Source organism: Phyllobacterium sp. 22229 (assembly GCF_052056495.1).
Classification (GTDB): domain Bacteria; phylum Pseudomonadota; class Alphaproteobacteria; order Rhizobiales; family Rhizobiaceae; genus Phyllobacterium; species Phyllobacterium myrsinacearum.
In genome coordinates this window covers 110,615-166,141 of sequence record NZ_JBQEPA010000010.1, presented here as the reverse complement: position 1 = coordinate 166,141, position 55,527 = coordinate 110,615, and the positions used below count along the sequence as shown (strand labels likewise).

At 59.0% G+C, this 55,527-nt stretch carries 55 protein-coding genes and 3 tRNA genes (2 of these 58 only partly in view); 28 read left to right on the top strand and 30 right to left on the bottom strand.

The genetic code is table 11. The annotated features are described in order from the left end of the window. On the bottom strand, nucleotides 1–777 hold the 5' portion of the coding sequence (locus tag ACTJJ7_RS14280; protein WP_440967616.1) for an Ldh family oxidoreductase. Its footprint begins 252 nt before the window's first position; 777 of the gene's 1,029 nt are visible here — the first part of the coding sequence; the start codon lies at nucleotides 775–777; its stop codon lies off the left edge, out of view. A gap of 195 nt (nucleotides 778–972) precedes the next feature. Between ACTJJ7_RS14280 and ACTJJ7_RS14275 the strand changes: the two genes are divergently transcribed. Beyond that, entirely contained in the window at nucleotides 973–1,518 is a 546-nt protein-coding gene (locus ACTJJ7_RS14275) for a hypothetical protein (protein ID WP_440967614.1), read from the top strand. A 171-nt stretch (nucleotides 1,519–1,689) separates the two neighbouring features. Beyond that, nucleotides 1,690–1,763 (top strand) — tRNA-Cys (locus tag ACTJJ7_RS14270). Between the two features lie 72 nt (nucleotides 1,764–1,835). Here ACTJJ7_RS14270 and ACTJJ7_RS14265 read toward each other — a convergent pair. Beyond that, nucleotides 1,836–2,585, bottom strand: a complete 750-nt coding sequence (locus tag ACTJJ7_RS14265; protein ID WP_440967612.1) for a GNAT family N-acetyltransferase — start codon at nucleotides 2,583–2,585, stop codon at nucleotides 1,836–1,838. A gap of 116 nt (nucleotides 2,586–2,701) precedes the next feature. Here ACTJJ7_RS14265 and ACTJJ7_RS14260 point away from each other — a divergent pair, with 116 nt between their 5' ends. Next, a complete protein-coding gene (locus ACTJJ7_RS14260) occupies nucleotides 2,702–3,598 on the top strand; it encodes a LysR family transcriptional regulator (RefSeq protein ID WP_440967611.1) in 897 nt (298 codons plus the stop codon). Nucleotides 3,599–3,636: 38 nt separating this feature from the next. Here the strand turns inward: ACTJJ7_RS14260 and ACTJJ7_RS14255 are convergent, their stop codons facing one another. Further along, complete coding sequence (locus tag ACTJJ7_RS14255; protein WP_440967649.1) at nucleotides 3,637–3,882, bottom strand: hypothetical protein; 246 nt, start codon at nucleotides 3,880–3,882, stop codon at nucleotides 3,637–3,639. A gap of 242 nt (nucleotides 3,883–4,124) precedes the next feature. Here ACTJJ7_RS14255 and ACTJJ7_RS14250 point away from each other — a divergent pair. The 3 genes from ACTJJ7_RS14250 (at nucleotide 4,125) to ACTJJ7_RS14240 (ending at nucleotide 6,113) form a co-directional block, all read left to right on the top strand. Then, nucleotides 4,125–4,199 (top strand) — tRNA-Asn (locus ACTJJ7_RS14250). A gap of 153 nt (nucleotides 4,200–4,352) precedes the next feature. Then, entirely contained in the window at nucleotides 4,353–4,970 is a 618-nt protein-coding gene (locus ACTJJ7_RS14245) for a LysE family transporter (protein ID WP_440967609.1), read from the top strand. A 291-nt stretch (nucleotides 4,971–5,261) separates the two neighbouring features. Further along, on the top strand, nucleotides 5,262–6,113 hold the full coding sequence (locus tag ACTJJ7_RS14240; RefSeq protein ID WP_440967647.1) for an alanine--tRNA ligase-related protein: 852 nt from the start codon (nucleotides 5,262–5,264) through the stop codon (nucleotides 6,111–6,113). A 107-nt stretch (nucleotides 6,114–6,220) separates the two neighbouring features. Here ACTJJ7_RS14240 and ACTJJ7_RS14235 read toward each other — a convergent pair whose 3' ends face one another. Both ACTJJ7_RS14235 and ACTJJ7_RS14230 read right to left on the bottom strand, forming a co-directional pair. Then, nucleotides 6,221–6,481 (bottom strand): DUF982 domain-containing protein, encoded by a 261-nt coding sequence (locus ACTJJ7_RS14235; protein WP_105732563.1) that lies wholly within the window; start codon nucleotides 6,479–6,481, stop codon nucleotides 6,221–6,223. A 117-nt stretch (nucleotides 6,482–6,598) separates the two neighbouring features. Beyond that, nucleotides 6,599–6,799, bottom strand: a complete 201-nt coding sequence (locus tag ACTJJ7_RS14230; RefSeq protein WP_440967607.1) for a hypothetical protein — start codon at nucleotides 6,797–6,799, stop codon at nucleotides 6,599–6,601. A 115-nt stretch (nucleotides 6,800–6,914) separates the two neighbouring features. Here ACTJJ7_RS14230 and ACTJJ7_RS14225 point away from each other — a divergent pair, with 115 nt between their 5' ends. Then, nucleotides 6,915–7,793, top strand: coding sequence for a LysR substrate-binding domain-containing protein (locus ACTJJ7_RS14225; RefSeq protein WP_105732561.1), 879 nt, complete (start codon nucleotides 6,915–6,917; stop codon nucleotides 7,791–7,793). A gap of 2 nt (nucleotides 7,794–7,795) precedes the next feature. On the opposite strand, the gene ACTJJ7_RS14220 is transcribed toward ACTJJ7_RS14225, so the two are convergent. Further along, nucleotides 7,796–8,452, bottom strand: coding sequence for a TetR/AcrR family transcriptional regulator (locus ACTJJ7_RS14220; protein ID WP_440967606.1), 657 nt, complete (start codon nucleotides 8,450–8,452; stop codon nucleotides 7,796–7,798). Nucleotides 8,453–8,640: 188 nt separating this feature from the next. Between ACTJJ7_RS14220 and ACTJJ7_RS14215 the strand changes: the two genes are divergently transcribed. Together ACTJJ7_RS14215 and ACTJJ7_RS14210 are read left to right on the top strand one after the other, a co-directional pair. After that, a complete protein-coding gene (locus tag ACTJJ7_RS14215) occupies nucleotides 8,641–9,480 on the top strand; it encodes an alpha/beta fold hydrolase (RefSeq protein WP_440967604.1) in 840 nt (279 codons plus the stop codon). A gap of 29 nt (nucleotides 9,481–9,509) precedes the next feature. Next, nucleotides 9,510–9,875, top strand: a complete 366-nt coding sequence (locus ACTJJ7_RS14210) for a VOC family protein (protein WP_440967603.1) — start codon at nucleotides 9,510–9,512, stop codon at nucleotides 9,873–9,875. Nucleotides 9,876–9,924: 49 nt separating this feature from the next. Here ACTJJ7_RS14210 and bla read toward each other — a convergent pair whose 3' ends face one another. Then, on the bottom strand, nucleotides 9,925–10,923 hold the full coding sequence (gene bla, locus ACTJJ7_RS14205) for a class A beta-lactamase (protein WP_440967602.1): 999 nt from the start codon (nucleotides 10,921–10,923) through the stop codon (nucleotides 9,925–9,927). A gap of 194 nt (nucleotides 10,924–11,117) precedes the next feature. Here bla and ACTJJ7_RS14200 point away from each other — a divergent pair, with 194 nt between their 5' ends. Then, complete coding sequence (locus tag ACTJJ7_RS14200; RefSeq protein ID WP_440967600.1) at nucleotides 11,118–11,372, top strand: hypothetical protein; 255 nt, start codon at nucleotides 11,118–11,120, stop codon at nucleotides 11,370–11,372. A 63-nt stretch (nucleotides 11,373–11,435) separates the two neighbouring features. Then, the gene (locus tag ACTJJ7_RS14195) at nucleotides 11,436–11,744 is read left to right on the top strand and encodes a DUF6665 family protein (RefSeq protein WP_105732555.1); all 309 of its coding nucleotides are present in this window, start codon (nucleotides 11,436–11,438) and stop codon (nucleotides 11,742–11,744) included. Nucleotides 11,745–11,776: 32 nt separating this feature from the next. Here the strand turns inward: ACTJJ7_RS14195 and ACTJJ7_RS14190 are convergent, their stop codons facing one another. After that, the gene (locus ACTJJ7_RS14190) at nucleotides 11,777–12,025 is read right to left on the bottom strand and encodes a DUF2171 domain-containing protein (RefSeq protein WP_425350406.1); all 249 of its coding nucleotides are present in this window, start codon (nucleotides 12,023–12,025) and stop codon (nucleotides 11,777–11,779) included. Between the two features lie 189 nt (nucleotides 12,026–12,214). Between ACTJJ7_RS14190 and ACTJJ7_RS14185 the strand changes: the two genes are divergently transcribed. Next, complete coding sequence (locus ACTJJ7_RS14185; RefSeq protein ID WP_440967597.1) at nucleotides 12,215–13,705, top strand: NAD(P)H-hydrate dehydratase; 1,491 nt, start codon at nucleotides 12,215–12,217, stop codon at nucleotides 13,703–13,705. A gap of 309 nt (nucleotides 13,706–14,014) precedes the next feature. On the opposite strand, the gene ACTJJ7_RS14180 is transcribed toward ACTJJ7_RS14185, so the two are convergent. From ACTJJ7_RS14180 to ACTJJ7_RS14165, 4 genes are all read right to left on the bottom strand, one after another. Further along, nucleotides 14,015–14,983: a Csu type fimbrial protein gene (locus ACTJJ7_RS14180; protein WP_130270492.1), complete on the bottom strand. Its 969-nt coding sequence runs from the start codon at nucleotides 14,981–14,983 to the stop codon at nucleotides 14,015–14,017. Continuing rightward, nucleotides 14,980–17,292: a fimbria/pilus outer membrane usher protein gene (locus ACTJJ7_RS14175; protein ID WP_440967595.1), complete on the bottom strand. Its 2,313-nt coding sequence runs from the start codon at nucleotides 17,290–17,292 to the stop codon at nucleotides 14,980–14,982. Before ACTJJ7_RS14175 ends, ACTJJ7_RS14180 begins: the two co-directional genes overlap by 4 nt. 85 nt (nucleotides 17,293–17,377) lie before the next feature. Continuing rightward, nucleotides 17,378–18,097 carry a fimbrial biogenesis chaperone gene (locus ACTJJ7_RS14170; RefSeq protein ID WP_440967593.1) on the bottom strand — a complete coding sequence of 240 codons (720 nt, stop codon included), beginning with the start codon at nucleotides 18,095–18,097 and terminating at the stop codon, nucleotides 17,378–17,380. A gap of 24 nt (nucleotides 18,098–18,121) precedes the next feature. Next, nucleotides 18,122–18,628: a Csu type fimbrial protein gene (locus tag ACTJJ7_RS14165; protein ID WP_440967591.1), complete on the bottom strand. Its 507-nt coding sequence runs from the start codon at nucleotides 18,626–18,628 to the stop codon at nucleotides 18,122–18,124. A 661-nt stretch (nucleotides 18,629–19,289) separates the two neighbouring features. Between ACTJJ7_RS14165 and ACTJJ7_RS14160 the strand changes: the two genes are divergently transcribed. Further along, nucleotides 19,290–20,552 (top strand): class I SAM-dependent methyltransferase, encoded by a 1,263-nt coding sequence (locus ACTJJ7_RS14160; RefSeq protein ID WP_440967589.1) that lies wholly within the window; start codon nucleotides 19,290–19,292, stop codon nucleotides 20,550–20,552. Further along, complete coding sequence (locus ACTJJ7_RS14155) at nucleotides 20,549–20,911, top strand: MmcQ/YjbR family DNA-binding protein (RefSeq protein WP_105732548.1); 363 nt, start codon at nucleotides 20,549–20,551, stop codon at nucleotides 20,909–20,911. The genes ACTJJ7_RS14160 and ACTJJ7_RS14155 overlap by 4 nt, the downstream gene beginning before the upstream one ends. Here the strand turns inward: ACTJJ7_RS14155 and ACTJJ7_RS14150 are convergent. Beyond that, nucleotides 20,901–22,877: a bifunctional 2',3'-cyclic-nucleotide 2'-phosphodiesterase/3'-nucleotidase gene (locus ACTJJ7_RS14150; protein ID WP_440967586.1), complete on the bottom strand. Its 1,977-nt coding sequence runs from the start codon at nucleotides 22,875–22,877 to the stop codon at nucleotides 20,901–20,903. The two genes, ACTJJ7_RS14155 and ACTJJ7_RS14150, sit on opposite strands and share 11 nt — an antisense overlap. A gap of 95 nt (nucleotides 22,878–22,972) precedes the next feature. Beyond that, nucleotides 22,973–23,461, bottom strand: coding sequence for an Lrp/AsnC family transcriptional regulator (locus tag ACTJJ7_RS14145; RefSeq protein ID WP_105732546.1), 489 nt, complete (start codon nucleotides 23,459–23,461; stop codon nucleotides 22,973–22,975). A gap of 154 nt (nucleotides 23,462–23,615) precedes the next feature. Here ACTJJ7_RS14145 and ald point away from each other — a divergent pair, with 154 nt between their 5' ends. After that, nucleotides 23,616–24,731 carry an alanine dehydrogenase gene (gene ald / locus ACTJJ7_RS14140; protein WP_105732545.1) on the top strand — a complete coding sequence of 372 codons (1,116 nt, stop codon included), beginning with the start codon at nucleotides 23,616–23,618 and terminating at the stop codon, nucleotides 24,729–24,731. A 58-nt stretch (nucleotides 24,732–24,789) separates the two neighbouring features. Here ald and ACTJJ7_RS14135 read toward each other — a convergent pair whose 3' ends face one another. From ACTJJ7_RS14135 to ACTJJ7_RS14100, 8 genes are all read right to left on the bottom strand, one after another. Then, on the bottom strand, nucleotides 24,790–25,281 hold the full coding sequence (locus ACTJJ7_RS14135; RefSeq protein WP_105732544.1) for a DUF1203 domain-containing protein: 492 nt from the start codon (nucleotides 25,279–25,281) through the stop codon (nucleotides 24,790–24,792). Nucleotides 25,282–25,363: 82 nt separating this feature from the next. Then, entirely contained in the window at nucleotides 25,364–25,900 is a 537-nt protein-coding gene (locus ACTJJ7_RS14130) for a GNAT family N-acetyltransferase (RefSeq protein ID WP_440967584.1), read from the bottom strand. Then, nucleotides 25,897–26,754 carry a 3-mercaptopyruvate sulfurtransferase gene (gene sseA, locus ACTJJ7_RS14125; protein WP_440967582.1) on the bottom strand — a complete coding sequence of 286 codons (858 nt, stop codon included), beginning with the start codon at nucleotides 26,752–26,754 and terminating at the stop codon, nucleotides 25,897–25,899. Before sseA ends, ACTJJ7_RS14130 begins: the two co-directional genes overlap by 4 nt. Nucleotides 26,755–26,756: 2 nt before the next feature. After that, a complete protein-coding gene (locus ACTJJ7_RS14120; protein WP_105732541.1) occupies nucleotides 26,757–27,503 on the bottom strand; it encodes an alanyl-tRNA editing protein in 747 nt (248 codons plus the stop codon). Continuing rightward, on the bottom strand, nucleotides 27,503–28,537 hold the full coding sequence (locus ACTJJ7_RS14115) for a cysteine synthase A (protein ID WP_105732540.1): 1,035 nt from the start codon (nucleotides 28,535–28,537) through the stop codon (nucleotides 27,503–27,505). The genes ACTJJ7_RS14120 and ACTJJ7_RS14115 overlap by 1 nt, the downstream gene beginning before the upstream one ends. A 190-nt stretch (nucleotides 28,538–28,727) precedes the next feature. Next, a complete protein-coding gene (locus ACTJJ7_RS14110) occupies nucleotides 28,728–30,062 on the bottom strand; it encodes a DEAD/DEAH box helicase (RefSeq protein ID WP_105733104.1) in 1,335 nt (444 codons plus the stop codon). 334 nt (nucleotides 30,063–30,396) lie between these two features. Continuing rightward, nucleotides 30,397–31,593 (bottom strand): HPP family protein, encoded by a 1,197-nt coding sequence (locus tag ACTJJ7_RS14105; RefSeq protein ID WP_440967645.1) that lies wholly within the window; start codon nucleotides 31,591–31,593, stop codon nucleotides 30,397–30,399. 120 nt (nucleotides 31,594–31,713) lie between these two features. Further along, on the bottom strand, nucleotides 31,714–32,577 hold the full coding sequence (locus ACTJJ7_RS14100; protein ID WP_440967580.1) for a DMT family transporter: 864 nt from the start codon (nucleotides 32,575–32,577) through the stop codon (nucleotides 31,714–31,716). Between the two features lie 152 nt (nucleotides 32,578–32,729). Here ACTJJ7_RS14100 and ACTJJ7_RS14095 point away from each other — a divergent pair, with 152 nt between their 5' ends. After that, a complete protein-coding gene (locus ACTJJ7_RS14095) occupies nucleotides 32,730–34,154 on the top strand; it encodes a PLP-dependent aminotransferase family protein (RefSeq protein WP_440967578.1) in 1,425 nt (474 codons plus the stop codon). On the opposite strand, the gene ACTJJ7_RS14090 is transcribed toward ACTJJ7_RS14095, so the two are convergent. From ACTJJ7_RS14090 to ACTJJ7_RS14070, 5 genes are all read right to left on the bottom strand, one after another. Next, on the bottom strand, nucleotides 34,122–34,658 hold the full coding sequence (locus tag ACTJJ7_RS14090; RefSeq protein WP_105732535.1) for a DUF1697 domain-containing protein: 537 nt from the start codon (nucleotides 34,656–34,658) through the stop codon (nucleotides 34,122–34,124). The two genes, ACTJJ7_RS14095 and ACTJJ7_RS14090, sit on opposite strands and share 33 nt — an antisense overlap. After that, complete coding sequence (locus ACTJJ7_RS14085; protein ID WP_130270461.1) at nucleotides 34,655–35,203, bottom strand: DUF1697 domain-containing protein; 549 nt, start codon at nucleotides 35,201–35,203, stop codon at nucleotides 34,655–34,657. The genes ACTJJ7_RS14090 and ACTJJ7_RS14085 overlap by 4 nt, the downstream gene beginning before the upstream one ends. Nucleotides 35,204–35,311: 108 nt before the next feature. After that, a complete protein-coding gene (gene ilvA, locus ACTJJ7_RS14080) occupies nucleotides 35,312–36,571 on the bottom strand; it encodes a threonine ammonia-lyase IlvA (protein WP_440967576.1) in 1,260 nt (419 codons plus the stop codon). After that, nucleotides 36,568–38,382, bottom strand: a complete 1,815-nt coding sequence (gene ade, locus ACTJJ7_RS14075) for an adenine deaminase (RefSeq protein ID WP_440967574.1) — start codon at nucleotides 38,380–38,382, stop codon at nucleotides 36,568–36,570. The genes ilvA and ade overlap by 4 nt, the downstream gene beginning before the upstream one ends. 153 nt (nucleotides 38,383–38,535) lie before the next feature. Further along, nucleotides 38,536–40,032, bottom strand: coding sequence for an ArnT family glycosyltransferase (locus ACTJJ7_RS14070; protein ID WP_440967572.1), 1,497 nt, complete (start codon nucleotides 40,030–40,032; stop codon nucleotides 38,536–38,538). Nucleotides 40,033–40,700: 668 nt separating this feature from the next. Here ACTJJ7_RS14070 and ACTJJ7_RS14065 point away from each other — a divergent pair. The 3 genes from ACTJJ7_RS14065 to map all read left to right on the top strand — a co-directional run bounded on the left by ACTJJ7_RS14065 (nucleotide 40,701) and on the right by map (nucleotide 41,896). Beyond that, nucleotides 40,701–40,786, top strand: a tRNA-Leu gene (locus ACTJJ7_RS14065). Nucleotides 40,787–40,892: 106 nt separating this feature from the next. Beyond that, nucleotides 40,893–41,105, top strand: a complete 213-nt coding sequence (locus ACTJJ7_RS14060) for a ParD-like family protein (protein ID WP_105732530.1) — start codon at nucleotides 40,893–40,895, stop codon at nucleotides 41,103–41,105. Next, nucleotides 41,102–41,896, top strand: a complete 795-nt coding sequence (gene map / locus ACTJJ7_RS14055) for a type I methionyl aminopeptidase (RefSeq protein ID WP_440967570.1) — start codon at nucleotides 41,102–41,104, stop codon at nucleotides 41,894–41,896. The genes ACTJJ7_RS14060 and map overlap by 4 nt, the downstream gene beginning before the upstream one ends. 5 nt (nucleotides 41,897–41,901) lie before the next feature. On the opposite strand, the gene wrbA is transcribed toward map, so the two are convergent. Beyond that, nucleotides 41,902–42,501: an NAD(P)H:quinone oxidoreductase type IV gene (wrbA, locus tag ACTJJ7_RS14050; protein ID WP_105733102.1), complete on the bottom strand. Its 600-nt coding sequence runs from the start codon at nucleotides 42,499–42,501 to the stop codon at nucleotides 41,902–41,904. Nucleotides 42,502–42,675: 174 nt separating this feature from the next. On the opposite strand from wrbA, the gene ACTJJ7_RS14045 reads away from it, so the two are divergent. From ACTJJ7_RS14045 to ACTJJ7_RS14020, 6 genes are all read left to right on the top strand, one after another. Continuing rightward, a complete protein-coding gene (locus ACTJJ7_RS14045) occupies nucleotides 42,676–43,425 on the top strand; it encodes a competence/damage-inducible protein A (protein ID WP_105732528.1) in 750 nt (249 codons plus the stop codon). 125 nt (nucleotides 43,426–43,550) lie between these two features. Further along, nucleotides 43,551–44,393: a universal stress protein gene (locus tag ACTJJ7_RS14040; protein ID WP_158531242.1), complete on the top strand. Its 843-nt coding sequence runs from the start codon at nucleotides 43,551–43,553 to the stop codon at nucleotides 44,391–44,393. A 324-nt stretch (nucleotides 44,394–44,717) separates the two neighbouring features. Beyond that, complete coding sequence (gene gpt / locus ACTJJ7_RS14035; RefSeq protein WP_105732526.1) at nucleotides 44,718–45,215, top strand: xanthine phosphoribosyltransferase; 498 nt, start codon at nucleotides 44,718–44,720, stop codon at nucleotides 45,213–45,215. 363 nt (nucleotides 45,216–45,578) lie between these two features. Then, on the top strand, nucleotides 45,579–46,013 hold the full coding sequence (locus ACTJJ7_RS14030; RefSeq protein WP_105732525.1) for an NUDIX hydrolase: 435 nt from the start codon (nucleotides 45,579–45,581) through the stop codon (nucleotides 46,011–46,013). A 17-nt stretch (nucleotides 46,014–46,030) separates the two neighbouring features. Beyond that, nucleotides 46,031–46,630, top strand: coding sequence for a tetratricopeptide repeat protein (locus ACTJJ7_RS14025; protein ID WP_440967567.1), 600 nt, complete (start codon nucleotides 46,031–46,033; stop codon nucleotides 46,628–46,630). Between the two features lie 596 nt (nucleotides 46,631–47,226). Then, nucleotides 47,227–51,009 (top strand): vitamin B12-dependent ribonucleotide reductase, encoded by a 3,783-nt coding sequence (locus ACTJJ7_RS14020; protein ID WP_440967565.1) that lies wholly within the window; start codon nucleotides 47,227–47,229, stop codon nucleotides 51,007–51,009. Between the two features lie 104 nt (nucleotides 51,010–51,113). Here the strand turns inward: ACTJJ7_RS14020 and ACTJJ7_RS14015 are convergent, their stop codons facing one another. Together ACTJJ7_RS14015 and ACTJJ7_RS14010 are read right to left on the bottom strand one after the other, a co-directional pair. Then, nucleotides 51,114–52,400 carry a phosphotransferase family protein gene (locus tag ACTJJ7_RS14015; protein ID WP_440967563.1) on the bottom strand — a complete coding sequence of 429 codons (1,287 nt, stop codon included), beginning with the start codon at nucleotides 52,398–52,400 and terminating at the stop codon, nucleotides 51,114–51,116. 75 nt (nucleotides 52,401–52,475) lie between these two features. Next, a complete protein-coding gene (locus tag ACTJJ7_RS14010; RefSeq protein WP_440967561.1) occupies nucleotides 52,476–53,633 on the bottom strand; it encodes an MFS transporter in 1,158 nt (385 codons plus the stop codon). A 284-nt stretch (nucleotides 53,634–53,917) separates the two neighbouring features. Between ACTJJ7_RS14010 and ACTJJ7_RS14005 the strand changes: the two genes are divergently transcribed. The 3 genes from ACTJJ7_RS14005 to ACTJJ7_RS13995 all read left to right on the top strand — a co-directional run. After that, complete coding sequence (locus tag ACTJJ7_RS14005; protein WP_440967559.1) at nucleotides 53,918–54,625, top strand: polysaccharide deacetylase family protein; 708 nt, start codon at nucleotides 53,918–53,920, stop codon at nucleotides 54,623–54,625. Between the two features lie 195 nt (nucleotides 54,626–54,820). Beyond that, on the top strand, nucleotides 54,821–55,225 hold the full coding sequence (locus ACTJJ7_RS14000) for a DUF2147 domain-containing protein (RefSeq protein WP_165401860.1): 405 nt from the start codon (nucleotides 54,821–54,823) through the stop codon (nucleotides 55,223–55,225). 100 nt (nucleotides 55,226–55,325) lie between these two features. Beyond that, a protein-coding gene (locus tag ACTJJ7_RS13995; protein ID WP_440967557.1) for a PQQ-dependent sugar dehydrogenase crosses the window boundary here: on the top strand, nucleotides 55,326–55,527 show its beginning. It continues 941 nt past the right edge of the window; the window shows 202 of its 1,143 coding nt (coding positions 1–202); it begins with the start codon at nucleotides 55,326–55,328; its stop codon lies beyond the right edge, outside the window.

The window sequence follows — 55,527 nt, the reverse complement described above, 5'->3', positions numbered from 1 at the left end:
GGAACCAGTCAATCCTGCGGCAAGCGTTTCAACCATCAGTGCAATATTCGCACCACGCGTGCCGCCAAAGGCAAGGAGTGCGCCCCGCATCGCTTCACCGGCATCTGTCGTGGAACTGCCTTCGGCGTCTATGGCCCATCCCTCGGGTATCTGTTCTCCCTGTTCGGCAAGTTGCCTTATGGTGACGAAAGCTGTGGCGCTGGAAGCTTGATCAATCACCAGCGGACGCGAATCCTCGCTTGGCGCGGCAAAAGCAAGGGGATTGGTGCCAAACACCGCCTCACGGCTCTTTCCCGATGCCATCAGGGCAGGACTGTTCGTTGCCGCGAATGCGACCAATCCGGCATCCGCAAGACGCCTGACGTAATATCCCAGCTCACCTGTTGTATAGCTGTTGTGCAGAGCGAGCGCCGCGAGCCCAAATGTACGCGACCGCGTGACCAGTTCATCGATCACAAGATCAAATCCGAGATGCGCTATTCCCCCCGCGGCATCAACGCGAATAAGTGCAGGTGCTGGAAATGCAACCTCCGGTTCGGCATTGCCGTTGATGCGCCCTTCCGAATATGCGGCCAGATAATCCAGAAGATGCCGAAACCCCACGGCGCTGCGTCCGTTGCATTCAGCGGTAACGGTTGCATCTGCAAGTGCATTTGCGTTTGCACTGCTTGCCCCTACGGAAATACAGGCCCGCCGGGCAAGCGCTTTCGCATCGTCAATCGTTATTTCCAATTGGCTTCCTCTCCGCTGGTTTCGAATTACCGGCTTGAAATCCACCCATATGATGGTTCGCGCTCATAGGCTCGAGCCACGATTCACGCCTTCAAAGGGCGGTGTCCTGCCATTAGACGAGGCGGGATTATGACCGATTGGTAGTGTGTGAACCCTTACCTGTAAAGCAGTCGAAGCGCTGTGTTCTGAGCGCATGCTAATTGAACTTGACCATAATCTGTGATCCAGTCGGGGGAACAGATGGCAGGAACCCTTGACGCGATGAACGTGAGTGAAATTTTGCCGTTTCTTGGACATACCGAGCAAAGCGCTGGGCTCTCCAGTCTTCTCTTATCTGCCGGGTTTGATGTTGCCCAGATGCTGGGCCGCGTGCGGCGTGGGCACGGTGTCGGGCATCTTGAACTCAAGCCCCTCGGCATCGAACTCGCCTTCCAATTTCACACTGATTACAAAGAGACCTATGGAACACCAGAGGATGAAGGAAAGGCGGTTCTGTCGGGTGTCTTTGCCTATGACAAAGCCAAGAAGGATCGAAAGGCCTATAATGGCCCTGTTCCCTTCACCCGCGGTCCCCTTCGCAACCGTTCCGATGCACTGCGCGAATTCGGAGTTCCGTATCACACGGAACAGGACGACGACGAAATCGATTGGGATTACTGGCTCAAGGGTGGCGTACAGGTCGGTGCGTTCTATCGGCCAGACACCACTATAGAACACCTATCCTTTTCCGTACCGTTCAAGACCACTCTCGAAAGACTGAACCGCACCCATACCAATAGCGATTGATCTGGCGTGGCCGGGCATGCGGCGACAGCATTGCCGTTTTGGCTGATCGCGGCCATATGGCGGTAGCGGAAGGATTTTGTCTGGAATGACTTGACGCCGCTGACTTCGTCTCATAGACAACGGCACCGGAGATTCACAGGCTTGTGTCTTGTGTATTGTCTCCAGTGACGAGGCCTCGTGGCGGAGTGGTTACGCAGAGGACTGCAAATCCTTGCACCCCGGTTCGATTCCGGGCGAGGCCTCCAAATTATTCTTCAAACTGTATATCCCGACGTCAATAATCCGGTTCATCGGCACCCGCATCGACAACGCCCCTTCTAAGCCGGGAAAGTCGCGTCGCCCTGCCCCAGCGGCCTTTGCATGAGCACCGTGTCGACCCATTGGCCGAACTTGAAGCCGGCGGCGCGCAGCGTACCGACCGGCGCAAAACCAAGCCGCTCATGCAGCCGCAGCGACCCCGTATTGCCGCTATCGCCGATGACGGCCACCATCTGCCGCCAGTTACCGGCCTCGCACCGCCGGATCAGCTCGCCGAGCAGCAGAGATCCTATCCCGCAGCCAGCCATGCCGTTGGCGATATAAACCGAATCCTCCACCGTGAAGCGGTAGGCAGGGCGTGGCCGGTAGGGCGTTGCATAACAGTACCCCGCGATCTCTCCGTTCACCTCGGCCACCAGATATGGCAGCCCTGCAGCAAGCACAGCCGCCCGGCGCGCCGCCATCTCGCCCGCCGCTGGCACCTCGAGTTCAAAGGAAGCAATGCCATTGAGCACGTGATAGGCATAGATGGCCTGCACCGGCTCCATATCGCGGTCTTGCGCATCGCGCACCCGCACGGCGGCGGAATCAAGATGAGAGAGTTTTTCTGCAAGCAATTGATTATCCAATGAATGTTTCTCCGGTTTGCCGCGCCGGATATCCGCTGGCGTCAGACCAATATCCCGCAACAGGTGCGGCTCGAGCGCCCGCAATGCCTCAAGCTGATGCCATCGCGATTGCGGCGCGGCGGTCAGAAAGCAATCCACCCGATGCAACATTGTGCGGATACCACCTGCTCGACCGCTCACGTCCTGTCTCCTGCGTATCGTCTCGCCCCGGTCCGGCGGGGAATCCGGTGGCATTTTGCATTGCGGGAGATATAAAAGAAGCTTTGAATGACTATACGAACTATAAGGAAAGCTTTGTGTCTTCCCTCAGCCTTGATCAACTGGCCACCTTTGTCGAAGTCATCGAACTCGGCAGCTTTTCCGCCGCCGCCGACCGGCTGAACATCAGCCAGCCAGCGGTGAGCCTGCAGGTGCGCCAGCTGGAAAAGCGGCTTGGCGTCCGCCTGATCGAGCGCATCGGCCGCAAGGCCACTCCCACTGCCGCCGGTATGGAGCTTCTGGCCCATGCCGGGCGTATAAACCGGGAGGTTTCAGGCGCTCTGGACGCCATGGCCAGATACACGACCGAGACAATCGGCCGGGTGCGGCTGGGGACCGGAGCCACGGCCTGCATCTACCTGCTGCCGCCGCTCCTGCGCAGCCTGCAGCAAGGATTTCCGTCGCTGGATATCACCGTCAGCACCGGCAACACGCAGGACATGGTCAAGGCGGTGGAAGACAATGTGCTCGACATTGCCCTGGTGACAATGCCCGCCTCCGGCCGGATGCTGGAAATAAAGTCGATACTGCGCGACGAATTCGTTGCCGTCGCCCCCGCCGGCGTGGTCATGCCGCCGGAGGTGACAGCAGAGGAACTGTCAAAAAACCCGCTGATTCTGTTTGAACCCTCAGGCAATACCCGCCGGATCATCGACCGCTGGTTTGAACAAAGCGGCGTAAGCCTGCAGCCGGTAATGTCGCTGGGCAGTGTCGAGGCCATCAAGGAACTGGTGCGCGCGGGGTTGGGATGGGCCATATTGCCCGCCATGTCGGTGCGTGAACCGGAACAGCGCAGGCCCTTCACCGTACGCCCGCTGATGCCTCACCTGCACCGGGAACTCGCGCTGATCATTCGCCAGGACAAGACAATCACGCGCGGCCTGCGCGCGCTGATTGCCGCCATCACCGAAGCCGGGACGCGCAGGCGCCTCTGAGCGGCAGCATCGCAAGGGCGCAACGGGTTTGAGGCGAATCAGGCCTTGTTGCTGGCTGCAGCGCGGCTGCCTTTCCAGCGGCGGCCAAATTTTACCTCCAGCTGACGGCGCTTGCGCCGGACCAGCGCAGAATCATGCGAAAGCACCACAAGTCCCAGCGGAATCATCCAGAAGCCCAGAATCGGCAGAAAACCCAGTGTTCCCCCGGCGACAAGCGCACCGCCGAGCGTGCGACGCATTGCCACCGACTGTGGAATGGGCACATGACGACCAAAAATGCGCATATGCCTGCGTTTTGGTGCGGCGGAATGCTCATCGGCACCATCGGGCCCATGATTGCTGGTGTTTTCGAGGCGTTCGGTCACGCGGTTCTCTCTCCTTTCCGTGTTCAACAGACCCGGATGTAGGAATGCAAAAGCGGCATGTCATCATTTCTGTGCACATTATATGAAAAAAAACGAAATGGTCCTTTGCAAAAGCGAAACCCTTTTGCTATAGGCCACTTCGCTGATGACTGAGTAGCTCTTCCCCGGTAGCTCAGTGGTAGAGCAACCGGCTGTTAACCGGTTGGTCGCTGGTTCGAATCCGGCCCGGGGAGCCAGTCACCTCAAAGGCTTAGCAGCTGACGCTGCTGAGCCTTTTGCTTTTCCGCCCTCCCCATCGCCGTTATCGCCGTCATGACCGCCAATGCTCTTACCGCCGGCGGCAAATTGGTGCTATGAACAGCCAAGCCAAACATCCGCGTGGAGACATGATGTTCCTGCTCACCGTTGCCGCCATCTGGACCATTGCTGCGCTCACTCCGGGGCCGAACTTCTTCCTGATCATCCGCTGCACCCTCACCGGCTCACGCAAGATCGCCTTCTCGGCGGCCGCAGGCACCCTGACGGGCACCCTGTGCTGGGGCCTTGCCGGCTGGCTCGGCATCGGGTCGCTGTTCATGGCCGCCCCCATTGCCTATATGGGCCTGAAGATCGCAGGCGGCGTCTATCTTCTCTGGCTGGGCCTGCGCTTGCTGTGGCAGATACGCCGGCCGGCGGGCGAGATGACCATCCCTGCGAGCAAGGTCAGGCCGACACCCCTTGGTGCCTGGCGCCTTGGGCTTGCCACCAACCTTGCCAATCCGAAATCGGCGCTGTTTGTCGCCAGCCTGTTTGCCGCCACCATGGCGCCGGGCACGCCCTGGACCCACGGCGCGGCAGCCGTCGTCGTGATGGTGACCATATCGGCGATCTGGTATGCGGGCCTCGTCGCAGCGCTCAGCCACCGCACGGTCGCCGGCGCCTATCAGCGGGCCCGGCGCGCCATTGATGCCTTTGCCGGGGCAATTTTCATTGGCTTCGGCCTGAAATTGGCTCTGTCCGACCGCTGACCGCAGCATGACAACCGGTAAAGCAAGACAATCGTCCTGAACTTTTGTACTTTGGTTGAATTGAAAGTGCGAAATCTCCATGTTAGTCACGTGGCCTGGAGATGACATCATGTCTGTTTTTGCAATCACTGCCTTATGCGTCATCGCCACGTGGCTAGCGTGCCTGCTGTTTCCACGATTTGATTGAAACACGGCCAAGCGCACGCCGATGGGACGCGCCAGCGCCTTGCCCTCCGCCGCAATCCCACCTATCTTTGCCAGGCATCCAAACAAAAGGAGGTTGCCTATGACATCGCGGGACGCCTAATCCGTACCTATCAGGATTTTTGCCGGGTTCGTGGAATTGATTTTTCCCTGAACTTGTCGGTCCGCCCTTTCGACAGCACGACGCTGTTCTGTAGCGCCGGAATGCAACAGTACAAACCACTGTTTCCCGACGCAGCCTTCAAAGGCACATTCGCCAATATCCAGTCCTGCCTGCGGCTGGGAGATCTCGATGAGATCGGCGATGGAACGCATTTTCTCCATTTCGATATGATCGGCCTTTTCTCCTTCCGGCAAATGACGCTGGAAGAAGCCATTGATTTCTGGCTGGATTTTCTGGCCGGGATCGGTGCGTGGCCAGATCACGTCACGATCCACCCGGACAGGATGGCTGAATGGGCACCGCTCTATCGCGGACGCCTTCCGGTTGTTCCTGATCCCGAATGCCTGTGGAGTGACGGCACCATGCGCAGCTATTGCACCGAGTTCTACAAGCAAGGGGTCGAAATCGGCAACATCGTCAATCCCTTGGGCAGTTGCATCGATGCCGGATTCGGGCTCGAGCGGCTGGATATGCTGATCAACGGCACACCACCTGCTGCGCCGCAGGCAATCCTGCAGGATGCCATCAGCACGATCATTGCCAGCGGCTACCGGCCGGGCAACAAGGAACAGGGCTACGTCCTGCGCAAATTGCTGCGCCGCCTGGCAGTGATGGGCGGCGCGCTGGATCATCCGTTCTTCCAGGAGGAACTGATCCGTCAGCAGCGGTTGCAGGAACGATACGTGCGGCTCAAACCCAAACATCCGGACAAACCGGCACAATGGTGGTTTGACACCCATGGCATTGATATCACCGATATGGAGAGGCGGGATTGACCCGCCTTTTCATCCTGACCGTAAATGGCTGGGGCTAGTGGTCCTTTGATTCTGACATTTGCCTGAATGGCCTGTATTAACGGGATGCGAATGTCAGAATCGGGCCACTAGCGCACCCAGGTGGTATTCTCCACGTAGATATCGGCCTCCATGGTCGCCTGGACGAAGACCGAGCGTGCCATGGCGGGTGAGGCATGGCCTTCCATCGCCTCATTGCAAGCCATCCGGGCGAGCAGGTAAATTCTTCCCCGCTCGCCCGGCCAATCGCTGGACAAAAATTCAGCCGCCTCCGCCACCGAACCAATGTTCCGCAGCTTGAAGGAATGGAGTGACTCGACGGTCACCGGTTTGAACTGGGCATCTTTCATGGCCTAGAAACGCGGATCATTCAGACTGGTTCCAATCTGAAAAGCGCCTGTGGCAAAATTGCGATGGATCAGCGTTCGTGGGCCCCGATCACGATCATGTGCAGGTAATCCTGGCGGCTAAACGGGCTGACGGAAATCCACCCAGCGGCGGTCACTGTCCGCATACTTCAGGCTTGCGCGCATCGCCGGGCTCAGATTGATGTCGCAAAGCAGATGTTCATTGAGGTCGGTCAAGCGGCCGGCCGGACCCGCCTCCTGTTTTCCCTGGCCCGGAAGCACGCGCGAAGCGTTCAGGCCCAAATAGCGAACTTCGGTCATTCCAGACTCCTAAAGTCATCAATCTCATTTCTATGTCTGGATAAATAGTTGTTTATTTATAGGAGAACCAACGTAAAATACGGTACAAGCCATCAAGCCGTTTAATGGATAGATCATGTCCTCCCTGCCATTGCCCGCCATCCGCGTCTTCGACTCCGTTGCCCGCCTGCAGAACTTCACCAAGGCTGCGGAAGAGCTGAACATGACCCAGTCGGCGGTGAGCTATCAGATCAAGCTGCTGGAGGAGTTCGCGGGCGCCCCGCTGTTTCACCGGCGCGCCCGCGGGGTCGCTCTGACGGACAAGGGCGAATTGGTTGCGCCCGTCATCCGCCGTTCCCTGGCTGAACTGAGCGAAACGTTCCGCGCCATCCGCGACAAACAAAATTCCGTTCTGGTCGTCTCCACCATGCACACCTTCGCCAGCAACTGGCTGACCTCGCGCATTGTCGATTTCCAGACCCGGTTTCCCGATATTTCCGTGCGGTTCGACATCACGTCGCGCCTGGTGGATTTTGCCGCCGAAGGCATCGATTGCGGCGTGCGTATGGGGCAAGGACGCTGGCCCGGCCTGAAGTCGCATCTGCTGCTTCCCGGCGGCTTTACGCCGCTTGCCAGCCCCGCATATCTTGAGAAACACGGCCGCCCGCAAAAGCCGGCCGACCTGCTCAAATACCACCTCATCACTCCTGATGATGACTGGTGGCCGCTCTGGTTTCGTCAGGCCGGTGTGGAAGGGCCGCTGGTGATGACCAAACCCGGTTTCGACATCGATACGCAGCAGATCATCGCCAATCTCGCACTTTCAGGCGGCGGCGTTGCACTTGTCTCGGCGGCCTTGTTCAAGACGGAAATCGATTCAGGCAGGCTTGTGCAACTGTTCGACACCTGCGCCTCGACCGGATGGGACTACCATCTCGTTTACCCCGACGGCAGACAGCTTTCGCCCAAACTGCGGCTGTTCCGCGACTGGATACTCGAACAGGCGGGCGCCTGATCTCAGTTCTTGCCGTAAGCGGCGAGAAACACCCGCACGCCTTCCCTGGCGTGACGATGCAGTTCTTCCGGCTTGGGAATGGCGATGTCCCCCAACAGCATCACCCGGTTGACCGGTTCGGCCATGACGAGCCAGTTGAAGTGCGATGCGGCGACGGAAGCGTCGTCGATGACAAGCAGACCCTGTCCGGCAAGATGGGTGAATGTCGCGGCAAGCGATGCCATCGCGCGTTTGGGACCACGCTCATAGAGCACCTCGGCCAGTTCGGGGAACCGGCTGACCTCGCCGATCACAAGGCGCCGCAACTGCATGAGCTGCGGCGTCAGCACCACGCTCAACTGCTGATAGCCATAGTTGAGAAGATAGGCGGCAAGGTCCTCGCTTCCCCTGAATTGGGGGATTCTCTCATGCACCGTATCGCCGGCAACACTGACCATGCTGGTCACGATTTCGATGAACAGCGCCTCCTTGCTCTCGAAATGCTTGTATACCGTTTGCTTTGAAACCGCCGACAGCGCGGCAATATCGTCCATGTTGGTGCCCAGATAGCCATTTCTGAGAAACACCTGCGTGGCCGCGTCGAGGATTGCCTTGTGCTTGCGCTCGGAACGGTTCAGCCCGGCGGCCATTGATGGATTTGATGAAGTCATTCTCGTCATAAAACCGATTGCCTGCAATTCCTCAGCCTACCATGATTCCCGACCGGAGCGAGCGGCTGACATTGACATATAGTACTGGACAGTCTAGTTTGATTCAAGGGTATCCGCAGGCTGATCCACAGCGCCTTCACAGGCAAAGGCCATCCGCCTGCCGATCGCTCACTGCTTCATCGAACAGGAGTTGCACCATGACCTTCCCCAGTAAAACCGGTGCCGTGAAAGTGCCCGGCGCGAGCATTTACTATGAGACCAAGGGATCAGGGCCGCTTGTGCTGCTGATCCCCGGCGGCCCCACCGATGCCGGGATTTTTGCCGAACTGTCCGCCCATCTTGCTGACCGGTACACGGTGGTGGCCTATGATCCGCGCGGCAATTCACGCAGCACCCTTGATGGCCAGCCGGACGACCAGAATCTCGACACCCACGGCAACGACGCCGCCCGGCTGATCGAAACGCTGGGCAATGGCCCGGCCTTTGTCCTGGGCAGCAGCGGAGGCGCACAGATCGGGCTCAACCTGGCGGCGCGTCATCCCGCACTGGTGCATACATTGGTGGCGCATGAGCCGCCATGCCTCATGCTCCTTCCCGACCCGTCGGAAGAACTGGCCGGCAACCAAGCCATTTACAACACCTATCACAAGGAGGGTGCGGAGGCCGCAATGCAGAAATTCATGGCCATGGCGGGACTGGATGAAGATGGTGCGGAAGAAGCTCCGCAATCGCCTCCCCCGCCGGAAGCCCTCGAGACATTCGAGCGGATCATTGGCAATGTCGACTACTTCCTTGCTCATGGGCTGATGCCGCTCTCGCAGTATCAGCCGGATGTCGATGCGCTGCGTGCAGGCAGCCCCCGCATCGTGATCGGCGTCGGGGCAGACACTGCCGGGCAGATCGCCCATCGAACGGGCGTGGCTTTGGCCGAAAAACTCGGCACCGAACCGCTGCATTTTCCCGGCGATCACAGCGGTTACCGCCAGCATGCCGAAAACTTCGCCAAGATTCTGCACCAGGCCTTTGCACAGGGCTGACCGGCGCCGGTCACTTCAGGAGAACTGACATGCATATACAATTTGCCGAGCTGCCGGTGTCCGATCAGGACCGGGCCAAGCGGTTCTACATGGACAATTTCGGCTGCGAGGTTGCTGCCGATGTTCCCATGAGTCCGGATGGATGGCGGTGGATCGAACTCAGGTTTGCCGGCGCGGAAACGGCGCTGCATTTCGTCAGGCGCCCGGACGATACACCATCCGCCCAACCGGTCATGGTTCTGGTGGATGACGATGTGGCCGGCATTGCAGCGGCGCTCCGCTCAAGGGGGATTGAAATCATCACCGCGCCCCAGCCAGCACCCTACGATCCCGGTCGCACCGTTGCCGAATTCAGGGACAGCGAAGGCAACCGCATGGTGATCAGCAGCCGCTGAACACGGCGGGCCAAACCAGGAAGCAGCACACCACGGCAGGCGCCATACGTCAGCGGTAGGCTTCCGTCACCGCCTGCGCCGCACCCGCGATAATGGCCGAACGCTGTGTCGGCGTTTCGCGGGAATCGGCGACAAACACGGCAACGGCGATTTTTCCGCCATCCGGCGCGGTCAGAATCCCCACATCGTTCGTGGCCACATTGACACCTTTCCATGTCCGGCTCGTGCCAGTCTTGTGGGCAACGGCCCAGCCCTCGCCAGTCCCGGCGCGCAGCCGGTCGGGAAATGTCACCGTCTCGGCCATGATGGCCAGAAGCTTCTGTGTCGACCCCGTGGACAGAAGTTTTCCATTCATCAGGGCGGCGAGGAATTCGGTCATTGCCCGCGGGGTTGCGGTGTCGCGCGGATCTTTCTGATAAGCCTCAAACGCCGCATCCCGCTCGGCCTCAGGAACCGCCTTCATCGCTTTTTGCAGCACTTTCGCATCGACATAATCCGGTTTCCAGCGCAGGCCCACGGTTTCGGTCTGCAAATGCCGTTCGTCGCGATCAACCCGAATGCCCAATATGCCTTTCCCCTCGGCAAACTGATCGACCTTGGCCGGACCGCCGAGCCGTTCGATCAGAATATCCACCGCCGCGCTGTCACTGTCGACAATGGCGCGGCGCACAAGGTCATCGGCATTCGTTCGAAAGACACCTTCCCTTTCAACGATCTTGGCCAGAGGCTGGACCGACAGGCTCAGGTTCTCCGATTTGACAACAATCGGTTCCTTGAGATCCGTAAGCCCCCGGTCTGCGGCATCGAACACTGCAGCGCCCGCAATCAGCTTGACCACACTCTGCAGCGAAAAGCGCTCCTCGCCCCGGACGCAGACCGCCGTGCCTTTCTGGTCCTGCGCGCAAATGCCGACACGCCCGTCCTTGCCTTGAACCAGCGCTTCCAGGCGTTGCTTGAGCGCCGCCGGATCGGCAATCGCACCCGCATGCGAAACGGCTGGCATGCCGAAGAGCCAGACAACGGCGACGAGAAAACCAGCTGATTTCATGATCAGATATCCCTGTTAGGCGCTCTTCACCAAAAGATATTGCCCAAAGCGCTCCTTTGGAAAGGCCATCCATGCTTCATATCGAATGAAGATTACACCAGCGTTGCTGCCACCTTACCGATATGACAAGCATCATCCTTGCACCACCAGCGGCGGCGCGCTTAACATCAACGGCGGCTACGGCGGGGAACAGCATGCGGACAGTATCGGGATATGGTCTGGTGGTATTGGGCGCCTGTCTTGTCGCGGCGGCCATGTGGATATGGGTGGGCCACGACTATCTGCGCATCGACCCGTTCTGGATCAGCTGGCTCATTTTCACATGGCTGCAGCCAGCAAGCATACCCCAGACCTTTTACGACATCCTTGTCGGCGTGACGGCATCCGCCGGGATAGCCGCCTATAGCCAGGGCAAATATCTGCTGCGGTCGGCACAAGCAGCCAAATGACTTGTCTGCGCCGGTTTCCTGTGCTGAAATTTCAGAACAAGCAAGCAAAACGGATGTACAGCCATGTCCCTTCGCCCGCCGCAAAACCTGACATCCCATCTTAGTCAAGGCAGGGCGCCCAGCGCCCTCGAGTATGAAATGATGGGTGAAATGGCGGCATCGCTGGGCCGGGCTGGCGCGAAGGTCGAACAGACGCTGGCACAACTGGCCGCTGCCGCCATGCCGGAACGGGACATGCGGCTGAAGGCTGCGGCACGGGCCGTCCACGCCTATTTTATCCAGCGTGAACTCTGCGGCCTAAGGAATCACGATGCCGCTATTCTGGATTACAACATCCCGCGCGCCGTGCTGATACGGCTCGGCGCGAGCTGATCCTCAAAACCGGCTACCGGAAACGGCGTTTCCTATTTGCCGGAGGATTCTTCTTCAAACATGACGGCCACATCGGCATTTGCCGATAGCCTCACCTTGTTGCCTTCGATCTCGGCAACCAGTGCCGTCGAGATATAATGGTGATGGCCCCTGTGGCTGCCCTCACCGCTATCCTTTTTCGTCAGCTTGATGCGGGCACCGTCCACATGATCGACTGTCCCGACGTGAACGCCATCGGCGCCGATGACTTCCATATGTTCCTTGATGCGTGTTGCAGGCATGATCTTCTCCAATGTTTGCCAAGGGGAAACGCATGAAGCAGGCTTTGGATGCATCGGTGGACAAGAAATTATCGATCACCGCTCACCGGTCACCGCATCCCGTCGCGTGCTGGAATTGCCGCTTGTGTCCTGCCCGGCAGCCCCCTACCATTTCTCTGAAAAGACCAGTTCGGGAAAGCACCGTTTGAAATGGCAGATGAAATTCTTACCCCCGCGGAAATGGGCGAGGCTGACCGGCTGACCATTGCCGGGGGATCGATTGACGGCTACCGGCTGATGCTGCGGGCGGGCTATGCGGTCGCGCGTCACGTTCTGGACTGCCATGGCGATGCGCCGGACTTCCACGTTCTGTGCGGTCCGGGCAACAATGGGGGAGATGGCTATGTCGTTGCCAGCCTTTTGGCTGAAAGCGGCGTGAACGTTCACGTATGGGCTGATGACAAGCCGCGGGCTCATTCCGATGCGGCTATCGCCCGGCGCGACTGCAGCGTGAAACCAGCCGCGCTCTCAGGCTTCAAACCTGCGGCCTGCAGCGTGGTCATCGATGCGCTGTTCGGCGCAGGATTGAACAAGCCATTGGCTGGCAAGGCCGCCGCAGCCGTTGAACGGAGCAATGCGGCTGCTGTCACGCGTATCGCCATCGACGTGCCCTCCGGCCTTGACGGGGCAACGGGCATGCCGCTTGGCACGGTCTTTAACGCCGATTGCACCATTACGTTCTTTCGCAAGAAACCGGCCCATTTGCTTTATCCGGGACGCGGCCTGTGCGGCACAATTATCGTCGCCGATATCGGCATCCGGGACGACGTCCTTTCCCTGATCAAGCCCACTTGTTTCGAGAACACACCGGATTACTGGCGTGCGCTGCTGCCCTCTCCCGGCGTCGAAACGCATAAATACACGCGCGGCCACGTTGCCGTATTTTCCGGCGGCGCGACATCGACGGGCGCCTCCCGGCTGTCAGCCATGGCCGCTGCGCGCAGTGGCGCGGGTGCCGTCACCCTGCTCTCTCCGGCCGAATCGCTTGCCGTCAATGCAGCGCATCTAACGTCGATCATGCTTAGGCGCTGCGAAACCGACCGTGAGTTGCGCGCATTCCTGAGCAAGCGCCAGCCGTCTGCCGTGGTGCTCGGCCCCGGTTTCGGCATAGGCGCCCGCACATGTGACATTGCCCTTCTGCTGCTCAAGGAGAAGCTCCATCTCGTCTTGGATGCCGACGCCATCACATCCTTTGAAGGCAATGGCGATGCGCTTTTCGCCTCGGCACGCGGCACCCCGGAAACCCGGCTCGTGCTGACGCCGCACGAAGGAGAATTCAGGAGACTGTTCCCGGCGATAAGCGACGGGAATACACTGTCAAAGCTCGAACGCGCCCGCGCCGCCGCCAAACAGGCGCATGCCGTCATTATCTACAAAGGCGCCGATACCGTCATCGCGGCGCCGGACGGACGGGCCCTGATCAACGGCAACGGCACCCCGCTCCTGGCAACTGCCGGATCGGGTGATGTTCTTTCAGGTGTAACGGCAGGCCTGATGGCACAGGGCATGCCCCCCTTCGAGGCCGCCTGTGCCGCGGTTTATATCCACGCCGCAGCGGCCGGCGACCTTGGTTACGGCCTGATTGCCGAGGACCTTCCCGCAGCTGCCGCAAAAGCGATCGGCCACTTGCATCGTTTCTGACAGGCCAATCGCGCCGTTTTTGAAATTTTCGGCGTGAGTTAACCCTGTCTTTACCTTGATGGGGCACCTTCAGTTCAAGCGCGATTTTGTACTGCGTACGCGCTTCCTTATTTTATGAGCGTCATTATTCTGTCGCAATGTCAGGGTATTGCTTCTCATGTAGCGAATAGCTTGTTTCCATTTTTGACCACGGATGTACTGGCACTGGTGTTGAGGCAAGTTTAGGAAGGTCGGGTAGCTCCCGGCCTTTTGCTTTTTCAGAACCAATTTCTGCTTTTCTGCAGCATCGATCACCGATGAGGCCGCGATTTAATACGTAACCGTCACGATGATCGTATCGCTGTAGACACCCGGCGATGGCGTGGCCTGCGGCGGAACCCGGCCATAGACAGGGATAGGTTGCGCCGTTCCGTCGCCCTTACCCGCAACCGTATTGGTCGGTGCTGTATTTCCCCACGGCACGGTCCGATTTACATCCTGATAAAGGCCGTAGGTGATGGATTCACCGCCTTTGGTCATCTTGCGGGCTGTTGGGCCGGTGCCCGTCCCGCCCAGTCCGAGCGCAACATTATAGGACACCGCTGGCGTACAGGTGATATTCACCTGCCCTGCACTATCCACATTGGCACTCAATATCCCCCGGGGACCGAAATCGATGTTCTGGGCGGTGACCACGCAATCATTGGCCTGGGTGAACTGAACCGTGAACGATGCCGTTCCGGTAAAGGCGCCATTCAATACGGAACATCCGGCACCATCATCATAACGAAAATGAAATGTGGCGTTGGCGCCTCCAAATGTCGAGAGATAGGGTCCTTGCGGCGTACCCTGCTGACCGGGGAGTATTTGGCCATAAAGCGTGATGGTGTTCGAACCTCCGCCAAGAATGGGCCCGAGAATCGTGGTGAATTCGACCAGAAACCCCGGCGCGCGCGCTGCATAGGGCCAGGTGATGGACCCCCAGACGATTGAGCGGGCCGCATCCTGAAACAGCTGATAGTTGAGAGAACTCGTGCCGTTGAGCATTTTGCGTGCGCCGGCGGTGGCGCCGCCGCTGCCCTCATTCAGATCCGGACACACCAGCACTTTTCGGCCAAGCCCGAGCAATCCCTGGCAATCGGCCGTCACCGGCGTCGTGGTGTTGATGGCAGCTCCGGGAACCGTGCTCCCCGAAAATACCATGTTGGGAACGGTAAACTGGCACGCCTGAGCAAAAGCAAAGCTTGGCAGAAGCAGAAGACCGAGGAAGCAGGCGAGATAAATCCACCAATTTCTCATGAGCACACCACCTTGCCTATCTTGACCTGCGTTCCCGGTTGCGGCCGGTAGGAAAACTGCGCCTTGCAACTGCGTCCGTCCAGAAGATCGACGCTGATGCTGTTCTGCGCCTGCAGCTTGTCGATGAAGGCCTCGCCGTCATAACCGATGACAAATTCGTCCGGCGAGCCGTCCAGATGCCCGCGCAGCCCGGCTTCGAGCGGCTTGCCGCTGCTATCGACCAGATCGACAACGGCCGTGGCCGACGTCTTGCTGACGTGAAAATCCACCACCACGCCGCTGCGGTCGGCGGGCACGATGATGTTACGCGTCGATCCGATACTGGCATCGACCGGCAGGTTCTTGGGATCGATGGCCACCGTGTTGGGCTCATAGGAGTTCAGATCCGGCACCAGGATCTTGCCGCTGCGATTGGTCTTGCCGACCGGCCGGTTTTCCGACAGGACCTCGACATCCGGTGCGCCGACATCGACAACGGCAAAAGCATCGTTGATGCGGTTCGTGGCAAACACGCCGCCAGCCGCCACGGCAAGAGCGCCATCGAGCTGGAGGCTGGCGCGGGTATTGCCCGCGAACTGCTCGACATCCCCCTGCACCCGTGCATACCGTCCGCGATAGCTCGCGGAGGCCAGGCGGTCGGGATTGTTGCCTTCGCGTGTCCTCAACCGCCAACCGTAGCTGCCCTCTTCGAGCTGTTCCGATTTGGCGACGTCGACAACGCCGGAGACGCCGTCTGCGGACTGTTCCACACCGGTTGAAACCGTGATGTTGTTGTCGAACGGGATCGTCAGTCCGGCAAAGATGCCAAAACTGTCACTATTTTCCAGATCGGTGAAGGCGGTTGCATAGAACGAGCTGTTCTTGAAAATCGACTGGGTATAGGAGGCCCCGACGATGCGGTTCCTGTCACCATTGGCCGATTCAATCTGCGTGAAGGACAGATTGAGATTGGACCGGTCAAACGGCCCTGGTGCCGACACGGTGACCTGGGCCAGCGAACGCGGAACGCGGGGGCTGAACACCGTCACGCCCGTCGGATCGAAAACCGACAGCTGCCGTGTATCGGCTGAAACCGAAGCGACATCGTCGTAATTGCCGAATGCCTGCTGCATCCGAGCGAAAACCGTATAGCCGTGATAGCTGAGTTCCACCGAGCCGTTGACAAGAAAGCCCGTGTCTCCGTCATGACTGCTGCCGGCCACCGCCAGCGAACTGACGCCGTAGCCGCCGATGGGGAAAGCCACGCCGACGCCGCCATTGAGCAGGTTGGCCCCACCTTCAAAATGTCCTTCCAGGGTCAGCCAGTCGGCAACACCGTATCGTGCCGTGGCAAACCCCATCGCATCGCCGGCATAATCGTTGGACGCCGTGCCGAAATCCCGCCGCGGAAAACCCACTTCGGCGGAAAAATCCAGCAGTCCCTTCTGCAGCAGCAAATTGGATGAATAGAACGGCAAGGTGGTCTTCGTCTCGCGGCCAAGCGTATCGCGCACCACCACCTGCGCTTGTCCCGAACCGGTAAACACCGGAAAATTCGTCACCTGAAACGGACCCGACGGTACCGTACCGCTATAGGTCCTGACATTCTGGGTGTAGACTTCAAGCGTCGAAGGCACCGCAGCGGAACCCGATATGACCGGTATGGGGATGGTAACCAGATCCGAACGCAGGTGAAAATTGCGCTGTACCTGAAGGCCGCCCAGATAAACCGGCCGCGTCCACTGCAAACCGCCGGAAATGAAATCACCGGCACGATAGGTGATCAGCCGTTCCGTGTCGGAGTAGGTATAGGTCGTGTTGAGGCGCTTGAACCCCTGAAAATCCGTATCGCTCGCACTTGATGTGAAGGATTGGGTCAGCGTGCCGAACGGGCTGAAAAAGCGGGCATCAAACCCGCCGGAAATACCCTGAAACGGCTTTGTACTGCCCTTGAACAGATTGTTGCTGCTGGCAAAGAGCGAATAATTCAGAACAGCGCCATAGCTGGATTGGGGCTTGGGGCGGTCCTCGTCGGATTTTGGATTGAGATCGACCACCCTGGCCGCGCGGGCAGTGTCGTTCGTGGTGACGTAAAGCCGCTGGTTTTCCGCATCAATGCGGTACTGAACATTCGGCAGACGGTCGACCCGGATCGAGCCATCCTTGTCCTTCGCATCGGACACCGGCTTCAGTCCCACATCCGCCAATTCCTGCGGACTTGCCGACAAGCCTCCATCCTCCCTTTGGCGGAAGGCAGCGACCAATCCGGTCGGCTCATCATTGATGAAGACCTCGAGATAGAGATCCTGGGAGATACCGGGCTGTGGCACGGTCTGCTCCACGTCTTGAGCATTGGGTTCCTGGGCCCGTCCAGAGGTAAGCGTGCACGGGCCTATGCAGAGTGCCACAACAAGGCTAGCGGCCGCTGACCGCAACGTTGACATCAAGCGGTCCAGAATCGCTTTGAGCTTTCATGGACACGGAACCGGATGACAGGGACTTGCCGCTGCCAACGGGCCATTCCATGGAAGCTCCGCCCAGGACGTAGCCAATCAATCCCTTTCGCGTTGCAATTTCGCGGCCGCTTTGCGTCAATTGCAGCTCGGAGAGGCGCAATCGCGTATCGCCATTGTTGCGGGCGGCAAGGACAAGTCCGTTGCCGGAGCGCTTGATCGCCCATGCCACCTTGGGCGCCGATGCATCGGGGCCCTTGAAGAACACCGGAATGGAATAGCGCACGACCAGCGTCACCGTACCGGACTTCCGGCGGGCTGGATCGGGCAATTCATCCACGATGACCCGGTAGCTTTCTTCCCGCGTCACCGGCTTTTTGCTCACCCGGATAACCCGAACGAGATAATCCTTGTTGCCGGTCAAAGCCGTTGATGGCGGACTGACAACCACATCGTTCGTCGGTTCGAGCTGCTCGACACCATTTGTCTGAGTCCAGCGAAAAACACGGATCTGCACGTTGATCGGCCGCTTCGCCTCGTTTGTCAGCGTCAGGACGGCCGCGCTTCCCGGTGCAATCATTTCCAGATTTGTCGGGGCCACACGCAGCGAAGCTGCCGTGGCGCTGCCGCAAAACAGCATAAAGAGCCCCACCGCTCCAATGCCTTTGAGCATGGATCGCATCCTGTTCTCCTTTGTATCTTATCCTCAATAGGTGACTGTCACCGTGATCGTATCGGTGTAGGCACCGGGCGCCGGTGTGTTCTGGGCGGGAACCCGCCCGTATACCGTATAGGGTTGCGCGGCGCCGTTACCCACTTGCGAAACCGTATCGGTGTTGACGGTCTGCCCCCACACGGTGGTCCGGTTTGAATCGGAATAAAGGGTATAGTTCACAAGCGCACCGGCCGGCCCCGTCATCTTGCGCGAAGCCACGGTTGCACCAATGCCCAATCCGGCGTTCAACCCTATATTATAGGGGGTCGTGTTGGTGCACTGAACGGAAAGCGTCGTGGACGCATCTTCGTTTGCCGTGATCACACCCACGGCGGCGAAGGTCAGCGGCGCCGTGCTCACCACGGTGCAGGATGCTTGAATGGTGATCTGGACTGTGAAACTGCCGCTGGCCGTTGCGGCCAGCGCCGGACTGGAAAAGCCAAGCAGAGCGGCCAGCCCCACTGTTGTAAAACTGCGTAGCGAATAGCCGAAACTCATTCATCCTCCCCAAGGCTGCTTGCCGCAGGCAACCGCCTCTGATTGACTATAAATGACCCAGTAGTTCTTCACTGCATAATACTTAAGTCTTATATCTTTAAAAGAACTTATCGAACAATCGAAAACATTACATAAAATCTCCCGTCTTCTGTCGCAATTTGTACTACTATACAGAAAGCGACATATCCTCTTTGAATAACATTCTTAAATTCTACATCAAAGTATCGTGTTTATTCGTTGATAAAACTGAATATTACAATTTTCCCTATTTTATTTTAATATCAAAATAATTTCTTATGAATATTACATGCTACAAATGTACAGAGCATTCATCGCAATATAAGCGTCATAATTTCTTCATTTCCTGCACCATCGTTGTAATTGAGCATCGCTTGTTATTTGTATTGGAAGAGACATAGAGCGAATCAGAATTACTCGGTAATTTACTTTCGATACTCAGGATTGATACGGGCGTTGTGCATCTCGCGCCTGCCCTTCCATGGCATCAAGCGAAATGATCCATCCGCGGCGACACGGTGTGTCAGCATGAAGCTTTGTTTTGCCGGCGAATGGCAGCACTGCACCGCACCATGATGAATTGCTCTTGAACATTTGTTTTTTGGCGGCAAAGATCGCGCCGGACCTATGAAAGACCGGGCACATGGCACAGCAAGGAATACCCACGACATCCGACGCTCTGGCACAGCTGAAATGGCTGACACCGGAAAATGTTGGCGCAGCGCTCAAAGGCCTGCCTTTGAAGGTGCAGGCCGCCCTAAGAGCGGCAGCGCACCTCCCCCGCGGCACATTGACCATCACAACCCCCGACCAACAGGTGTTCAAGGTGGGGGGCAAAGCCTCCGGCCCCGATGCCGCCTTGGTGCTGCACAACTGGAATTTACCGCAGCGGGCCTTTTCCGCCGGAACGATCGGCGTGGCGGAATCCTACATGGACGGCGACTGGGAAAGCCCGGATGTAACCACTTTCCTGGAGCTGTTTGTGGTCAACCAGCAGATCGGCGAACGCATTGCCGGCGGCGCGAGCTGGTTTGCCAATACCGTGCAGAGATTGCGCCACTGGTTCAACGAGAACACGCGGTCGCGCTCCCGCAAGAATATCTCGGCCCACTACGATCTCGGCAACGCCTTCTATCGCGAATGGCTGGACCCGACGATGACCTATTCCTCCGCATTGTTTGCCGAAGGCGCCAATGACCTGGAGAGCGGACAGACCGCAAAGTATCGCGCCCTTGCCCGCAATATTGGTATTACCAGGGACAGCAAGGTGCTCGAGATCGGCTGCGGCTGGGGAGGTTTTGCCGAGTTTGCGGCGCGTGAGATCGGCGCCCGTGTCACGGGCCTGACCATCAGCCGCGAACAGTTCGACTTTGCGACGGAACGGATGCGCAAGGCCGGCCTTTCCGACAGGGTTGAAATCAAGTTCCAGGATTATCGCGACGAGACCGGCAAATATGACCACGTCGCCTCGATTGAAATGTTTGAAGCCGTCGGCGAAAAATACTGGCCGGTCTTTTTCGGCAAGGTGAAGGAATGCCTTGCTCCCGGCGGCAGCGCCGGCATGCAGATCATTACGATTAACGAAGACTCGTTCGAACGCTATCGCAAGCGTCCCGACTTCATCCAGCGCTATGTGTTCCCCGGCGGCATGCTGCCGACACCGGCCCGGTTGAAGACCCTTGGCAAGGATTTCGGCCTCAACCTCTATCGCGAAACCATTTTTCCGCAGGATTATGCCCGCACGCTAGCCGAATGGCGCGCGCGCTTCTGGGGCTCATGGGACAAGCTGAAACATCTGGGTTTCGATGTCCGCTTCAAAAAACTATGGGAGTTTTACCTCTTTTATTGCGAAGCGGGCTTCAGGTCGGAATATATCGACGTGCGGCAGGTATTTTACAGGTCATGACAGAGATATCGCTCAATGAGGTTTTCGAGCGCATCTGGGCGCTTGCGGATGCGTTGCACCTGCCGGAATTGACCCAGGGCACGCACCACGGCACGCCGTCGCTGAAGGCCAGGAGTGCGTTTCTGGGGCGGCTTCGGGATGCGGACACATTCGCCATTCATTGCCCGCTGGAAGAAAAGCCGCTCCTGATGGAAAGCGCGCCGAACATCTATTTCGAGACCGATCATTACAAGGGCTGGCCCTATATTCTGATCCATCTCGATACCATCTCCGATGCGGAACTTGCGCACCGCATCAGGCTTGCCTGGCTGGCCAAGGCACCAGCCAAGCTCAAAAAGCTCGTCGAACCTAAAGCTTGATGCGGTAGCGGGTGAAACCGTTTTCACCGTCGCCTGCTTCCTCGATTTTCACCGCTTTCACATCGGCGAGGAAATTCTTGCCCTTCGGACCGGATTCGAACACCACCGACGCGCCCTTTACCGGGGCGAATTTCCAATTGTCATCCGCCGACGGATTGATGGTCTTCTGGTCGATGATGTAGCGCACGATCACGTCGCGATTGGTGTCGGGCGCAACGAAGATGACCTTGCCCTCATTGATGCCGGGGAAATTGCCGCCACCCCCTGCCCGGTAGTTATTCGTCACCACGACAAATTTCTGCGCCGGATCAATCGGCTTTCCATCAAAGGTCAGGTTGACGATGCGATTGCTCTGCGCATGGGCAAGCTCGCCCTTCGCGCCATATTTCGCCGGTTGCGACAGGTCGATCTGATAGGAGACGCCGTCGATGACGTCGAAATTGTAAGAAGGGAAACTGGTGTCGATCAGCGGCTGGTCCGGCTTTTCAGGCTCGATGGTCTTGAAAATGCCGGACGACATTTCCAGCCATTCCTTCACATCCGCCCCGGTGATGGCAACCGCACGCACGGTGTTGGGATAGAGGTAGAGATCGGAAACATTCTTGATGGCGATATCCCCGGCCGGAACATCCGTATAGTAATCGGCACCGCCGCGGCCGCCGGCCTTGAAGGGGGCTGCGGCTGATAGCACGGGCCAATCCTTCCACTGCGTGTCCTTCAGCATCTCCTTGATGTACCAGGTCTGCGCGTTGGACACGATCTGCACCGACGGATCATCGGCAACCAGGGCAAAATAGGAATAAAGCGGTGCGGACGTCTTGCCGACCGGGCGGCGGACATAGGCGAGCGTTGCCTCATGGTCCGCCTTTGCCGCTTCCAGCACATCGGGACGGCTCTCGACCAGCGGCTTGACCGCCTTTTCCACACGTTCGTAGATCGGGCGCGCCTCGGTGGTGAAATCGGCCACCTTCCATTTGTCGCCGTCGCGCTCAAGCAGAAGGTCGATCAGACCCATATGCGAGCCCCAGAAACCGGCCATGACGGCAGGCTTGCCCTGCAGTGTCCCCTTCTTGACGTCGACACCCTCAATACCGGCAAAATCCTTCGGATCGGGGAAGACCAGATGCTGGTGTCCGGTGACGACGGCATCGATGCCGTCAACGCCCGCCACATAGAGCGAGGCATTTTCCATGCCGCTGCTCTGCCCCGCAGCAATGCCTGAATGCGACAGCGCAACGATGATATCGGCGCCCTCGGCCTTCATCTTCGGCACCCAGGCCTTGGCGGCCTCGACGATATCGCGCGTCACGACCTTGCCCTTGAGGTTCTGCGCGTCCCACAGCGTAATCTGCGGCGGGACAAAGCCGATAAACCCGACTTTCACAGGCAGTTTCTGCCCGGTTCCGTCGGCAATCACGTACTGCTTGATCAGGTAAGGCTTCATGTAGAGCGGATCGTCGGTGGGTGTTGCCGCCAGTTCGCCCTTGACCAGATTGGCGCAGACATAGGGATATCCGGCACCCGCCAGAACCTTGCCCATGTAATCGAGACCGTAATTGAATTCGTGATTGCCGAGCGTCCCCACTTCATAACCGATCGTATTCATCGCCTTGATGATCGGATGGACGTCGCCAGCCTTCATGCCCTTTTCGTAGGCGATATAATCGCCCATCGGATTGCCCTGCAGGAAGTCGCCATTGTCGACGACAATCGAATTGGTCGATTCGGCGCGGATTTTTGCGATGATCGATGCCGTGCGGGCCAGACCCATCGTGTCGTTCGCCTTGTCGGCGTAATAGTCGTAGGGGTAGACATTCACATGCAGATCGGTGGTTGCCACGATGCGCAGATGCGCCTGCGAAGCCGTTGCAAAGGCCGAGAACGGGTGAAGGATTGCCACGGCCCCGGCTGCGGCCGTGCTTGCCAGAAAGGAACGGCGGGTGAGAGCGGTGGACGATTCTTGCATGACGAGGCTCCAGGGCAAGGGATTGTGAGCGGCTTTTTAGCCGGCGAGGATCACCGAATTATGATGAGTTTGTCACGGCCGATCGCCGCCAGCAATCAGCCTCCGGCAATTTCGATGAGCGCAGTCTCGACACCAAGACCGGTGCGGTCCGCCACCTCGCGCAAGGCGAAGGATGAATTGATCTTGGTGACATGCGGCATCGCCGAAAGCCAGAACTTGTGGATGCGTTCGTAATCCTCGAGATCCTTGGCCGCAATGCGCAGGAGATAGTCATATTCGCCCGACATGAGGTAGCAGACCAGCACATTGGGGCAGCGGCGCACGGCCGCTTCGAATTCGCGCAATTGTTTGTCGGCCTGGCCCGAGAGGGATATATTGACGATAACCGTAACCGGATGACCGAGCATCTTGTTGGAAAGACGCGCGTGATAGCCGCGGATGACACCTGTCTTCTCCAGAATGTCCAACCGGCGCGAACAGGCGGACTGGGACAGCCCGACCTTTTCCGCCAAAGTTGCATTCGACATGCGGCCGTCTTTTTGCAGGCAATCAAGGATAGCGATATCAATCCTGTCCAGCGACATTGTTCGATCTTTCTTCGACAAAGAACCAATTTGGCGCAAGAATATTCGAAAAATTGCATGCCGTCGATATTGCTTAGCAAGGACATGCGAAGCGATTCATGATGTCATACGCACCTCAACCGGGAACTTTGAACTTACTCTAGAGGAGGCGCAAATGCGTGTAGGCTGCCCGAAAGAAATCAAAAACCATGAATATCGCGTCGGTCTCACTCCGGGGGCCGTACGCGAATACATCGCCCACGGCCATACGGTCATTATCCAGTCCGGAGCTGGAGCAGGAATAGGCGCCGACGATGGAGCCTATCAGGCGGCTGGCGCCAAGATCGTCAAAACCGCCGAAGAAGTCTTTCAGCAATCGGACATGATTGTGAAAGTAAAGGAGCCCCAGCCGTCCGAATGGGCGCAGCTGCGCGAAGGCCAGCTCCTCTACACCTATCTCCACCTCGCTCCCGATCCGGAACAGACCAAAGGCCTGCTGGCTTCCGGCGTCACGGCCATCGCCTATGAGACCGTCACCGACGATCGCGGTGGCCTGCCGCTGCTCGCGCCCATGTCGGAAGTGGCCGGACGTCTTGCCATTCAGGCGGGTGCCACCGCGCTGCAGAAGGCCAATGGCGGACGCGGCGTGCTGCTTGGCGGCGTGCCCGGCGTTCTGCCCGGCAAGGTCACCATCATCGGCGGCGGCGTTGTCGGCATCAATGCAGCACAGATGGCAGCCGGTCTCGGCGCCGATGTGACCATCCTCGATCGTTCGATCCCGCGCCTGCGCCAGCTCGACGATCTGTTCCATGGCCGCATCCACACCCGCTACTCCACCATCGAAGCGCTTGACGAAGAAGTCTTCTCCGCCGACATCGTGGTGGGCGCGGTCCTCATTCCCGGCGCAGCGGCCCCCAAGCTGGTCACCCGCGAAATGCTGTCCGGCATGAAGAAGGGCGCCGTGATCGTTGACGTCGCCATCGATCAGGGCGGCTGCTTCGAAACATCCCACGCCACGACGCATTCCGACCCGACCTACGAAGTCGACGGCATCATCCACTATTGCGTGGCCAACATGCCGGGCGCAGTCCCCGTCACCTCGGCGCATGCGCTGAACAACGCCACCCTGCAATACGGCCTGCAGCTGGCGGACCGCGGCGTCAAGGCATTGGTCGACAACCCGCATCTGCGCAACGGTCTGAACGTTCACAAGGGCCGCATCACCAACCAGGCCGTTGCCGAAGCGCTTGGCCTCGAAATGGTGGAAGCCAAGGCCGTCCTCGCTGCCTGAAGCCGACATCGCGCAAAAGAAAAGCCCGGGTTTGCCCGGGCTTTTTCTTGAGCGGTGTTCAGACCACCCAGTCGGCTTCGTGCCATTCAATCCGGCACTGGAAGCAATTGTTCCTTGCCGACCGCATATGCACATAGGCCACGTCGTCGCGCTGCAGCAGTTCAGCCGCCCGCGCCGGAATAGTGCCGGTAGGGATCACGCCGCCGGTGCCGTAGACGATCCGGTCCTGACGGGAATAACCGCGCAGGATATAGTCGCTGGTCTTGCGGAACATATCCGGCATATCAGCTGTCTCCGCATAGCGTTCACATGCATCCGCATGCAGAAAAATCGGCCCTGTTTCCGCATAGGGTTGCGGCGCGGGGAACGGCCGGTGTGACAGGATGAGATATTTATCGCCGGCTTTCACGTTCTGCAGGCAGTGGCGGCACGGCGTGCCGTCGCCATCGGAAACATGCACCTCCGGCGTCTGGCCATTCGCATCCGCACCGCCCGCCTGGTAATGGCGGGCCAGTGTCGTCGGCATTGCAATAAAGCGGATCGTGCTCATGGGGAACCTCCTTCGTTGACCCAGAGCAAACACCCAAACCGGCAAGCGAACCACCCGATTCCTGCCGCGCTGACAATCGGAGTTACAACCAGGCCTCGATTTCCGCATCAGCAAAGCCGACGGGATTGAACCCCATGCGCTGATACATTTGCAGGGCACGCGGACTGTCGAGCGTATTGGTCTCGATGATGACCTTTGCCGGGCTGCTCATCCACGCCGTGGCGATCGCTTCGCTCAGGAAGAATTTCGCCAGGCCCCGCCCCTGAAATTCCGGCACAAGACCGAAGTAAAGGATTTCGGCCACACCCGGCTCCTGGTTGAGCACCAGTTCGAAAAAGCCGGCGGGCGAGCCATCCACGTAGAGCACGTGGATTTCGACCGAATCCCGGTGAATGAGGGCGGCCAATGCCTCATCGCTGAGATTGCGGTGTACAAACCAGTGATGCGGCTTGCCGACCTGTTCGTAGAGAAAGCGGTAAAACGGCAGAGAAATCCGCTTCGCCGACATGATCGCCAGCTTGAAGCTGGCTGGCGTCGGAATGGAATAGACCGGCCGGTTGGTCATTTCCAGCAAGGTCACGCGTGTCTTCAGGATTTTGGGCTTCGGCGTCTCGGTCATTGCTCTGCTTCGCCGGTTGCAACAGGCGTATCCGCGTGTGCACCCCACTCGCTCCACGATCCGTCGTAGAGGATATTGTTCCTGTGTCCGAGGGATTCAAGCGCCAGCGTGATCACGGCAGCCGTGATGCCGGAGCCGCAACTGGTCACAAGGGGACGGGAAAGATCGACGCCCGCTTCATCCAGAACCTGCCGCAGATCGGTGAGATTCTTCAGATAGCCTTTATCCGCCAAGGTCGAGGACGGCACGTTGCGCGCACCCGGCATGTGGCCGGAGCGAAGTCCTGCGCGCGGCTCCGGGTCCTTGCCGACAAAGCGCCCCGCTGCCCGCGCATCGGCGATCTGGCGTGATCCCGTGTCAACAATCCCGCGCATGTCGGCAAAGCTCGCCACCTTGTCCGCCTGAAAATCGGCGATGAACGCTGACGGCGCAATCTTCGTGACCTCGCTCGTTACCGGCCGGCCGTCGTTCTTCCAGTTGTCGAATCCGCCGTCGAGGACGAAGACATTCTTTGCACCCATGACGCGCAGCATCCACCAGACGCGCGGCGATGTGTTCATGCCGGGACCGTCATAGACAACGATCGTATCGCTGTTGGTGATGCCCATGCTGCTGACCGCGGCGGCAAAAGCCTCAGGCTTCGGCAATGTATGCGGCAGGGACGAGTCCGGATCGGACAGTTTTTCATGGTCGAAGAACACCGCACCGGGAATATGCGCAGCCTTGTATTCACCCTCCGCATCGCGGTTGAGAAACGGGAAATACCAGGACGCATCGAGAATGCTCAGGCCCGGCTGGCCCAGCCGCTCCTGCAACCAGTCCGGGGAAACCACAAAAGCGCTCTTGTCCGCCATGCTCATTCTCCTTCCGGCAAGGCACCAAAGCGGATACGGAACCGCCGGTTTTCCTTGCCCTTCTTTTCTATTTTTCCGATATGGATCGCGCCGACTTCACCTGTTGTTGCCACGTGGGTTCCGCCGCAGGGCTGCGAATCGATGGCCGCATCCTTGCCGATGCAGACGAGGCGGATGCGCCCCGTGCCCGTCGGCGGGCGCACATTCTTTGACTTGATCAGGCCCGGATTGGCCGCAAGCTCGTCATCGGTGATCCAGCGGGTGAAAATCGGATGGTTGGCATTGACCAGCTCCATCAGCTTTTCCGTCACGCTTTCCTTGGTCACGCCGGCATCCGGCAGGTCGAAATCGACGCGGCTGTCATCCTCGGCAACGGACGCGCCGGTGATGGGAAACGGGCAGACAACGCTGAGCAGATGGCAGGCGGCATGCATGCGCATGAGCTTGTAACGGCGGTCCCAGTCGATGCGCAAAAGCAGCTTCTCACCGGCGGCAGGCACTGGCTGTTCCGGCGCTGGCACGTGGATGATTTCTTCCTTGCTTTCGCCCGTCACGGTCGCAGCGATGGCAATCGTGCTGCCATCGGCCCGCACGAACACGCCGGTATCGCCAGGCTGTCCGCCTGACGTGGCATAGAAAATCGTCTGATCTGTAAGAATGCCGCCGCGTTCATTGATGGCGAGGACAGTGGCCTCGATTTCCTTCAGATAGGAATCGTCGCGGAAGAGTATCGTCGTGTCGTATGCCATCAGTGATTGCCTTCAAATGGAACAGAGATATGCGTCTTCGCTTCCATCCAGCGCGGTACCGGCAGATCTTTGGAACGCAGGAATTCAGGATTGAACATTTTTGACTGGTAGCGGTTGCCGTAGTCGCAGAGGATCGTGACGATGGTATGGCCTGGACCAAGGTCGCGGGCCAGCCGGATAGCACCGGCAATGTTGATTCCGGACGAGCCGCCCAGGCAAAGCCCCTCCTCCGTCACCAGATCGAACACCACATCCAGCGCATCCGCATCATGTATCTGATAGGAAAAATCGGGGGTAAAACCTTCCAGATTGGCGGTCACGCGGCCCTGCCCGATCCCTTCCGTGATCGAACTGCCTTCGGCCTTGAATTCGCCTGTCGTATAGTAGGAATAAAGCGCCGCTCCCAGCGGATCGGCTAGACCGATCTTGACGTCCTTGTTGCGTGCCTTGAGTCCGGCCGCCGTTCCCGCAAGCGTTCCGCCGGAACCGACCGCGCAGATGAAGCCGTCGACCTTGCCATTGGTATCGCGCCAGATTTCCGGCGCCGTCGTTTCCACATGCGCCAGGCGATTGGCGACATTGTCGAACTGGTTGGCCCAGATCGCGCCGTTCGGCTCGGTCTTTGCCATCTGCTCAGCGAGACGGCCGGATACTTTCACGTAGTTGTCGGGGTTCTTGTAGGGAACTGCGGGAACCTCGACCAGTTCAGCCCCGAGCAGCCGCAGCGCATCCTTCTTTTCCTGGCTTTGTGTCTCCGGGATAACGATAACCGTGCGGTAGCCCAGGCTCTTGGCGACCATGGTCAGGCCGATGCCCGTATTGCCCGCCGTACCCTCGACGATGACGCCGCCCGGGCGCAGCAGGCCGCGATTTTCCGCATCGCGGATGATATAGAGCGCCGCCCTGTCCTTGACCGACTGTCCGGGATTGAGAAATTCGGCCTTGCCGTAAATATCGCACTCGGTCAAAGCCGATGCCTTGCTCAGGCGGATAAGCGGCGTGTTGCCGATGGCGTCGATCACTGAATTCAACATGGGCCAAGTCCTCATTCTGCTTGGCCTGAACCTATTTGCCCGCAGCACACCATTCAAGCACCGAATGGCAGAAAGTCATGCAAATGCAGGTCTTTATTTCCCGGCATTGCCGCATCACGCCAAGCCGATGCCAACAAAAAGGCCGCCGGTACGTCGTACCGGCGGCCTGATCGATTCTCTGCAGCGAAGCTTAGGCAGCCTTGGCGCCGAAGCTCTTGCGCTTGTTGCGGCGCATCGGACGCTTCTGCGCCGGAGCGCCGCCATCGTTGCTCCAGATCTTTTCGCCGCGCGGCTCGCGTGGCTTGCCCGGTGCCTGACCGCGATGCGGCTTCTTGGCCGGTGCGCCATTGCCGCCTTCGCGGCGTGGCGGACGCTGATCATTGCTGGCAACGCGTGCCGGCAGGCTGGACAGGTCAACCGGCGAATCGGCAACCGGAAGACGCATGCGCGTTACCCGTTCGACGGCCTTGAACTTGGAGGCTTCCTCGGCCGGATCATAGAGCGTGATCGCGCTGCCCGAAGCGCCGTTGCGGCCGGTGCGGCCAATACGGTGCACATAGCTTTCCGGCTCGTCCGGCAGGTCGAAATTGATCACGTGGCTGATGCCGACAACATCGATGCCGCGTGCGGCAATGTCGGTGGCAACGAGAACACGCACCGAACCGTCCTTGAAGCCGTTGAGCGCGCGCTGACGGGCGTTCTGCGACTTGTTGCCGTGAATGGCAGCCACATCATAGCCGTCCTTCTCCAGAACGCGGGTGACGGCATCGGCACCATGCTTGGTACGGGTGAAAACGATGACCGAAGACAGCGTTTCGTCTTTCAGCATGGCCGACAGGACCTGCTTCTTCTGCTTGGTCGGGATCATGTGCACGACCTGCTTGATCTCGGCGGCGGTTGTGCCCTGCGGCGCCACTTCCACGCGGATCGGGTTGCGCAGCAGGCTTTCAGCCAGCGTCGCCACTTCCTTCGGCATGGTTGCGGAGAAAAGGGCCGTCTGGCGGTCCTTGTGCGTGCCCTTGGCAATGCGCTTCACATCGTTGATGAAGCCCATGTCGAGCATGCGGTCGGCTTCATCGAGCACAAGCCAGCGCGTTTCCGACAGGTCAACGCGGTTGTCACGCACCAGATCGGTCAGGCGGCCGGGTGTGGCGATGAGAACATCAACGCCGCCCTGCATCTTGTTGATCTGCGCAGCGCGCGATACGCCGCCGAGCACGAGCGCGGTCGAAATATGCGCGCCCTTGGAGAGCTTGCGGACCGTTTCTTCGATCTGCACGGCCAGTTCGCGGGTTGGCGCGAGGATGAGCGCACGGGCGGTCTTGCCCTTGCGCTTGTCGCCGATGGTCAGAATCTTCTGCAGGATCGGCAGGCTGAACGCCGCCGTCTTGCCGGAGCCCGTCTGGGCAATGCCGAGAATGTCCTGACCGGCGAGCTGTGCCGGGATGGCCTGTTCCTGGATGGGCTTGGGAGTAGCCATTCCAGCTGCCTCGACTGCTTTGAGCAGGATGGCATTCAGACCCATGGCGGCAAAGCCGGTTTTTTCAATATTTTCCAATTCAATCTTCTTTCATTGGCCAGACGCGATGGGAGATCGCGGGCCATAAACACATCACAGGGCGCAACCTGCATGCAACATATTCGGGATGAACGACGAGACGCGGAGAACCCTGAGGATTCTATGCGACTTGCGCAGCCGTGCCTGTGACAGTGTGTCAGCAGGTCTTAGACGCCACGAAGTCCGCAATCGGAAGACCGGAGTGTCCGGTCCAAGCGCCTGAGTGGCATATGGGCTCTCTTGGGCAAAAAAGCAAACGATTTTATTGTGCGCCGCAAAATAGCACTTTCGATGAAACGATTCATCCGGCCAAAGTCAGCGGTTCATCCGGTCGCCCGGCGGTCAGACTACCGCTATAAAGCGCCGCAATCAGATCGGACTGGGTGACCATGCCGACAAGCCTGTCATTGTCGTCGGCGACGGGCAAATGATGCAGTCCCCTGTCCGCCATGGCCGGCACGAGGTCCGTCACCAGCGTTTGCGGACGGACGAACTGCACTTCGCTGGTCATGATATCGGCAACGGTGCGATGCTTCAGACGATCCAGCTTGACGGCGCGGCGCAGGCGGCGCGCCAGACCGATATGCAGATCGCCATCCCGATCCCAGTTGGCATTTTCCATGAAATCGGTCTGGGTGACGATGCCGATGATGTTGCGGTGGGCATTCACGACAGGCAATGCCTTGATGCGATGCTTGACCAGCAGCGCCCAGGCGAGATGCAGCGGCGTGTCGGCTTTCACCGTGGCAAGGTCGGTGGACATGATCTGCGCGCAGCGCACCTCGCCGAAACGCCTGCGGTAGGCCTGCATCTCGGTCTTGTGCAGGATGGCATCGAGATCGTCAGGGCTGACATTGAGCACTTCGTCATATTGGCGCAGCACCGTATCGAGGTCCGCTGGGGTAAACCCGATGCGCCGAGTCGGCAGTGGATCGGCCGTCTTGTGCACGTTCGCCGCGGGTACGGGCGTGATGTGCGGATAGCGGCGGCCGGTGAGATTGTTGTAGGCCAAGGCCGCAATCAGCAGCAGAAGGGAGTTGAGCCCGACGGGCCACAGCACAAAGCCATAACCGAGATTGTGCACGACAGGACCGCCGAGCACGGCCGTCAGGGCAACAGCCCCGCTGGGCGGATGCAGCGAACGGGTGGCGATCATGGCCAGAATTGCCAGGGACACCCCAACCGCCGAGGCGATAACGAGATCGGGAATCCACAGTGCACAGGTGACGCCGATCAGCGCCGCGATGGTATTGCCAACCATGATTGACCAGGGTTGTGCCAGCGGACTGGAGGGAACGGCAAACAGCAGAACGGCCGAAGCGCCCATGGGCGCGATCAGCAGCGGCACTGCGGTTGTCGCGCCCAGCGCCTGCTCGCTGACGACGCCGGTGACAAAAACGCCCAGCAAAGCCCCGAAACAGGCGCGCAGGCGCTCCATGGTGCTGACCGGTGCCAGCGCGGGCAGAAACCGCTGCAGATTGGACAGGATTGCTTTCATCATGCGTTCTCGACGTTGCGCCCAAGCGCATACCGCCTCGCATCCGCGCTGGCAAAGAATGATTTTCTTGAAAACAGAGATTATCTAGAAAAGTAATCCGAGATCCCGGCAATGGTCCGGCTATTTGGCGAAATGCTTTGCGCCTGCGACACACAGAATGACGGCCATCGTCACAAGGATCATCGACCAGCCCACGGTCTCGTGCAGCAGCGTAGCTGCCAGAACCAGCCCGAAGAAAGGCTGCAGCAGCTGCAGCTGCCCTACGGCGGCGATGCCGCCCTGCGCCAGACCGCGATACCAGAAGATGAAGCCGATCAGCATGGAAAACAGCGAGACATAGGCAAGACCAAGCCAGGCGCCCTGCCCGATCACGCTCCAATCATGCGGCATGATGTAGAGTGTCAGCGGCAGCATCAGGGGCAGCGACACGACAAGAGCCCAGGAAATAACCTGCCAGCCGCCGAGCCTGCGCGACAGCCGTGCACCCTCCGCATAGCCAAGGCCGCAGACAATGATGGCCGCAAACATCAGGAGATCGCCGGTCAGCGAGGCAGTGCCCCCCTGATAAACCGCAAAACCGACAACACACAGACTGCCGAGACAGGAAAAAACCCAGAAGACCGGGCGCGGACGTTCGCCGCCGCGCAGCACGCCGAAGATCGCTGTCGACAACGGCAGAAGGCCGATGAACACGATGGAATGGGCCGATGTGACATGGCGCAGCGCCAATGCCGTCAACAGGGGAAAGCCGACGACGACACCGAGCGCCACCACCAGCAACGACATGAGGTCCGCCTTGGCCGGGCGCTTTTCGCGAAATGCCAGCAGCATGGCCAGTCCGAGCAAAGCGGCAATCGTGGCACGGGCGACCGTCAGGAACACCGGATCAAAATCGGCGACAGCCACGCGCGTGGCGGGCAGCGAACCGCTGAAAATCACCATTCCGACGAATCCGTTGATCCAGCCGCTCGTCATCTTGTCCATCAGTACACCTCGTTTTGCCTGGAGCATTCTGTCCAGACGGCGTGGTACCGTTCAGACAAAATTGCTCTGGGGTATCGGCTCATGGCCATGGATTTTCCAGAGACGGTACAGTACAATAGTGACAAACTGTCATGGTGTATCGAGCGGTACAGATGGATGAGAAAACCGAAATTGCCGGACGGGACGCGACGCTTGTCGAACGCGTGATGCAGGCGATCCGCCAGCGGATTGCCGCGCGCACGCTCGGCCCTGGCGCGCGCCTGCCCTCGATCCGCAGCTTTGCCGCAACCATGCAGGTATCGAAATCCACCATTGTCGAAGCCTATGACCGGCTTGCGGCTGACGGCACGATCCAGTCGCGCCGCGGTTCCGGCTTCTATGTTGCCGGACACATGCCGCCGCTGTCCCTGGCGGAGATCGGCCCGCGGCTTGATCACGCCATCGACCCCTTGTGGGTTTCGCGCCTGTCACTGGATGCCGATGACGGCATGCCAAAACCCGGATGCGGCTGGCTGCCGGCGTCGTGGATGCCGGAGGCTGGCGTACGCCGCGCGCTGCGGACACTGGCGCGCGCCGGCGACGCCCTGCTGACCGACTATGCGACACCGCTGGGACTGAAACCGCTGCGCCAGCTTCTGGCGCGGCGCATGGCCGAACACGGAATCGAGGCCGCCCCGGACCAGATCATGATCACCGAATCCGGCACGCAGGCCATCGATCTCCTGTGCCGCTCCCTCGTTGGACCGGGCGACGCGGTCATTGTTGACGACCCCTGCTATTTCAATTTCCACGCCCTGCTGCGGGCGCATCGGGTCAAGATCATCAGCGTTCCCTATACGCCGCATGGACCTGACCTCGAGCGCTTTGCCGAGGCCCTGGCGGAACATCGCCCGCGCCTCTACATCACCAATTCCGCCCTGCACAACCCGACCGGCGCGGTGCTGTCGCCTGTCATTGCCCACCGCCTGCTCAAGCTGGCGGAACAGCACGACCTCACCATCGTCGAAGACGACATTTTTGCCGATTTCGAACATGAACCAGCGCCGCGCCTTGCCGCCTTTGACGGGCTGGAGCGCGTCATTCACATGGGCAGTTTTTCCAAATCATTGTCGGCCTCTGTGCGTTGCGGCTTCATCGCCGCCCGCCGGGACTGGATCGACGGACTGGTCGACCTGCGCATCGCCACCTCGTTCGGCGGCGGCCGCCTGTCGTCGGAACTCGTTCTGCTGATGCTGAAGGACGGCACTTACCGCAAGCATATGGACCATCTGCGGGCCCGCCTCGCCCATTGCATGGGTGAAACCAGCGTGAAACTCAAAGCGCTTGGCATCATGCCATGGATTGAACCGCGCGGCGGCATGTTTCTCTGGTGCAAACTGCCGGAGGGCATCGACGCGGGAAAGGTTGCCCAGGCAGGCTTGCGGGAGAACATCGTTTTTGCGCCCGGCAATGTGTTCAGCCAGACTCATTCAGCCGACAATTATATGCGCTTCAACGTGGCTCAATGCGCAGATCCGCGCATCCTGCGCGTGCTGGAGACAACGTTAAATGGCCGCGAGCATGCCCTGGAGCGTTAGAACAGTGCGCCAGTTGCGCGCCGTGAGCGGCACTTTCAGCACCTTGTCGAGCGCTTCTGCCATTTTCGACCTGCCGAAACCATCGGGCGTGTAGAGATAGAGCACTCTGTTGCGAACCGTAAATTCCTCGGTTTCGCTGGCGCGGCTGGCAAGCTCCACCAGCGCCGCATCCGTCGGATCATCGTCCATGATCACCGCATGCAGGTTTTTCGGATTGTCGAGCGCCTCCGGATAGGCGTTCTTGCTGACCATGGCGTTCCATTCATCCCCGGTGCGGATTGTCACACGCGATGGAAAGCCAAAGGTCCGCGGAAAGATTTCCCCGATGATTTCGGCAACGCGGCGTGCGGTCTGCTCCGACGACAAAATGACATTCCCGCTCTGCACATAGGTTTTGACATCGCCAAATCCTGCCACCGCCAGGACGGTGCGCAAGGTCTCCATTTTGACGATCTTGTTGCCACCGACATTGATTCCCCTGAACAGCACCACATATTTCGTCATTCTGCTCCCCTGTCGATTTGTTCCGCCAGTTGCGCGAGTTTCAGCACCGTGTTCCAGTTGCGTGCTGTCGCGGCGACTTTGAGCGTTGTCTCGATCTTGCTGTAAAGTTTGGATTCCGCAGCACCCTGCGGCGGGTAATAATAGAGCACCGTACCGTCGATGGCGAACTGCTCCGGTCCGGCATTTTTCCGCGCCAGGGCTTCCACCGCCTCCGGAGCAGGCTTCTTCTCCAGAACATAGGCATGCAGCGTGTCGCCTTCACCTTCAGGAAACGGATTGCCTGCAATGAGCTTTTTCCAGGCAGCTTTGCTGACGATCATGATAGACTTTGAAAAAGCAAATTTTTCCAGCGCGATAGCAGCGACTCTTGCCACGATCTGCTTCGGCGTCCTGTCCGAAACCAGAACGACGTTGCCGGTGTTGATGTAAGTGACAACCTTCTCGAAACCGTCGGCAAGAAGCGCGGCCTTCAACGGCTGCACCGGCAACGATGTTGCACCGCCGACGCCGCGAAACAGAATGATGTAGGTTGTTCTGCGCCCCATGCCACCCCTTAGCCTGACACCGGGATTTTTCCCTCACGCCATGCCAATCCACGACCCCGGCGCCAATCTTTGCATCGGATGGAAGGAACTGCAATGGCCGGAAATATTCTAGATAATCAACCCGGCAATGGTTTCGTTCTCGGTAATATCCTGATAGGCCCAGCCCGCTTCATCAAAGCGCTGGAACAGAGTATCGAAGTTCGCCTTGTTCTTGGTTTCGATGCCGATGAGCACCGAACCGAAATTGCGGGCGGATTTCTTCAGATACTCAAAGCGCGCCACATCATCCTCCGGACCGAGCAGATCAAGGAATGACCGCAAGGCGCCGGGACGCTGCGGGAACCGGAAGATGAAATACTTCTTCAATCCCTCATAGCGCAGGGAACGTTCTTTCAGTTCCGGCAAGCGCTCGAAATCGAAATTGCTGCCTGAAATGACCAGGATGATGCGCTTGCCCTTCAGATCGCTCTTCCGGAAATCCTTGAGCGCATCGATGGCAAGCGCGCCGGCGGGCTCGACAACAATGCCTTCGATGTTCAGCATTTCAATGATGGTCGAACTCAAGCGGTTTTCCGGAATCAACATCACAGAATCCGCGGTGAACTCCTTGAGAAGCTTGAAGTTTTCCCGGCCAATCTCGGCAACGGCAGCCCCGTCGACAAAGTTGTCGACCGTATCGAGCTTGACGCGTTTTCCCGCCTCCAGACTGCGCTTGAGGCTGGGGGCGCCCGCAGGTTCGACAAAGCGGAACCGGGTTTCCCAGCCAAGATCGGTGAGATAGCGCGTCACGCCAGCAGAAAGTCCGCCGCCGCCGACCGGCAGGATGATCAGGTCCGGCTTGCGCTTGTCGGGAAGCTGCGCCGCGATCTCATGTGCGACAGTCGCCTGCCCGGTAATGATATCCGCGTGATCGAAGGGCGGCACCATGACCGCACTCTTGTCGGCGGCAAAATCCTGCGCCGCCGCGTAGCACTGGTCAAAAATATCGCCGACGAGGCGGATTTCGATGAACTCACCGCCAAATGTCCGGGTCTTGTCGATCTTCTGCTGCGGGGTCGTCACCGGCATGAAGACCACGCCATGCTTGCCGAAATGGCGGCAGATGAAAGCAAAACCCTGCGCATGATTGCCCGCCGATGCGCACACAAAGGTCGCATCTTCGGCTTTATGCTCGTTCAGGTAGTGGGCAATGAAATTGAAGGCGCCGCGAATCTTGTAGGAGCGGACCGGCGACAGATCCTCGCGTTTCAGCCAGATCTGCGCGCCATATTTCTGCGAAAGATAATGATTGAGTTGCAGCGGCGTTTCCGGGAACAGCGCACGCATTTTTTCCGTCGCGCGGTCCACAGCCTTGATGAATGCAGTCATAGGAACAGGTCAACCTTCTCGAATGTTCTGACATCGATAATGCCGACATCGGAAATACGCAATTCGGGAATGACCACCAGCGCCAGCAGCGAGTGCTGCATATAGGCGTTGTTGAGGCTGCACCCCATGGCGCGCATGGCATTCACCAGCTTGTCCGCCTTGGCCGCAACTGCTTCCGCCCGCTGATCCGACATCAGTCCGGCAATCGGCATTTCCACCAGCGCCAGCTCGCGCCCCTTGGAGAACAGCACCACGCCGCCGCCAACTTCGCCAAGGCGGTTGGCGGCCCTTGCCATGTCATCCTTGTTGGTGCCGACAACGATCATGTGGTGGCTGTCATGGGCAACCGTCGATGCCATGGCGCAATCCAGCGTGTAGCCGAAGCCGGAAACAAAGCCGTTGACCACGGCACCGGTGCCGCGATGCCGCTCCACCAGAGCGATCTGGCACACATCATTGCGCCGGTCCATCTGCACGATGCCGTCGGACACCGGCAGTTCCGCTTCCAGCGCCTTTGTCGGCGCCTGGTTTTCGATGACGCCGATCACCCGCGCCGTCACCTGCTTGCCGGGTTTGGGCGCCTTGATGTCGAAATCCCTGGCATTGAGTTTCTTGCCAAGCTTGATCGTGTTCTTGGCAAAGGCCGGATAGTCATAGGCTGGAATGTCGGCGGCAAGCTTGCCTTTTTCCGCCAGAAGCACCCCGCGGCCATAGACCCGGTCGATTGTCAGATTGGCGAGGTCCGAAACAATGAGAAAATCGGCAAGGCGGCCGGGGGTGATCGACCCGATCTCGCGCTCCATCCGGAAATGCTGTGCGGTGTTGAGCGTTGCCATCTGGATTGCCGTCACCGGCTTCAATCCCTGTGCGATTGCGTGGCGAACCACCCGGTCCATGTGGCCATCATTAACCAGCGTGCCGGAATGGCTGTCATCGGTGCACAGGATGAAATTGCGCGGATCGATCCCCTGCTCCGTCACCGCCTTGATCTGACTGGCGACATCGTACCACGCCGAGCCGAGCCGCAGCATGGCGCGCATGCCCTGGCGTACGCGGGCAATCGCATCTTCCATGCGCGTGCCCTCGTGATCGTCCTCCGGCCCGCCCGCCACATAGCCATGGAAGGCACGGCCAAGTTCCGGCGAGGCAAAATGCCCGCCCACGGTCTTGCCGGCCTTGACGGTCGCATCGATGCCGCCGCGCATGGTTGCGTCATTGTTGGCAACGCCGGGGAAATTCATCACCTCGCCAAGCCCGACAATGTTCGGCCATGTCATGGCTTCCGCCACGTCGGCCGGGCTGATGGCCGCACCCGCATTTTCAAGACCCGGTGCCGAAGGAACGCAGCTTGGCATCTGCACATGCACGTTGATCGGCATGGCCAGCGCCTCGTCATGCATCAGCCGGACGCCCTCCAGGCCAAGCACATTGGCGATTTCATGCGGATCGATGAACATGGAGGTCGTGCCATGCGGGATGACGGCGCGCGTGAATTCGGTAACGGTGACCATCCCGCTTTCCACATGCATATGCGCATCGCACAGGCCCGGCACGAGGTAGCGGCCGCCCGCATCGATCACCTTGGTTTTGGGGCCGATGCAGTGTTCGGCCCCGTGGCCGACAAAGGCAAACCGTCCGGCAACAACAGCGATATCGATGCCCGCAATAATCTCGCCGGAATAGACGCTGACAAGGCGGCCGTTGCGCACGACAAGATCGGCATGGCTGCGGCCCATGGCAACATCCACGAGCAACGGTGCCGATTCTGTCCATGCCTGCGGCTTGTTGCCGGTTCTCGCCTGTCTGCTCATCTCATCACCTCATTCACTATCCATATAATCCATATACGAAAAATACGCCTGCAACTGTGTTTCCGGCGCAATCGTTGAAAAAAACCTGAAATCTTGAGGCCACTCGCCGGGTGGCGCTGGATGGCAAGGCGGCAAACTTTATCTGCCGGCGCTTCAGCGCGCCGGAATAACAACGTAGCTGACGGCCTTGGTCTGATCGGGATAGTATTTGTAGCCGAGCGTGATGTGCTTGATGTCCGTGGGCAGGTTGGTGACACCCGCGCCTTGCATCAGCCCCTGCACCACCGGGTTCGGGGCCTCACCGAACCAGACAAACAGCGCGGGAAACCGGATGCGGGCCGCAGCATTGGGCATTTCCCAGTGGATCGGGCTCAGGGACTGATCGTAAAGGCGCAGATTCCCCGGCAATTGCGGACCATCCGAAACCACAGTCACATAGTGTCCGTCAGCCCGCGTCGCCGCGTAGAGCTTGCCATAGTCCAGCTGGCCGATGGACGGAGCCCCGCCCTCATAGGCGTAGAGGATATTGACCGCCAGTATCGGAATGACGGCAAGGCTGCACAGTGCACCGACAATGGCAAAGCGCTTCAGCGGCAGGTCCGAGGCGATGTAACGGCCAAGCAGCATTGCCAGATAGAGCGGTGACAGAAAAAGCACCGGTTGCAGCCAGCGATCCTTGACCTCGGCCGCACCGCTGACAAGGACACCGACAAAGACGGCGGCCAGCGCGAACAGCAGAACACGGCCGAGAAAGGTTTCGCCGTCGCTCAAACCTGCCTTCGGCGTGATCTGCTGCGCACGGCTGCGCCACCAGGCCACGGCAAAGAATACCAGCGCGACGCCGGAGAAGAGGATGCCATTGAGAAACAGTTTCCATTCGCCATGCAACCGGCTGACAATGAACTGCCCGCCCTCATTGATCTGGAACTTGTGCGAGCGCGCCAGGAGGTTGTCCATGTGGGAGAGCGCCCATAGGCCGGTCGGCGTCACGGCTGCAAAAAAAGCTGCAAGCGTCAGAATGGATTTGGACGACAGAAGAACGGCCCGGTAGGCGGGAACCGAAAGCCCGGCCAGGATCAGGCCGACCAGAAAGAAGCCCGCATTGAATTTTCCGAGAAGTCCGGCTGCGATACCCAGCCCCAGCAAGGCGGCAGACAGCCAGGAACGCGATTTCATGTGCCAGGCAAAGGCAAGGAACGCCCAGGCGCAGCCGGTGGTCGCACCGACGGAATGGGTCAGGGTCCGCTGCGATTCCCACGCGATCTGCGGCAGGAGAAACACGCCGACCATGCCGGCCGCCGCAACCGCCTTTCGCATTCCCAGCAGCCGGGCGCCGCCATAAACGCTGACGAAGAGGCTTGCCAGCATGCCGAACTTCACCAGGAAGACAGTCGACATGCGGATACCGAAAACATCCCCCGCCACGCTGTTTATCCAGGTATAAAGCGGCGGCTGCGAGCCGCCATAGCCCCATTGCAGCGCACCGACATAGGCCAGCTGTTCGGCATCATCGACGCCGGCGCCGTTGGAAATGATCGTCAGGAACACCACCTGAAAGGCGAAATACAGCAGAACAAACAGCAGCCCCGGATTCTCCGACGCCAGTTGTCTGACACTGCGCAAGGGAGACTGAAGCGGAATAGCGGACATTGATCTCTCATACTTTTGGATAAGCCGCTTCTAGTCCAACTAGAAGTGGAAATCCACCAGTACGTGTATCCGATGGTCAGACTGCGTCTCGCCGCCGCTGGAACGCGTGCCGCACATTCGGGCCGGCCGCGACTGGCATATTGCAAAAGGGGACAGCAGCGTCCCTTTTCAAGTCCATGCAAGTGGCTAATGTCCCTAACTGTAGTTGCAATGTTCAGGGAGAGAGATCGGACATAACGTCTACAATTATTGCGGTCGAAAGCCTGTGAGTGGCGAAACGACAGGGCGCTGAGTATCTGGTGCGCTTCTTATGCGAAATTGATGACGGCATCTGAACAGCAAATCTCACACGAATATTCAAGCCTCACCAAAACAAGAACAATTCCTGGGGTGGGGTGAAGGGGCGGGATCGGTCAGTATCCCGCCCTTTCCTTTTGCGCTTTTCAATGAAGACAATAGCGCCGAAAATTAATCTGAAATTTCAACTAAATTTCCGTGTCCTTCATCCGTCTCTGTAGTGCCGGTTGCTTCCGGCTTCGGGGCTTGGTCATTGGACCATGGGCGTGGGAACGTGATCGAGCCCCGATTTTCGGCCCAGGCGCAAAATCCCATTTTACCGGCAAACGGCAGTTGACGGAATCGTGCGAACCGTTGAAAAGCATAGGCGCGCGGACGTGGCGAAACTGGTAGACGCAAGGGACTTAAAATCCCTCGGCCATAGGTCATGCGGGTTCGACCCCCGCCGTCCGCACCATATCCCATCCCCGCACATTTCATCATACTGCCGTTCAACACTGCCCTTGGCATTTTCATATCCACACTATATACGCTCCATATACGAACCATATATGGAGATACCCATGGGCATTGTGAGCATAGACGACGATCTGCACGATCAGCTGCGCCGGGCGAGCAAAGTGTCGTGCCGCTCGATCAACGCGCAGGCCGCCTATTGGATCAAGATCGGCATGCTCTGCGAGACCAATCCGACGCTCAGTTTCACCGCGATCATCGAGCGCGAACTCAGCTCCGCCGGTGTTTCGGCACAATCGCTGGCCGCGAGTGAAGCATGACGAAGCTGCCTCAGGAACTGGCATTGCTGGCCGAATCCGGCCGGCTGCTGGCGTCCGTGTTCGGGCTGCTGGATCGAACCCCGCTGATCGGTCTGTCGACGCTTCAGATCAACGACATGGCCGAGCGTTTCATCGTTCACGATCTTCAGGCCCGCCCGGCGAGCAAGGGCCAGTATGGCTATGGTTTTGTGTTGAATTCTTCCGTGAACGATGTGGTTTGCCATGGCATCCCTTCCCGATCGGACGTGCTTCGGGATGGCGACATCGTCAATTTGGACATCACCCTCGAAAAGAACGGCTATATCGCGGATTCCAGCAAGACCTATCTCGTAGGCAGCGTCAATCCGGCCGCCAGGCGCCTGGTCCACACCGCCTACGAAGCCATGTGGATGGGCATCCGCGCCGTGCGCCCGGGTGCGCGGCTCGGCGATATCGGCTGGGCAATCGAACGCCATGCCAAGCGCAATGGCTATTCCGTGGTGCATGAATATTGCGGTCACGGCATCGGCCGCGAGATGCATGAGGAACCGCAGATCCTGCACTTCGGCAAGCCGGGAACCGGCCTCACCTTACGTGAGGGCATGGTTTTCACCGTCGAGCCAATGCTCAATCAGGGCCGCCGGACAGTGAAAACACAAGCCGACGGCTGGACCGTCGTGACGAGAGACGGGTCACTTTCCGCGCAGTTTGAACACACCGTTGCCGTTACGGCCGACGGTGTGTCCGTGCTGACGCTGCGTCCTGACGAATTGGCTGCAGGACCAATCAGGCGGCTTGCGCCGGCTGGCTGATACACTCAGCCATGCAGCTTGATGGTGATCTCGGCAACGCGCTTGCCCTGGAACTTTGCTCCTTCCAGTTCCTGCGCCGAAGGCTGGCGCGAACCATCGCCATCGGCTGTCGTGGTCATGCCGTAGGGCGCGCCGCCGCGCACGACATCATTGCCCATCTGCGCCTGATAGGCGTAGGAAAGCGGTACGATGATCATGCCGTGATGCTGCATCTGCCACTGGGTGGAAACAAGCGCCAGCTCCTGACCGCCATGCTGGGTGGCCGAAGAAGCCATGACCGAACCGACCTTGTTGATCAGTGCACCCTTGGCCCAGAGACCGCCGGTCTGGTCGAAAAAGTTCTTCATCTGCGCTGACATCGAGCCAAAGCGCGAGGATACGCCAACGATGATCGCGTCGTAGGTTTCGAGTTCGTCCACCGTGGCGATGTCCGCCTTCTGGTCGAGCTTGTAGTGATAGGCCTTCGCCACATCGAGCGGAACCAGTTCCGGCACGCGCCGGACAGTGACGTCAGCGCCGGCTTCCCGTGCGCCGTCCGCAGCGGCATAGGCCATCTGCTCCATATGTCCCCAGCTTGAATAATAAAGCACCAATACCTTGGCCATGATCGTCTCCATTGTTGCAACCGTCGGGCGGGCTAATGCCCTCGCTCTTCCTCAACCTACGCTTTTCGCTGTTCATTAAAACAGACATTGTTGCGACATACTGTTCACCATTTGAAATGGCTTGCGGCGGCTGTTTGCGCCCATTACGGTCGCCACCGCGATAGGAGAATCCAGATGACGAATGAAGTCGTGAGCGCTGCCATGCTTGCCATTGGCGACGAGTTGCTGTCCGGCCGGACCAAGGACAAGAATATCGGCCATCTCGCCGATATTCTGACGGCGGTCGGCATAGATCTGAAGGAAGTGCGGATTGTTCCCGATGAGGAAGACCGCATCGTCGAGGCATTGAATGCCCTGCGCGGCGCCTATGATTATGTCTTCACCTCCGGCGGCATCGGCCCTACGCACGACGATATCACCGCGGATGCCATTTCAAAGGCATTCGGCGTGCCATGCGAGCACGATGCCAAGGCCATGAAGCTGATGGGCGACAATTATGCCGCACGCGGCATGGAGTTCACCGAAAGCCGCCAGCGCATGGCACGCATGCCGCGCGGCGCGGTTCATATCGACAATCCCGTCTCGACCGCTCCGGGGTTCAACATCGGCAATGTCTATGTGATGGCGGGTGTTCCATCGATTTTTCAGGCCATGCTCGACAATGTGATTCCGACATTGAGGGTCGGCAAGCAGCTGCTTTCCCGTTCGGTCAACTGCCCTTTCGGCGAAGGCACGATCGCCATACCGCTGCGCGATATTCAGGCGGCACATCCCGATACGATCATCGGTTCCTATCCGAAGTATGAAAACAACAGGTTTTCAACGGAATTGGTTGTCCGTGCCCGTGACGAGGACAAGCTCGCCGCCGCAGAACAGGCCGTGCGTGCCATGGTGGAACAACTCGCATCGGGCAAGCAAATCTAGGGAACCATAGACGGCTGGCCAACGTTCCATTTCGCACCTGCGATAAAATCACACGCGCCGGTCTTGCGTTCGGAGCGTATAATGCTCTGAATAGGAAGATCGAGTATCAACCGATGGAGGCCAGCATGGCATTTCGCACGATCATCGCTTTTATCCGCAGCGAGCGCGAGGCGCCAAGGGTTATGGGCGCGGCAAAGCTGATCGCCTCGTCAAGTGAGCGAACCCATATTATCGGCCTCTACACGATCCCCTCTCCCATCGTTTACGCCGATCCCACCGGCTTTGCCGATACGACCCTGTTCGAAGCGCACGAACAGCGGCACAAGGAGAACTCGGAAGCAATCTCCGCGCTGTTCAACAAGGAAATGGGCAAAGGCAAGATTTCCCACGAGTTCCGGATCGTGCGCTCGGAAAGCAGCAGCCCGTCGGCCGGCGTTACCCAAAGCGCCCTGCGTGCCGATATCATCGTGGCCGGGCAACCGGACCCGGACGATCCGGACAGCGTCAATGACGTCACCGACCCGCTTGTCATGGAAAGCGGACGTCCGGTATTGTTTGTTCCCTACAAGGTTGAACTTCCCGCGAAAATCCACCGCGTGCTCGTTGCCTTCAACGGCAAGCGCGAGGCTTCGCGGGCAGCTTTCGATTCCCTGCCCTTTCTGATCAAGGCAGAGCGTACGGATGTCGTGTGGATCGATCCGAAGAAAACCACCGACCCGAACATGGATATTCCAGGTACCCCGCTTTCAGACGCCCTGCGCCGCCACGGCGTCAACGTCAATCCGTTCACGATTGACTCCAACGGCGAGGCTGCGGACAAGATCCTGCGCCGCAAGATTGCCGATGATAAAGTCGATCTGGTTGTCATGGGTGCCTATAGCCAGTCGCGCCTCAAGGAATGGGTATTCGGCGGCGTTACCAGCTCATTCATATCGGACATGCCCTGCCTGACGCTGATGTCACGCTGAGGATTGAGCGGATAAAGCCGTAAATCACATGTTTCTGCCTCCTTGCAACAGACAGGCTGCGCAAGCAGCTTGCCATGGGCAGGCATTTCCCGCTATTGCGAGACGCATTCCCTAGTGGTCCGATTCTGACATTTGCGTCCCTTTTGATACAGCCCATTCGGGCAAATGTCAGAATCAAAGGACCACTAGTAAGTTTATATTTCTAGTGGAACTTTGAATTTGACATTCGCAGGTTCCGCGTGATGTCAAATGGGGGCGAATGTCAAATTCGTTCCACTAGCGGATTAGCTCCGCCTGTTTCGTGTTTTCTTGATGGAGTGCGCCATGTCTCTTCCCGATAAAGCTTTTCCGGTTTCCTGGGACCAGTTCCATCGGGATGCCCGTGCCCTTGCCTGGCGTGTGGCCGGCATGCAGCGCGAATGGCGCGCCATGGTCGCCATCACCCGCGGCGGTCTCGTACCGGCGGCGATCATCTGCCGCGAACTCGGCATCCGCATGATTGAAACCGTGTGCATCGCCTCCTATCACGACTACGAAGAACAGGGCGAACTCAAGGTGCTGAAAGACGTCGATCCGCGCCTCCTGGAAGATGGCGGCGACGGCATTCTCGTCATCGACGACCTGACCGATACCGGCAAAACCGCTGCCGTCGTGCGCGCCATGATGCCCAAGGCGCATTTTGCCACGGTCTATGCCAAGCCGAAGGGCCGCCCGCTGATCGACACGTTCGTCACGGAAGTCTCGCAGGATACCTGGATTTATTTCCCCTGGGATATGGGCCTGACCTATCAGGAGCCCATCACCAAGGGCCACCGGGGCTAACCGGCCACGCCGCGGCGGACAAGCCAAAAGCCGCTTCCGCCCAACCGCGCAGACCGGAGCCATGATCTCACTGGAGGCCATGGCATGCCTGCCTCAGCGCCGTTCATTCCGGCTGCCCCTTATTCTTCCGTCGAATAGATTCCCTGCTTTCGAACTGGTATTGCCTCACCGCGGGCCGATGTTGTTTTTTTGCACTGCTGTTCAAAAAATCGACACAAGTCGCATATAAGCTAGGAACAGCGCCTATGAAGTGATTGCGATTTGCAAGAATCGGTTCACAATCATTGAAACAAATCGCAAAAAAAGAGCGGAGCATTGAACTTAAATTACGCCAACGAGATCGTGACGGAAAAACGGATTGAAATGCCGGACGGCAGAATCCGCCAGGTTGCCGCGCTCGTTTACCGGGTCAAGAAACAGCAGACCGAAATTCTCCTGATCACCAGTCGCGGGACCGGGCGATGGGTGCTGCCCAAGGGCTGGCCGCAGGTTGGCAAAACCTTTGCGCACTCGGCCAAGGCCGAGGCCTATGAGGAAGCCGGAGCACGCGGCGATATCGCCCCCTTCTCGGTTGGCGTCTACCGCTATGAAAAACACGATATGTCGGAAGGCGAATGCGGCGATTTCGTCGTCGATGTCTTTCCCATGCATTTTTCCCATCAGGAAAAGAACTGGCCCGAGCGCGGCGAACGCCGTCTTGAATGGGTCAGCGTGGAAGAATGCGCGCGCCGGGTCGAAGAACCGGAACTAAAGGCCCTCATTGCGAGTTTTGATCCGGCGCTCGTCACCCTGCGCTGACAGTCAGGACATGCGATATGATCCGTCTCCATTTTCCGCTCGCCATTATCGCCATCCTTTCCAGCCCTGCCCTTGCTCTCGACAATGCGCAGCTGCAGAAGATCGAGCATGGCTGCATCGACGAGACCGCATCCTCATCGCCGGAAGAGCGAATCAGCAACTGCAACAGCTGGATTGACAGTGCGCCGGATGCGCTGCGCCCCAAGGCCTATTATGACAGGGGCAACGCCTATCTCGATGCCCAGAAGCTCGACCTTGCCGTTGCGGATTATTCCCACGCCATCAGCCTGAAACCGGACTTCAAGGATGCCTGGTATAGCCGCGGCTATGCCAGGCACGACCTGGGCGATTACGATCAGGCGATCGATGACTACAACACCGCGCTCAAGCTGGCGCCCGAAGACATCGACAGCCTGTACGGCAAGGCCTATGCCTATCAAAAGAAAGGCGATCTCGACGCCGCCATTGCCGGCTACACCGCCGTCATCCGCCTCAAGCCCGATTACCCCACCGCCTATTACAACCGCGCCATTGCCTACAACGCCAAGGGCGATACGGAAAATGCCACGCGCGACGCGCTTGAATATGAGCGTCTGAAGGACAAGAACCCACAATAGGTGGTGTCGGCCGGTGGGTGGCGCCACGTTTCCATGCATAGCCAGCTACCGGAAAAACAGGCGAAAGTTCTCCCCGTTATCCACATATGTGACACACAAGATGTTGCGGTCACAAATATGTAAAAAACTAATTCTTGACGCTCGACCCCGAGTCACTTTTTATAGGGCAGTCGTTGCGTTTGTGGCGTGACCGGGGAGTAATGTGACCGGTCTTTTTCCCAGTTTATGCAGTGTTTTTCACAGCTTGCGCCTTCTGGCGCATGCCGGGGATGACCTGTGTCTGCAGTGGGAAGAATACCATCATGCACCGAGAGATATTTGTTGGGTAAATGGTGTTTAACACAATATTTAGTGTTTGCAGGTACATTCAACACCAGATAATGTGACATTCTCATTTGGGGCGAGTCACAAAACAGGCGTCAAAAAAAGGGCCGCCGGGCCAGGGACTGAAGCGGGAAAAACCGCATCGAGGACGGGTCGCGGCGACAGCACCGGATTCAGGGACTGAATCCGGATAGGGCGGGTTTGTGTTCTTGGTGCGCAGCTCTTCACATGGCGCCCGATGAACACTATATATAGAGACAAGGACGAAGCAGATGCGGATCGAACGGCGTTTTACCAAAGAGAATCAGTCAGCCTATGCGGACATTGAGTTCCGCGTAGCCACGAGCGAGATCAAGAATCCCGACGGTTCTGTTGTGTTCCGTCTGGAGAATATCGATGTGCCGGCCCAGTTCAGTCAGGTCGCAGCCGACATTCTCGCGCAGAAATATTTCCGCAAGGCGGGTGTACCGGCCAAGCTGAAGAAGGTTGAGGAAAATTCCGTCCCTTCATGGCTGTGGCGTTCGGTTGCCGATGAGGAAGCCTTGGCAGCGCTGCCGGCCGACGCACGTTACGGCTCGGAAATGGATGCGCGCCAGGTTTTCGATCGCCTTGCCGGCACCTGGACCTATTGGGGCTGGAAAGGCAAATATTTCGATTCGGAAAAAGATGCCCTCGCCTTCCGTGACGAGCTTGCCTACATGCTCGCCACCCAGCGCGTCGCCCCCAATTCCCCGCAATGGTTCAACACGGGCCTGCATTGGGCCTACGGCATCGATGGCCCCGGCCAGGGCCACTATTACGTCGACCCCGACACCGGCAAGCTGACGAAATCAAAATCGTCCTACGAACATCCGCAGCCGCATGCCTGCTTCATCCAGTCCGTTGCTGACGATCTGGTCAATGAAGGCGGCATCATGGATCTGTGGGTTCGCGAGGCCCGCCTGTTCAAATACGGCTCCGGCACCGGTTCCAACTTCTCGTTCCTGCGCGGCGAAGGCGAAAAGCTTTCCGGCGGCGGACGCTCCTCCGGCCTGATGTCCTTCCTCAAGATCGGTGACCGCGCTGCCGGCGCCATCAAGTCGGGTGGCACGACCCGCCGCGCCGCCAAGATGGTCGTGGTTGATGTCGATCACCCGGATATCGAGGAATATATCGACTGGAAGGTCAAGGAAGAGCAGAAGGTTGCCGCGCTCGTGACCGGCTCCAAGATCGTCAAGCAGCATCTGGCTGCCATCATGAAGGCCTGCGTCAATTGCGAGGCCGACAATGGTGATTGCTATGAGCCCGCCAAAAACCCGGCGCTGAAGCGCGAGATCAAGGCTGCCAAGAAGAACCAGGTTCCGGAAAACTACATTTACCGCGTTATCCAGTTCGCCAAGCAGGGCTACACCGATATCGATTTCAAGACCTACGACACCGACTGGGATTCCGAAGCCTACCTCACCGTTGCCGGCCAGAATTCCAACAATTCCGTGTCGCTCAAGGATGAATTCCTGCGCGCCGTCGAGAATGATGGCGACTGGAGCCTGACCGCCCGCAAGGACGGCAAGGTCATGAAGACCCTGAAAGCCCGCGACCTCTGGGAAAAGATCGGTTACGCCGCCTGGGCGTCCGCCGATCCGGGCCTGCACTTCAACACCACGATGAACGATTGGCACACCTGCCCGGCGGCCGGTCCGATCCGCGCCTCCAACCCGTGCTCGGAATACATGTTCCTTGACGACACGGCCTGCAACCTCGCATCGATCAACCTCCTCACCTATCGCGGCAAGGATGGCAAGTTCGACGTGACGGGCTATGAGCACACGGCACGCCTGTGGACCATCGTCCTCGAAATCTCCGTGATGATGGCGCAGTTCCCATCCAAGGAAATCGCCCGCCTCTCCTACGAATACCGCACGCTCGGTCTCGGCTACGCCAATATCGGCGGCCTGCTGATGACCTCGGGCATTCCCTATGACAGCGCTGAAGGCCGCGCCATCGGCGGTGCCCTCACCGCCATCATGACCGGCATTTCCTATGCAACTTCGGCTGAAATGGCCAAGGAGCTGGGTGCTTTCAACGGTTATGCACCAAATGCCGCCAACATGCTGCGCGTCATCCGCAACCATCGCCGCGCTGCCCATGGCGAAACCCAGGGTTATGAAGGCCTCGCCGTCAATCCGGTCGCCCTGATCGCATCCGACTGCCCGGACCAGGACCTGATTGCCCATGCCCGCCAGGCCTGGGACAAGGCGCTGGAACTCGGCGAAAAGCACGGCTACCGCAATGCGCAGGCCACCGTTATCGCGCCGACCGGCACGATCGGCCTGGTCATGGATTGCGACACCACGGGCATCGAGCCGGATTTCGCCCTGGTCAAGTTCAAGAAGCTCGCCGGCGGCGGTTACTTCAAGATCATCAACCGCGCCGTTCCGGAAGCCCTGCGCACGCTCGGTTATTCGGAAAGCCAGATTGCGGAAATCGAGGCTTACGCCGTCGGTCACGGCAATCTCAATCAGGCACCCGCCATCAATCCGGGCTCGCTGAAGGCCAAGGGCTTTACCGACGAGATCATTGCGACGCTGAACACGGCGTTGAAGTCAGCCTTCGACATCAAGTTCGCGGTCAACAAGTGGACCGTGGGCGAAGATTTTGCCAAGAACGTCCTTGGCTTCACCGATGAACAGCTCAACGATTTCTCCTTCGAAATGCTGCCGGCACTCGGCTTCTCCAAGAAGGAAATCGAAGCTGCCAACATCCATATCTGCGGTGCGATGACACTGGAAGGCGCGCCCTTCCTGAAGGAAGAGCATTATCCGGTCTTCGATTGCGCCAATCCATGCGGCAAGATCGGCAAGCGTTATCTCTCGGTCGACAGCCACATCCGCATGATGGCTGCCGCCCAGCCCTTCATCTCCGGCGCGATCTCCAAGACGATCAACATGGCCAATGAAGCGACCGTGGATGACTGCAAGTCCGCCTACATGCTGTCATGGAAACTGGCCCTGAAGGCCAATGCGCTCTACCGCGATGGTTCGAAACTGTCGCAGCCGCTGAATTCCTCGCTGCTCGCCGATGTGGACGACGATGAGGACGACGCCATCGAGGCGCTGATCGAGGCACCCGCTGCCGCCCGTGCGGTGCAGGTCACCGAAAAGATCGTCGAGCGCATTGTCGAAAAATATATCCACGACCGCGAGAAACTGCCGAACCGCCGCAAGGGTTACACCCAGAAGGCCGTCGTCGGCGGCCACAAGGTCTACCTGCGCACCGGCGAGTTCGATGATGGCCGTCTCGGCGAAATCTTCATCGACATGCACAAGGAAGGCGCCGCCTTCCGCGCAATGATGAACAACTTCGCCATCGCCATCTCGCTCGGCCTGCAATATGGCGTGCCGCTGGAAGAATATGTGGAGGCATTCACCTTCACCAAGTTCGAGCCGGCCGGCATGGTTCAGGGCAATGACGCGATCAAGAACGCCACGTCGATCCTCGACTACGTGTTCCGCGAGCTGGCTGTCTCCTATCTCGACCGCCATGACCTCGCCCATGTCGACCAGTCCGACTTCTCCAATACTTCGCTCGGCCGCGGTATTTCCGAGGGCAAGACCGAGCCGGTTTCCAAGGGCCTGACCCGCGGCGCCGTGCTGAAGATGGTCAGCCCCGGCGCTCCCGATCCGAAGGGATTTGGCGCGGCTAGCACACCGAAGGCCATGGCCTCGAACGTGACGGCACTGGCGACGCGCTCCGCGGTTGCTGTTGCGGCCAAGCCGGCTATTGCCCAGGCGCAGGATCAGGCCACCGGCTTCAAGCGTGACTACGAGGAACGCGCCAAGGACCAGCTGGAAGAAGAGACATCCCCTGCCTCCGCCCTGTTTGACGATGCCAGTGCGGAATCCGCGGCGGAAGAAGCCAAGGCCGAAGCAAAGAAGGTGATGTCCGACCGCCGCATCAAGTCGATGATGCAGGGTTATACCGGCGACAGCTGCTCCGAATGCTCCAACTTCACCATGGTGCGCAACGGCACCTGCCTGAAGTGCGATACCTGCGGCGCCACAAGCGGCTGCAGCTAAACACGGCGGTCTTTCGCATATTTGCAAATGAAACGCCCGGGTGATCAGTCGCCCGGGCGTTTCACTGTGCTGGAACCGGCGGCAAGCGCACCCGTCCGATTATCTCATGTCGTCATCAGCGCCGCAGTCCGGCGCAGCCAGTCGGCTGGATCACCGTGATGATAGACGTGCTCCGACGGCTCGATATTATCGATGAACCGCTGGTAGATCACGGCCCGTCTGGCCGCGGCAACCGGCGCGAGAAGACCGGCGGCACGGGCGGGGTCGCAGCCGGGCACCCTGGCCAGCCATGCGCGATTCCAGTGATCCTTGATTGCCTCCGCATGCTCCGGTGCAACCCCGTCGAGAAAGGCCGGCTGATCAAGCAACGGGTGACCGATACCGCTGTCTCCCCAATCAAGCAGCGTCAGCTGCCGTTCCGTCCCGCGAAAATTGCCGGGATGGCAGTCGCCATGAACAAGCGTATCCGGCAATCCGCAGGCGTCGAGTGCAGCGAACCGGGCAGGAAGCTCTTCCACGAAACGCCGCAGCGCTGAGCCTTCCTCCCCCGACAGTTCTGCGCTCGTCCGCTGCACGACACTGGCGATTTCGGCAGACAGGCTCGCGCCGCGCCAGTCGGGCAATCCCATGGCGCGCAGTTCCTCCGTGCGGCCGATCCACAGGGCCTGCATGTCGACAAGCAGCGTCACCATGCCGAGCAGTTGCGGCAGGGACGCCTCAAACAGGTCATTGCCTGGAATCTCAGCAAGCAGAAGGCGCCCGCTATCATCGTGTCCAAACAGTTCGGGAACGCGCTGTCCGCGCAACGCGGTGATGATGCGCGACTCATGCCCCAGGAACGGCGGCACGACTTTCAGCCACGCCGATTGGCCGCCGATGGGGATGCGCCAGACGCTGGAGAGATTCCAGGTGCGAACCTGAACGGGTTTGCCGGTGGCAGCCAGGCCGTGGCCGGCAAGCACCTGCTCCGCCCAACCGAGATCAGCGGCGGGACCGCCGGGCGTGGCGTAGGCGCGGCGCAGCGCATGGGCTTCGATCCTCCCGGTCCAGACCTGCGCCGGCACGGGCTCCGCAATCTCGGCGAGATAGGTGACTTCCACCCCAGGCGGCCGATCCCGCGCCACGTCGAGCAGGCGCAGGATCGTCACCTCGATGCCATGCTGCTCGCGGGCGGCGCGCACGACAGACTCCACCTCCTGCCACCACGGAACATCGACAGGCATCGGCGGCAGGCTACCGACCACCGCGCCGTCAGGTGTGACCAGCACCAGCCGTGCTGCGCGCGGCGGAACCGTTGTTTGTTCTTCGCTCTCTATTTTATGCTCCTGTCGCTGACCCGCCCCGCGGTTTCCTGCATTGGCGTTGATATAGACGATCCCTGCAAAAGCCATAGGACCTGCCGGAATATCCGGCAACACATGTCTCACCTGCAGCTTGGTACGGCGGCGCGGGCCGCTCGATTGTCGTTACGGAAAGGCGAACCTCGCTGCCCTGGCAGAGCGTACTGCCACGACGCTCGACACCACCGCCAGGCTTGCAAGGATCGCGCCCGACAGGGGAAGCGCCAACAGCGACGCATTCTTCATCGTCAGGCCGCCGACAGCTGTTCCCAGCCCCACGCCAAGGTGCATCGCGGAGAAATTGAGGCTGACGCCCGCTTCCGCGGTCTCGGGACTGGCCGCCATCAGAAAGCTCTGCACCACCGGAGAAATCATCCAGCTGATGCAACACCAGATCATCATCAGCATGAATGCCAGCCAGGGCAGACCCGCAGCGAGCGGGATGGTTGCCAGAACCGACAGATAGGCGAGCGGCACGAACAGAATGGCGAACCGGGGTGACATCCCGTCGGACAGCCAGCCGCCTAGATACCCGCCGCTGACGCCAGCGACGCCAAATGCGATGAAGGCCGGAATAATCCATGGCTTTGGGATGCCGGCAGCATCTGCGGCATAGGGCGCAAGATAGGCAAAAACAACGAAATGGCCGCCGATCATCAGGATGGAAACCAGCTGCGCACCGACAAGCGCACGCACGCGCAGGTGCCGCAGATAACCCGGCGAGCCCTGCCCGCTCCGGCCTGAAACAGGCACCGCGGCCATGCTGACGACGAGCACGATTGCCGCCAGCAATGCCAAAGCAATGAAGACGCTCCGCCAACCGAACCATGCATCGATCGCCATGCCCATCGGCACGCCCAAAACGAGCGAACCGCTGATCCCCATGAAGATGATGCCAATGGCGCGGCCGCGCATCTCCTCACCGGCCATCGCCGTCGCCAATGTTGTGCCCACAAGGCAAATCGTTGCACTTGCTACCGCCATGCCCACGCGCGCCGCGAATAGACAGGCATAATCGGGACTGGCTGCCGCCAGCAGATTGCTGGCGATGAAGAGAACGAGCGCGGCGAGAAATACCGTCTTGCGCTCGGCGCGCGCCGTAAGCCAGAGCGCAGCCGGCGCGGCAAGCGCAAAGCTGATTGAAAATACCGCCGTCAACTGTCCGGCAAGCGCTATCGAAACACCAAGCCCGGACGCGACATCCGGCAAAATTCCGACAATGATGTTTTCCGCCGTGCCCGTCGCAAAGGTCGCAAACGCCAGGAAAATAACCTTGATATTCATTCTCTCACCCCTCCAATGCATCCTTGTCCATGCAGTGAAGGGCAATCCCCTTCCCGACATGGACCAATGGCCTGTCGGGTTTCGCGGCGACGCTTCGGTTATCCCTTGCTCAATCAAATATCATGCGATCCGGCCAACGGGAAGAGTACCTGATGCCTCGCTTGACAGTCTCCCGCCCCACATGAAACAAATCCGCATACAAATTGCTGAGAGCAATCAAATTGTACTTTGCTGCCGTTTCAGAGAAAACCATGCGGACCGTATTTCTATGCTTGATGATATGTATGTTCTCGTCCGCTGCTTTCGCACAACGAACGATATACCTGACCTTCGACGACGGCCCGCTTGAGGGAACGTCGAACATCCTGGACGTCATTCAAACACAAAATGTTCCGGCCACGATGTTCATGGTGGGCTTGCATGCCGATGCGAGCAGCGAGCGGGCGGCATTGGTGACAAAGGCCAGATCGATACCGTTCATTACGGTGGGCAACCACAGCTATACCCATGCGAACAATCATTACCGCCTCTTCTATTCCTCCGTTGAGGAATTGCTGGCCGACCTTGCACGCGCCAACACCTCGCTGGGCCTGACCGGCAATCCAATCCATGCGCGCCTGCCGGGACGCAATGTCTTCCGCCTTCCCGACCTGTCATCGGACGATCTGTCGATTGGCAAACCGGAGGACCGGCGTGAAGAACCGGACTTCGAATTCGTCGCGGCGAGCGGCTACTTTCTCTACGGCTGGGACCATGAATGGGTCCATGAAAACAGCGGCAAACCCGTGCAAACCGTCGATCATTTGCTCAATGAAATCGACCACCTCTTCGGCTTCGGCAAATTGGCCCGGCCCAACAAGCTGATCCTACTGATGCATGACGAGATGTTTCAGGACACGTTCAACGGCGCCGGCAATCTGAAAGCCCTGATTACCGGATTGAAGGCCCGCGGTTATACCTTTGGCCGGATCAAGGATTATGACGCCGGCTGAACCTGTGCTGGCTGCGCCAGGGATGAGCGGCGCTGACGCAGGATGTGTGAATGCGGCAAATAAAAAACGAACAACACATGGTCCGCCTGTGCACAGGAATGCCATACTTGTCCTGTAAGGGTGCGCGAAACGCGGTTGTTAACCGGCTTGCGAACCCAACGCCCCACGAAGGCCAGGAGATATCCATTGATTACTGTGCGAAAAGCTATTTTCTCGTGTCTTTTTCTCGCGGCACTGACTGCTCAATCGGCCGCCGAGGCACCGGACATCGCCGGAACATATGTCAATGATACCGGCCGCACGAAAGTCCGGCTCAGCGACTGCGGTGCCGGGATTTGCGGTACGGTTGTCTGGATGAGTGCGCCTGTCAATGATGTGAAAAATCCGGATGCGTCGAAGCGCAACCGGCCCGTTGTCGGCATTCAGGCCGTAACATTGAAACCGACCGGCGAAGGAACCTATTCCGGTACCCTTTACAACACCGAGAACGGCCAGACCTATACGGGCAAGGCAAAGGTTTCGGACCAGGGTATCGAGCTGTCCGGCTGCGTCCTTGGCGGATTGATCTGCAAGGTTTCGGTCTGGCGCCGCGCCGACTGAGTCAGCGCGCGCTTCTCTGCGCGGATCAACGCTTGCACACGGCTGACTGCACACCTATGTCCAATGCCAGGCATTAACGGGCATTCACTGGAGGGCTTTCATGACTCGTCGTGCGGTTGCCGTCGTCCTTGCAATCCTTGGCATTGCCGGTTCCGGCCCGGCCGCATGGGCTGCCGCATCAGTCAACGCGGGCAGGAATGCGCCAAGCGCCACCACCCCTTTCACGGCAACGACCGTTGCGCGTTTCGACACGCCATGGGCCATAGCCTTCCTTCCCGATCGCCGCATGCTCATTACGGAAA

Bases quoted from the DNA above. Each gene is read 5' to 3' on its own strand.
- ACTJJ7_RS14275 (WP_440967614.1), top strand. From the start codon at position 973: ATGGCAGGAACCCTTGACGCGATGAACGTGAGTGAAATTTTGCCGTTT.
- ACTJJ7_RS14255 (WP_440967649.1), bottom strand. From the start codon at position 3,882: ATGCGCATTTTTGGTCGTCATGTGCCCATTCCACAGTCGGTGGCAATG.
- ACTJJ7_RS14245 (WP_440967609.1), top strand. From the start codon at position 4,353: ATGTTCCTGCTCACCGTTGCCGCCATCTGGACCATTGCTGCGCTCACT.
- ACTJJ7_RS14235 (WP_105732563.1), bottom strand. From the start codon at position 6,481: ATGAAAGATGCCCAGTTCAAACCGGTGACCGTCGAGTCACTCCATTCC.
- ACTJJ7_RS14230 (WP_440967607.1), bottom strand. From the start codon at position 6,799: ATGACCGAAGTTCGCTATTTGGGCCTGAACGCTTCGCGCGTGCTTCCG.
- ACTJJ7_RS14225 (WP_105732561.1), top strand. From the start codon at position 6,915: ATGTCCTCCCTGCCATTGCCCGCCATCCGCGTCTTCGACTCCGTTGCC.
- ACTJJ7_RS14220 (WP_440967606.1), bottom strand. From the start codon at position 8,452: ATGACGAGAATGACTTCATCAAATCCATCAATGGCCGCCGGGCTGAAC.
- ACTJJ7_RS14215 (WP_440967604.1), top strand. From the start codon at position 8,641: ATGACCTTCCCCAGTAAAACCGGTGCCGTGAAAGTGCCCGGCGCGAGC.
- ACTJJ7_RS14210 (WP_440967603.1), top strand. From the start codon at position 9,510: ATGCATATACAATTTGCCGAGCTGCCGGTGTCCGATCAGGACCGGGCC.
- bla (WP_440967602.1), bottom strand. From the start codon at position 10,923: ATGAAATCAGCTGGTTTTCTCGTCGCCGTTGTCTGGCTCTTCGGCATG.
- ACTJJ7_RS14200 (WP_440967600.1), top strand. From the start codon at position 11,118: ATGCGGACAGTATCGGGATATGGTCTGGTGGTATTGGGCGCCTGTCTT.
- ACTJJ7_RS14195 (WP_105732555.1), top strand. From the start codon at position 11,436: ATGTCCCTTCGCCCGCCGCAAAACCTGACATCCCATCTTAGTCAAGGC.
- ACTJJ7_RS14190 (WP_425350406.1), bottom strand. From the start codon at position 12,025: ATGCCTGCAACACGCATCAAGGAACATATGGAAGTCATCGGCGCCGAT.
- ACTJJ7_RS14185 (WP_440967597.1), top strand. From the start codon at position 12,215: ATGGCAGATGAAATTCTTACCCCCGCGGAAATGGGCGAGGCTGACCGG.
- ACTJJ7_RS14180 (WP_130270492.1), bottom strand. From the start codon at position 14,983: ATGAGAAATTGGTGGATTTATCTCGCCTGCTTCCTCGGTCTTCTGCTT.
- ACTJJ7_RS14170 (WP_440967593.1), bottom strand. From the start codon at position 18,097: ATGCGATCCATGCTCAAAGGCATTGGAGCGGTGGGGCTCTTTATGCTG.
- ACTJJ7_RS14165 (WP_440967591.1), bottom strand. From the start codon at position 18,628: ATGAGTTTCGGCTATTCGCTACGCAGTTTTACAACAGTGGGGCTGGCC.
- ACTJJ7_RS14160 (WP_440967589.1), top strand. From the start codon at position 19,290: ATGGCACAGCAAGGAATACCCACGACATCCGACGCTCTGGCACAGCTG.
- ACTJJ7_RS14155 (WP_105732548.1), top strand. From the start codon at position 20,549: ATGACAGAGATATCGCTCAATGAGGTTTTCGAGCGCATCTGGGCGCTT.
- ACTJJ7_RS14150 (WP_440967586.1), bottom strand. From the start codon at position 22,877: ATGCAAGAATCGTCCACCGCTCTCACCCGCCGTTCCTTTCTGGCAAGC.
- ACTJJ7_RS14145 (WP_105732546.1), bottom strand. From the start codon at position 23,461: ATGTCGCTGGACAGGATTGATATCGCTATCCTTGATTGCCTGCAAAAA.
- ald (WP_105732545.1), top strand. From the start codon at position 23,616: ATGCGTGTAGGCTGCCCGAAAGAAATCAAAAACCATGAATATCGCGTC.
- ACTJJ7_RS14135 (WP_105732544.1), bottom strand. From the start codon at position 25,281: ATGAGCACGATCCGCTTTATTGCAATGCCGACGACACTGGCCCGCCAT.
- ACTJJ7_RS14130 (WP_440967584.1), bottom strand. From the start codon at position 25,900: ATGACCGAGACGCCGAAGCCCAAAATCCTGAAGACACGCGTGACCTTG.
- sseA (WP_440967582.1), bottom strand. From the start codon at position 26,754: ATGGCGGACAAGAGCGCTTTTGTGGTTTCCCCGGACTGGTTGCAGGAG.
- ACTJJ7_RS14120 (WP_105732541.1), bottom strand. From the start codon at position 27,503: ATGGCATACGACACGACGATACTCTTCCGCGACGATTCCTATCTGAAG.
- ACTJJ7_RS14115 (WP_105732540.1), bottom strand. From the start codon at position 28,537: ATGTTGAATTCAGTGATCGACGCCATCGGCAACACGCCGCTTATCCGC.
- ACTJJ7_RS14110 (WP_105733104.1), bottom strand. From the start codon at position 30,062: ATGGGTCTGAATGCCATCCTGCTCAAAGCAGTCGAGGCAGCTGGAATG.
- ACTJJ7_RS14105 (WP_440967645.1), bottom strand. From the start codon at position 31,593: ATGAAAGCAATCCTGTCCAATCTGCAGCGGTTTCTGCCCGCGCTGGCA.
- ACTJJ7_RS14100 (WP_440967580.1), bottom strand. From the start codon at position 32,577: ATGGACAAGATGACGAGCGGCTGGATCAACGGATTCGTCGGAATGGTG.
- ACTJJ7_RS14095 (WP_440967578.1), top strand. From the start codon at position 32,730: ATGGATGAGAAAACCGAAATTGCCGGACGGGACGCGACGCTTGTCGAA.
- ACTJJ7_RS14090 (WP_105732535.1), bottom strand. From the start codon at position 34,658: ATGACGAAATATGTGGTGCTGTTCAGGGGAATCAATGTCGGTGGCAAC.
- ACTJJ7_RS14085 (WP_130270461.1), bottom strand. From the start codon at position 35,203: ATGGGGCGCAGAACAACCTACATCATTCTGTTTCGCGGCGTCGGCGGT.
- ilvA (WP_440967576.1), bottom strand. From the start codon at position 36,571: ATGACTGCATTCATCAAGGCTGTGGACCGCGCGACGGAAAAAATGCGT.
- ade (WP_440967574.1), bottom strand. From the start codon at position 38,382: ATGAGCAGACAGGCGAGAACCGGCAACAAGCCGCAGGCATGGACAGAA.
- ACTJJ7_RS14070 (WP_440967572.1), bottom strand. From the start codon at position 40,032: ATGTCCGCTATTCCGCTTCAGTCTCCCTTGCGCAGTGTCAGACAACTG.
- ACTJJ7_RS14060 (WP_105732530.1), top strand. From the start codon at position 40,893: ATGGGCATTGTGAGCATAGACGACGATCTGCACGATCAGCTGCGCCGG.
- map (WP_440967570.1), top strand. From the start codon at position 41,102: ATGACGAAGCTGCCTCAGGAACTGGCATTGCTGGCCGAATCCGGCCGG.
- wrbA (WP_105733102.1), bottom strand. From the start codon at position 42,501: ATGGCCAAGGTATTGGTGCTTTATTATTCAAGCTGGGGACATATGGAG.
- ACTJJ7_RS14045 (WP_105732528.1), top strand. From the start codon at position 42,676: ATGACGAATGAAGTCGTGAGCGCTGCCATGCTTGCCATTGGCGACGAG.
- ACTJJ7_RS14040 (WP_158531242.1), top strand. From the start codon at position 43,551: ATGGCATTTCGCACGATCATCGCTTTTATCCGCAGCGAGCGCGAGGCG.
- gpt (WP_105732526.1), top strand. From the start codon at position 44,718: ATGTCTCTTCCCGATAAAGCTTTTCCGGTTTCCTGGGACCAGTTCCAT.
- ACTJJ7_RS14030 (WP_105732525.1), top strand. From the start codon at position 45,579: ATGCCGGACGGCAGAATCCGCCAGGTTGCCGCGCTCGTTTACCGGGTC.
- ACTJJ7_RS14025 (WP_440967567.1), top strand. From the start codon at position 46,031: ATGATCCGTCTCCATTTTCCGCTCGCCATTATCGCCATCCTTTCCAGC.
- ACTJJ7_RS14020 (WP_440967565.1), top strand. From the start codon at position 47,227: ATGCGGATCGAACGGCGTTTTACCAAAGAGAATCAGTCAGCCTATGCG.
- ACTJJ7_RS14015 (WP_440967563.1), bottom strand. From the start codon at position 52,400: ATGGCTTTTGCAGGGATCGTCTATATCAACGCCAATGCAGGAAACCGC.
- ACTJJ7_RS14010 (WP_440967561.1), bottom strand. From the start codon at position 53,633: ATGAATATCAAGGTTATTTTCCTGGCGTTTGCGACCTTTGCGACGGGC.
- ACTJJ7_RS14005 (WP_440967559.1), top strand. From the start codon at position 53,918: ATGTTCTCGTCCGCTGCTTTCGCACAACGAACGATATACCTGACCTTC.